Annotated in this window: 51 protein-coding genes and 1 tRNA gene (1 of these 52 only partly in view); 20 read left to right on the top strand and 32 right to left on the bottom strand. The window is 72.7% G+C overall.

Features of this window, described 5'->3' with window-relative positions:
* A partial coding sequence (locus ACYQ0U_RS10020; protein ID WP_459972232.1) for a plasmid pRiA4b ORF-3 family protein occupies positions 1-557 on the bottom strand: 557 nt, incomplete at its 3' end.
* A 352-nt stretch (positions 558-909) separates the two neighbouring features.
* Here ACYQ0U_RS10020 and ACYQ0U_RS10015 point away from each other — a divergent pair.
* Both ACYQ0U_RS10015 and ACYQ0U_RS10010 read left to right on the top strand, forming a co-directional pair.
* Positions 910-1,602: a uracil-DNA glycosylase gene (locus ACYQ0U_RS10015; protein ID WP_459972230.1), complete on the top strand. Its 693-nt coding sequence runs from the start codon at positions 910-912 to the stop codon at positions 1,600-1,602.
* 28 nt (positions 1,603-1,630) lie between these two features.
* On the top strand, positions 1,631-2,401 hold the full coding sequence (locus ACYQ0U_RS10010) for a dioxygenase family protein (protein ID WP_459972228.1): 771 nt from the start codon (positions 1,631-1,633) through the stop codon (positions 2,399-2,401).
* 86 nt (positions 2,402-2,487) lie between these two features.
* On the opposite strand, the gene ACYQ0U_RS10005 is transcribed toward ACYQ0U_RS10010, so the two are convergent.
* Positions 2,488-3,438, bottom strand: a complete 951-nt coding sequence (locus tag ACYQ0U_RS10005) for an aldo/keto reductase (protein WP_459972245.1) — start codon at positions 3,436-3,438, stop codon at positions 2,488-2,490.
* Between the two features lie 251 nt (positions 3,439-3,689).
* On the opposite strand from ACYQ0U_RS10005, the gene pdxY reads away from it, so the two are divergent.
* Together pdxY and ACYQ0U_RS09995 are read left to right on the top strand one after the other, a co-directional pair.
* Complete coding sequence (gene pdxY / locus ACYQ0U_RS10000; protein ID WP_459972226.1) at positions 3,690-4,541, top strand: pyridoxal kinase PdxY; 852 nt, start codon at positions 3,690-3,692, stop codon at positions 4,539-4,541.
* Positions 4,542-4,551: 10 nt separating this feature from the next.
* Positions 4,552-5,106 carry a DUF305 domain-containing protein gene (locus ACYQ0U_RS09995; protein WP_459972224.1) on the top strand — a complete coding sequence of 185 codons (555 nt, stop codon included), beginning with the start codon at positions 4,552-4,554 and terminating at the stop codon, positions 5,104-5,106.
* 1 nt (position 5,107) lies between these two features.
* Here the strand turns inward: ACYQ0U_RS09995 and ACYQ0U_RS09990 are convergent, their stop codons facing one another.
* The 4 genes from ACYQ0U_RS09990 to ACYQ0U_RS09975 all read right to left on the bottom strand — a co-directional run bounded on the left by ACYQ0U_RS09990 (position 5,108) and on the right by ACYQ0U_RS09975 (position 7,117).
* Positions 5,108-5,860 (bottom strand): sulfotransferase family protein, encoded by a 753-nt coding sequence (locus ACYQ0U_RS09990; protein ID WP_459972222.1) that lies wholly within the window; start codon positions 5,858-5,860, stop codon positions 5,108-5,110.
* A gap of 464 nt (positions 5,861-6,324) precedes the next feature.
* Positions 6,325-6,397: transfer RNA gene (locus tag ACYQ0U_RS09985), tRNA-Thr, on the bottom strand.
* Between the two features lie 32 nt (positions 6,398-6,429).
* Entirely contained in the window at positions 6,430-6,567 is a 138-nt protein-coding gene (locus tag ACYQ0U_RS09980) for a hypothetical protein (RefSeq protein WP_459972220.1), read from the bottom strand.
* A gap of 106 nt (positions 6,568-6,673) precedes the next feature.
* Positions 6,674-7,117, bottom strand: a complete 444-nt coding sequence (locus tag ACYQ0U_RS09975; RefSeq protein ID WP_459972218.1) for a nuclear transport factor 2 family protein — start codon at positions 7,115-7,117, stop codon at positions 6,674-6,676.
* A 139-nt stretch (positions 7,118-7,256) separates the two neighbouring features.
* Here ACYQ0U_RS09975 and soxR point away from each other — a divergent pair, with 139 nt between their 5' ends.
* Genes soxR through ACYQ0U_RS09960 form a run of 3 tightly spaced genes read left to right on the top strand, consistent with a single transcriptional unit; the run spans position 7,257 to position 10,767 of the window.
* Positions 7,257-7,706, top strand: a complete 450-nt coding sequence (gene soxR / locus ACYQ0U_RS09970; protein ID WP_459972216.1) for a redox-sensitive transcriptional activator SoxR — start codon at positions 7,257-7,259, stop codon at positions 7,704-7,706.
* Complete coding sequence (locus ACYQ0U_RS09965; RefSeq protein ID WP_459972214.1) at positions 7,703-9,517, top strand: glycoside hydrolase family 13 protein; 1,815 nt, start codon at positions 7,703-7,705, stop codon at positions 9,515-9,517. The genes soxR and ACYQ0U_RS09965 overlap by 4 nt, the downstream gene beginning before the upstream one ends.
* Before the next feature lie 26 nt (positions 9,518-9,543).
* Positions 9,544-10,767, top strand: a complete 1,224-nt coding sequence (locus tag ACYQ0U_RS09960) for a DUF4032 domain-containing protein (RefSeq protein ID WP_459972212.1) — start codon at positions 9,544-9,546, stop codon at positions 10,765-10,767.
* Here ACYQ0U_RS09960 and ACYQ0U_RS09955 read toward each other — a convergent pair.
* The 10 genes from ACYQ0U_RS09955 to cysS all read right to left on the bottom strand — a co-directional run bounded on the left by ACYQ0U_RS09955 (position 10,764) and on the right by cysS (position 21,215).
* Positions 10,764-11,039 (bottom strand): hypothetical protein, encoded by a 276-nt coding sequence (locus ACYQ0U_RS09955; RefSeq protein ID WP_459972210.1) that lies wholly within the window; start codon positions 11,037-11,039, stop codon positions 10,764-10,766. The two genes, ACYQ0U_RS09960 and ACYQ0U_RS09955, sit on opposite strands and share 4 nt — an antisense overlap.
* A 6-nt stretch (positions 11,040-11,045) precedes the next feature.
* Positions 11,046-11,354: a hypothetical protein gene (locus tag ACYQ0U_RS09950; RefSeq protein WP_459972208.1), complete on the bottom strand. Its 309-nt coding sequence runs from the start codon at positions 11,352-11,354 to the stop codon at positions 11,046-11,048.
* Positions 11,355-11,435: 81 nt separating this feature from the next.
* Complete coding sequence (locus ACYQ0U_RS09945; protein ID WP_459972206.1) at positions 11,436-11,999, bottom strand: hypothetical protein; 564 nt, start codon at positions 11,997-11,999, stop codon at positions 11,436-11,438.
* Positions 11,999-13,618: a choice-of-anchor P family protein gene (locus ACYQ0U_RS09940; RefSeq protein ID WP_459972204.1), complete on the bottom strand. Its 1,620-nt coding sequence runs from the start codon at positions 13,616-13,618 to the stop codon at positions 11,999-12,001. Before ACYQ0U_RS09940 ends, ACYQ0U_RS09945 begins: the two co-directional genes overlap by 1 nt.
* Entirely contained in the window at positions 13,615-14,325 is a 711-nt protein-coding gene (locus ACYQ0U_RS09935) for an ABC transporter ATP-binding protein (protein ID WP_459972202.1), read from the bottom strand. The genes ACYQ0U_RS09940 and ACYQ0U_RS09935 overlap by 4 nt, the downstream gene beginning before the upstream one ends.
* Positions 14,322-15,110: an ABC transporter ATP-binding protein gene (locus ACYQ0U_RS09930; RefSeq protein ID WP_459972200.1), complete on the bottom strand. Its 789-nt coding sequence runs from the start codon at positions 15,108-15,110 to the stop codon at positions 14,322-14,324. Before ACYQ0U_RS09930 ends, ACYQ0U_RS09935 begins: the two co-directional genes overlap by 4 nt.
* On the bottom strand, positions 15,091-17,076 hold the full coding sequence (locus tag ACYQ0U_RS09925; RefSeq protein WP_459972197.1) for a branched-chain amino acid ABC transporter permease: 1,986 nt from the start codon (positions 17,074-17,076) through the stop codon (positions 15,091-15,093). The genes ACYQ0U_RS09930 and ACYQ0U_RS09925 overlap by 20 nt, the downstream gene beginning before the upstream one ends.
* Positions 17,077-17,375: 299 nt before the next feature.
* A complete protein-coding gene (locus tag ACYQ0U_RS09920; RefSeq protein ID WP_459972195.1) occupies positions 17,376-18,875 on the bottom strand; it encodes a metallophosphoesterase in 1,500 nt (499 codons plus the stop codon).
* A 1-nt stretch (position 18,876) separates the two neighbouring features.
* Positions 18,877-19,821 carry a 23S rRNA (guanosine(2251)-2'-O)-methyltransferase RlmB gene (gene rlmB, locus ACYQ0U_RS09915; protein WP_459972193.1) on the bottom strand — a complete coding sequence of 315 codons (945 nt, stop codon included), beginning with the start codon at positions 19,819-19,821 and terminating at the stop codon, positions 18,877-18,879.
* A 2-nt stretch (positions 19,822-19,823) separates the two neighbouring features.
* On the bottom strand, positions 19,824-21,215 hold the full coding sequence (gene cysS / locus ACYQ0U_RS09910) for a cysteine--tRNA ligase (RefSeq protein ID WP_459972191.1): 1,392 nt from the start codon (positions 21,213-21,215) through the stop codon (positions 19,824-19,826).
* Between the two features lie 22 nt (positions 21,216-21,237).
* Here cysS and ACYQ0U_RS09905 point away from each other — a divergent pair, with 22 nt between their 5' ends.
* Complete coding sequence (locus ACYQ0U_RS09905; RefSeq protein ID WP_459972189.1) at positions 21,238-22,401, top strand: C39 family peptidase; 1,164 nt, start codon at positions 21,238-21,240, stop codon at positions 22,399-22,401.
* Positions 22,402-22,411: 10 nt separating this feature from the next.
* Here the strand turns inward: ACYQ0U_RS09905 and ACYQ0U_RS09900 are convergent, their stop codons facing one another.
* A complete protein-coding gene (locus tag ACYQ0U_RS09900; protein WP_459972186.1) occupies positions 22,412-23,950 on the bottom strand; it encodes a molybdopterin-dependent oxidoreductase in 1,539 nt (512 codons plus the stop codon).
* Between the two features lie 76 nt (positions 23,951-24,026).
* Between ACYQ0U_RS09900 and ispF the strand changes: the two genes are divergently transcribed.
* Complete coding sequence (gene ispF, locus ACYQ0U_RS09895; protein ID WP_459972184.1) at positions 24,027-24,500, top strand: 2-C-methyl-D-erythritol 2,4-cyclodiphosphate synthase; 474 nt, start codon at positions 24,027-24,029, stop codon at positions 24,498-24,500.
* On the opposite strand, the gene ACYQ0U_RS09890 is transcribed toward ispF, so the two are convergent.
* Together ACYQ0U_RS09890 and nirD are read right to left on the bottom strand one after the other, a co-directional pair.
* Positions 24,481-24,813: an STAS domain-containing protein gene (locus tag ACYQ0U_RS09890; RefSeq protein WP_459972182.1), complete on the bottom strand. Its 333-nt coding sequence runs from the start codon at positions 24,811-24,813 to the stop codon at positions 24,481-24,483. The genes ispF and ACYQ0U_RS09890 overlap by 20 nt on opposite strands.
* A 134-nt stretch (positions 24,814-24,947) precedes the next feature.
* On the bottom strand, positions 24,948-25,286 hold the full coding sequence (gene nirD, locus ACYQ0U_RS09885) for a nitrite reductase small subunit NirD (RefSeq protein WP_459972179.1): 339 nt from the start codon (positions 25,284-25,286) through the stop codon (positions 24,948-24,950).
* A 69-nt stretch (positions 25,287-25,355) separates the two neighbouring features.
* Between nirD and ACYQ0U_RS09880 the strand changes: the two genes are divergently transcribed.
* Positions 25,356-26,027 (top strand): IspD/TarI family cytidylyltransferase, encoded by a 672-nt coding sequence (locus ACYQ0U_RS09880; protein ID WP_459972177.1) that lies wholly within the window; start codon positions 25,356-25,358, stop codon positions 26,025-26,027.
* On the opposite strand, the gene ACYQ0U_RS09875 is transcribed toward ACYQ0U_RS09880, so the two are convergent.
* On the bottom strand, positions 26,014-26,556 hold the full coding sequence (locus tag ACYQ0U_RS09875; protein WP_459972175.1) for a 2-C-methyl-D-erythritol 4-phosphate cytidylyltransferase: 543 nt from the start codon (positions 26,554-26,556) through the stop codon (positions 26,014-26,016). The two genes, ACYQ0U_RS09880 and ACYQ0U_RS09875, sit on opposite strands and share 14 nt — an antisense overlap.
* Before the next feature lie 61 nt (positions 26,557-26,617).
* Positions 26,618-27,103 carry a CarD family transcriptional regulator gene (locus ACYQ0U_RS09870; RefSeq protein WP_028636525.1) on the bottom strand — a complete coding sequence of 162 codons (486 nt, stop codon included), beginning with the start codon at positions 27,101-27,103 and terminating at the stop codon, positions 26,618-26,620.
* A gap of 145 nt (positions 27,104-27,248) precedes the next feature.
* Between ACYQ0U_RS09870 and ACYQ0U_RS09865 the strand changes: the two genes are divergently transcribed.
* The 3 genes from ACYQ0U_RS09865 to ACYQ0U_RS09855 all read left to right on the top strand — a co-directional run bounded on the left by ACYQ0U_RS09865 (position 27,249) and on the right by ACYQ0U_RS09855 (position 29,561).
* Positions 27,249-28,043 carry a UbiA family prenyltransferase gene (locus tag ACYQ0U_RS09865; protein WP_459972172.1) on the top strand — a complete coding sequence of 265 codons (795 nt, stop codon included), beginning with the start codon at positions 27,249-27,251 and terminating at the stop codon, positions 28,041-28,043.
* Between the two features lie 222 nt (positions 28,044-28,265).
* On the top strand, positions 28,266-28,802 hold the full coding sequence (locus tag ACYQ0U_RS09860) for a hypothetical protein (protein ID WP_459972170.1): 537 nt from the start codon (positions 28,266-28,268) through the stop codon (positions 28,800-28,802).
* 15 nt (positions 28,803-28,817) lie between these two features.
* Positions 28,818-29,561 (top strand): phosphoglyceromutase, encoded by a 744-nt coding sequence (locus ACYQ0U_RS09855; RefSeq protein WP_459972168.1) that lies wholly within the window; start codon positions 28,818-28,820, stop codon positions 29,559-29,561.
* 85 nt (positions 29,562-29,646) lie between these two features.
* Here the strand turns inward: ACYQ0U_RS09855 and phoU are convergent, their stop codons facing one another.
* Complete coding sequence (gene phoU / locus ACYQ0U_RS09850; RefSeq protein WP_459972166.1) at positions 29,647-30,309, bottom strand: phosphate signaling complex protein PhoU; 663 nt, start codon at positions 30,307-30,309, stop codon at positions 29,647-29,649.
* Positions 30,310-30,430: 121 nt separating this feature from the next.
* Between phoU and ACYQ0U_RS09845 the strand changes: the two genes are divergently transcribed.
* The 3 genes from ACYQ0U_RS09845 to ACYQ0U_RS09835 all read left to right on the top strand — a co-directional run bounded on the left by ACYQ0U_RS09845 (position 30,431) and on the right by ACYQ0U_RS09835 (position 33,274).
* Positions 30,431-31,585 carry a sensor histidine kinase gene (locus ACYQ0U_RS09845; RefSeq protein ID WP_459972159.1) on the top strand — a complete coding sequence of 385 codons (1,155 nt, stop codon included), beginning with the start codon at positions 30,431-30,433 and terminating at the stop codon, positions 31,583-31,585.
* Positions 31,582-32,259, top strand: a complete 678-nt coding sequence (locus ACYQ0U_RS09840) for a response regulator (RefSeq protein WP_459972157.1) — start codon at positions 31,582-31,584, stop codon at positions 32,257-32,259. Before ACYQ0U_RS09845 ends, ACYQ0U_RS09840 begins: the two co-directional genes overlap by 4 nt.
* 76 nt (positions 32,260-32,335) lie before the next feature.
* The gene (locus ACYQ0U_RS09835) at positions 32,336-33,274 is read left to right on the top strand and encodes a DMT family transporter (protein ID WP_459972155.1); all 939 of its coding nucleotides are present in this window, start codon (positions 32,336-32,338) and stop codon (positions 33,272-33,274) included.
* Positions 33,275-33,369: 95 nt separating this feature from the next.
* Here ACYQ0U_RS09835 and ACYQ0U_RS09830 read toward each other — a convergent pair whose 3' ends face one another.
* The 3 genes from ACYQ0U_RS09830 to ACYQ0U_RS09820 form a co-directional block, all read right to left on the bottom strand.
* Positions 33,370-33,888 carry a type III secretion system chaperone family protein gene (locus ACYQ0U_RS09830; RefSeq protein ID WP_459972153.1) on the bottom strand — a complete coding sequence of 173 codons (519 nt, stop codon included), beginning with the start codon at positions 33,886-33,888 and terminating at the stop codon, positions 33,370-33,372.
* Positions 33,885-35,147 carry a D-inositol-3-phosphate glycosyltransferase gene (gene mshA / locus ACYQ0U_RS09825; protein WP_459972151.1) on the bottom strand — a complete coding sequence of 421 codons (1,263 nt, stop codon included), beginning with the start codon at positions 35,145-35,147 and terminating at the stop codon, positions 33,885-33,887. The genes ACYQ0U_RS09830 and mshA overlap by 4 nt, the downstream gene beginning before the upstream one ends.
* Before the next feature lie 64 nt (positions 35,148-35,211).
* Complete coding sequence (locus tag ACYQ0U_RS09820) at positions 35,212-35,550, bottom strand: hypothetical protein (RefSeq protein WP_459972149.1); 339 nt, start codon at positions 35,548-35,550, stop codon at positions 35,212-35,214.
* A 70-nt stretch (positions 35,551-35,620) separates the two neighbouring features.
* Here ACYQ0U_RS09820 and ACYQ0U_RS09815 point away from each other — a divergent pair, with 70 nt between their 5' ends.
* Both ACYQ0U_RS09815 and ACYQ0U_RS09810 read left to right on the top strand, forming a co-directional pair.
* Entirely contained in the window at positions 35,621-36,367 is a 747-nt protein-coding gene (locus tag ACYQ0U_RS09815; protein ID WP_459972146.1) for an SDR family NAD(P)-dependent oxidoreductase, read from the top strand.
* A 12-nt stretch (positions 36,368-36,379) separates the two neighbouring features.
* A complete protein-coding gene (locus ACYQ0U_RS09810; RefSeq protein WP_459972144.1) occupies positions 36,380-37,069 on the top strand; it encodes an aspartate/glutamate racemase family protein in 690 nt (229 codons plus the stop codon).
* A gap of 73 nt (positions 37,070-37,142) precedes the next feature.
* On the opposite strand, the gene ACYQ0U_RS09805 is transcribed toward ACYQ0U_RS09810, so the two are convergent.
* From ACYQ0U_RS09805 to ACYQ0U_RS09795, 3 genes are all read right to left on the bottom strand, one after another.
* The gene (locus ACYQ0U_RS09805) at positions 37,143-38,384 is read right to left on the bottom strand and encodes a protealysin inhibitor emfourin (protein ID WP_459972142.1); all 1,242 of its coding nucleotides are present in this window, start codon (positions 38,382-38,384) and stop codon (positions 37,143-37,145) included.
* A gap of 16 nt (positions 38,385-38,400) precedes the next feature.
* Positions 38,401-41,139: a hypothetical protein gene (locus ACYQ0U_RS09800; protein ID WP_459972140.1), complete on the bottom strand. Its 2,739-nt coding sequence runs from the start codon at positions 41,137-41,139 to the stop codon at positions 38,401-38,403.
* A 64-nt stretch (positions 41,140-41,203) separates the two neighbouring features.
* A complete protein-coding gene (locus ACYQ0U_RS09795) occupies positions 41,204-41,671 on the bottom strand; it encodes a PPOX class F420-dependent oxidoreductase (RefSeq protein ID WP_459972138.1) in 468 nt (155 codons plus the stop codon).
* Positions 41,672-41,764: 93 nt separating this feature from the next.
* Here ACYQ0U_RS09795 and typA point away from each other — a divergent pair, with 93 nt between their 5' ends.
* Positions 41,765-43,654: a translational GTPase TypA gene (typA, locus tag ACYQ0U_RS09790; protein WP_459972135.1), complete on the top strand. Its 1,890-nt coding sequence runs from the start codon at positions 41,765-41,767 to the stop codon at positions 43,652-43,654.
* Positions 43,655-43,672: 18 nt separating this feature from the next.
* On the opposite strand, the gene ACYQ0U_RS09785 is transcribed toward typA, so the two are convergent.
* Positions 43,673-44,629 carry a hypothetical protein gene (locus ACYQ0U_RS09785; RefSeq protein ID WP_459972133.1) on the bottom strand — a complete coding sequence of 319 codons (957 nt, stop codon included), beginning with the start codon at positions 44,627-44,629 and terminating at the stop codon, positions 43,673-43,675.
* Positions 44,630-44,675: 46 nt separating this feature from the next.
* Here ACYQ0U_RS09785 and ACYQ0U_RS09780 point away from each other — a divergent pair, with 46 nt between their 5' ends.
* The gene (locus tag ACYQ0U_RS09780; RefSeq protein ID WP_459972131.1) at positions 44,676-45,167 is read left to right on the top strand and encodes a thioesterase family protein; all 492 of its coding nucleotides are present in this window, start codon (positions 44,676-44,678) and stop codon (positions 45,165-45,167) included.
* Positions 45,168-45,189: 22 nt separating this feature from the next.
* Here ACYQ0U_RS09780 and ACYQ0U_RS09775 read toward each other — a convergent pair whose 3' ends face one another.
* The 3 genes from ACYQ0U_RS09775 to ACYQ0U_RS09765 all read right to left on the bottom strand — a co-directional run.
* Entirely contained in the window at positions 45,190-45,819 is a 630-nt protein-coding gene (locus ACYQ0U_RS09775; RefSeq protein ID WP_459972129.1) for a hypothetical protein, read from the bottom strand.
* A gap of 193 nt (positions 45,820-46,012) precedes the next feature.
* Entirely contained in the window at positions 46,013-47,056 is a 1,044-nt protein-coding gene (locus tag ACYQ0U_RS09770; protein WP_459972127.1) for a hypothetical protein, read from the bottom strand.
* A gap of 133 nt (positions 47,057-47,189) precedes the next feature.
* On the bottom strand, positions 47,190-48,119 hold the 3' portion of the coding sequence (locus ACYQ0U_RS09765) for a reprolysin-like metallopeptidase (RefSeq protein WP_459972125.1). The gene runs 1,635 nt beyond the window's last position; only the last 930 of its 2,565 coding nucleotides appear in the window; its start codon lies beyond the right edge, outside the window; its stop codon occupies positions 47,190-47,192.

The following is a 48,119-nucleotide window of genomic DNA, read 5'->3' as shown; positions in this document are numbered from 1 at the left end:
CCGCAGTCCTCCGGCGGGCAGGCCATCTTGCCCTTCAGGCAGACCGGAGCCGGTGGCGGATCGTCGAGAACTTCTTCGACCACCAGCACGTGCTCCCATCCGTCGCCGAAGTCGTAGTCATAGAAGAGCCGGTCGCCCTTGGCAGACACCACCTGGTCGAGCCGGACGTCGTCTTCGGCGACGCCTTCGTCGCCTTCGCTGAGATCGAATCCAGTGACGAAGTAGGCACGAGTACGCCGGTCCACGCCGACACCGAACTTGTGCAGATGGCCGTCCTCCCAGCCCATCGCGACCTGCAGCACGACATGCAACTCGTCGAGCATGAGGTCGCCGGGCAGGTCGAGACGACGCCAGATCGGCGGCTTGGCGTACATCAGGTCGACCCGCACCCGGAAGCCCCGCGCCCGCTCCGGCACCTCCCGCACCTCCGGCGTCGGCTCATCGAACATCCCCGCGAACATATCGCGGCCGGCATCCGCCATCAGCGTCTGGAGCAACGCCAGGTCCGCACCGGCCCTGGACACGCCGCTCTTCCTCTTCCGCTTCTTCTTCGGCACGCCCCCAGCCAACCAGACCGCCCGACCGCTGCTCGAGACCAGCGGGTTCATTCAGACCCCAGCTCCCTACACCCTCAACTGTGAAGAGCCTCTTTCGGATGGACGGCGTAGGAACCTCCATCGTCGGGAGACCTCGACCCCTATCCAGCCACCGACGCGCCAGCAACTGCAGCGACGTGCGCTACACCCTCAACTGTGAAGAGCCGGAAAACCGGCACAGAGCCGGCGGTCGACCACGCCCAACGACCGCCCGAACTCATCAACTCAGCCCGACACCACCTTCACCGGCGTCATGAAAGATCGAGGCTAGGGGCGCTCGGCTCTCCGTGTGCTCGTGCCCTAGCCTCCGGGCATGAGTGCGCTCGCGGGCCTGGTCGACAAGGAGCTGATGGCGCCGGACTGGGCCGAGGCGCTGGCGCCGGTCGACGACCGGATCGCCGCGATGGGGCAGTTCCTGCGCGCGGAGCTCGCCGCCGGACGGGCCTACCAGCCGACGGGCGAGCGGGTCTTCCGCGCGTTCCAGCGCCCGCTCGCCGACGTGCGCGTGCTGATCGTCGGCCAGGACCCCTACCCCAACCCCGAGCACCCGATCGGGCTGAGCTTCGCCGTCCGGCACGACGTGTGGCCCCTGCCGCCGAGCCTGGTCAACATCTACAAGGAGCTGCGCGACGACCTCGGGATCATGCCGCCGCGCCACGGCGATCTCACGGCCTGGGCGGACCAGGGCGTGATGCTGCTCAACCGGAGCCTGACCGTGCAGCCCGGCGCGTCGAACAGCCATCGCGACAAGGGCTGGGAGCCGATCACTCGGTGCGCGATCGAGGTTCTCGCGCGGCGGGGCGGGCCGCTGGTGGCGATCCTCTGGGGCAGCGACGCGCGCAGCCTCACGCCGATGCTCGGCACGATCCCCGTCGTCGAGTCCCCGCACCCGTCGCCGCTGTCGGCGTACCGCGGCTTCTTCGGCTCGCGCCCCTTCAGCCGGGCGAACGCGCTGCTCGAGGAGCAGGGGGCCACGCCGGTGGACTGGAGGCTGCCGATGGAATAAAGTTGAAGATGCAACCTTTGGAGTGACCATGACCCGCATGCCCGCGCTGTACATCGGCCACGGAGCGCCGCCCCTGCTCGACGACCCGATCTGGTCCGGGCAGCTGGCCGCCTGGGCCGCCGACCTGCCGCGACCGACGGCGATCCTCATCGTCAGCGCGCACTGGGAGTCCGCGCCGGTCAGCCTCAGCGCGAGCGGCGCACCGCTGGTCTACGACTTCGGCGGCTTCGACCCGAAGTACTACCGGATGACCTACGAGACCCCCGACGCCACCGCGCTCGCCGCGCGCGTCGCGGCGATGCTGCCGTCCTCGGAGCCGGTCCACCAGCACACCAGCCGAGGCCTCGACCACGGCGCCTGGGTGCCGCTCAAGATCATGTACCCGGGCGCGGACGTCCCCGTCCTCCAGATGTCGCTGCCCACCCACGACCCGGTGCGGCTGATGCAGCTCGGCGAGCGGCTGAGGCCGCTGCGCGACGAGGGCGTGCTCATCGTCGGCTCGGGCTTCCTCACCCACGGCCTGCCGTTCCTCACCGAGTTCCGCATCGACGCGGCCGCCCCCGGCTGGTCCACGGACTTCGACGCCTGGGCCGGCGAGGCGCTCGCCCGCGGCGACATCGACACGCTCGCGCAGTACCGGACGCGTGCGCCCGGCATGCCGTACGCCCACCCGACCGTCGAGCACTACTCACCGCTGTTCGTCACCCTCGGCGCCGCCACCACCCCCGACGAGCCCGGCCTCCAGGTCATCGACGGGTTCTGGATGGGGCTGTCGAAGCGGTCACTGCAGGTCGCCTGAGGTCGTGGGGATACCCGGTCAACCGGGTATCCCCACGGTTCCCGGCCGTTGCAACGGGCTGGAACCGCGCCGAGTGGCCTGGAACCTCAGCCCGTCGTGACCTCATCGAGCTCGGCCAGGTCCTCGGCGGACGGCCGCCACCGCAGCGCCGCCGCGTTCGCCCGCACCTGGTCGCCGGACGTCGCGCCCGCGATCACCGACGCGACCGCCGGCTGGGCCGCCAGGCCGGCGATGGCGACGTCGAGCGGGGAGAGGTCGCGCGCGGCGGCGTACGCCTCGAAGGCCTCGATCCGGCCCCAGTCGGCGTTCGCCAGCCACGAGGACCGCGACGGGTCCAGGTCGGCCCGAGACCCGGCCGGAGGGGCTGCGCCGCGGCGGTACTTGCCGGTCAGCAGGCCGTACTCCAGCGGGAAGAACGGCAGGACCCCGAGCCCGAACTCCTTGCACGCCGGGACGACCTCGGCCTCGACGGTCCGGTCCAGCAGCGAGTAGCGGTTCTGCACCGAGACGAACCCCTCGAGGCCCGCGGTGCGCGCGGTCCACGCGGCGTCGGCGACCTGCCACCCGGCGAAGTTGGAGCAGCCGACGTAGCGGACCTTGCCCTCGCGGACCAGGTCCGTCAACACGGAGAGCGTCTCCTCGATCGGCGTGACAGCGTCCGGCTCGTGCAGCTGGTAGAGGTCGATGTGGTCGGTCCGCAGCCGCCGCAGCGAGCCCTCCACCGCGCGGCGCACGTAGCGCCGCGAGGCGCGCGCCCCGAAGTCGTTCCCCAGGGCCCCGCGCATGTCCATGCCGAACTTCGTCGCCACGACGAACTCGTCACGCTGGCCCTGCAGCGCCTCGCCGAGCAGCTCCTCCGACCCACCCGGCGGGTCGCCGTAGATGTCCGCGGTGTCGAGCAGCGTCACGCCGGCGTCGCGCGCGGCGCCCAGGATGCCGCGCACCCCGTCCAGGTCCACGCGCCTGCTGAACGCGTTGCAGCCGATCCCGACCGCGCTCACCATCAGCCCCGAGTCGCCCAGCGGGCGGTAGGTCATCTCGCTCACGCGAGCGAGAGTACGACGACCCGGACGCTCAGCGGATCCGGCCCGCCGCATCATCACCCGCAGGCCGCCGAGCACGCCCTTGACGCACGCCTCGCATTCCCTTCGGGCGTACGCCGTCGCGAGGATGCCGCTCACGTTCACGTTGCCCGACCGAATGCGGGCACCTCGCGAGGATGCCCCTGACCGACCTGCTGTACGTGTTCTGGGTTGCCCGTACAGGGCGTGCGCAGTTGGATCGGTGCGTGAAGATCCTGTCCATCCAGTCCTCGGTCGCCTACGGCCACGTCGGCAACTCCGCCGCCGTCTTCCCGCTCCAGCGCCTGGGCCACGAGGTCTGGCCGGTCCTCACCGTGCACTTCTCCAACCACACCGGGTACGGCGCGTGGCGCGGGCCGCTCCTCGCCGCGGACGACGTCCGCGAGGTGATCGCCGGGATCGAGGACCGCGGCGTGCTCGGGAAGGCGGATGCGGTGCTGTCGGGCTACCAGGGCGATCCCGCCGTGGGCGCGATCATCCTCGACGCAGTCGCGAAGGTGAAGGAGCTCAACCCGGACGCGGTCTACTGCTGCGACCCGGTGATGGGCGACGTCGGGCGCGGCATGTTCGTGCGGCCGGGCATCCCGGAGTTCATGCGCGACACCGTTTTACCCCGGGCCGACATCGTCACCCCGAACCACTTCGAGCTGGACTTCCTCGCCAGCCGCGAGACCCGCACGCTCGCCGAGATCCTCGACGCCGTCGACGAGGTCCGGGCAAGGGGGCCGCGCGACGTGCTCGTCACCAGCGTGCTGCACGGCGAGGTCCCCGAGGGGCGGCTCGACATGGTCGCGGTGTCCGAGGAGGGCGCCTGGGCCGTCGAGACTCCGCTGCTGCCGATCACCCCGAACGGCTGCGGCGACGTCACCGCCGCCCTCTACCTCGCCCACCTGAGCAGCTCCGGCTCCGCCGAGACCGCGCTGGGCCGCGTCGCGGGGTCGGTCTTCGCGATCCTCGAGAGGACGATCGAGGCCGGCACCCGCGAGATCCAGCTCGTCGCCGCCCAGGACGCGATCGCCGCCCCGCCCGCCAGCTTCGAGGTCCGACGGCTGCGCTAACGTCGCCCGGATGCACACCCGACGTACCGCCGCCGCCCTGGCCGCCACCGCCCTGCTGCTCGCCGGCTGCGGCGACGACGACCCCGGGCTCGAGCCGGACGACGGCGCCCCCTTCAACGGGGCGGACGTCGAGTTCGCCACCGAGATGATCCAGCACCACGCGATGGCGCTGGTGATGGTCGACCAGCTCCGGGAGCAGAAGGTCTCGGCCAAGCTCAGCGCCCTGGGGGAGCAGATCACCGCCGCGCAGACGTCCGAGATCGAGCGGATGAGCGACTGGCTCGTGGACTGGGACCAGCCGGTGCCGGCCACCGACCGCGACCACGCGAACGCGCACGACATGGAGGACACGGACGACCCGCACATGGACATGGGCGGCATGTCCGGCCCGGCGTTCGAGGACCACTGGCTCGCGATGATGATCGACCACCACCAGGACGCGGTGGACATGGCCGAGGCCCAGATCGAGGACGGCGAGTTCGGCGACGCCGTCGACCTGGCGCGCTCGATCGTCGAGTCCCAGCAGGCCGCGATCGGCCAGATGGAGCAGCTGCTCGAGGAGTGAGTCAGCGGGCGAGCCGGGTGACCTTCTCCCAGAGGGTGCGGTCGGCCAGCTCGTCGACGAACTCCCGCAGCTCGGGCGCGAGCGTGCAGTCACGGCCGGCCACCTGGTCGGCGTACTCGCGGTGGACGCGGTCGAACTCGGCGGCCACGCCGGGCTCCAACGGCAGGCCGAGGAAGTCGAGGACGCCCCTGAGGGACGTGCCGTCCGGGTCACCGAAGAAGCGCTCGTACTCGACGACGTGCGCGAGGTCGGGGTGCTGGCGGACGGCGCGGCGGATGCGGCGCAGCGACTTGTTCCAGCGCTCGACCGACAGCCGCGCGTCCGCGTGCTCGGGCCAGCTGTCGCTGGCGTCCTGCGCCCGTCGGTCCCACGAGGACGCCACGTGATCGATGTCGCGGACGATGAAGACGAACCTCGCCTCCGGCAGCCGCTCGTGCACGGCGTCGAACCGGACGGTGGTCATCTTGTCGCCGACGTACGTCGCGGTGTCGAACTTGGCTTCGAGCGCGGGGTAGTCCACGCCCCATCGCGCGGCCTCGACCGGGTCCTGGTTGGTCTCGCCGTCGGAGAAGTCGAAGAAGCGCTCCCGGGTGAACAGCTCCGGCGTCAGCCGCTCGATGCCGCCGCTGACGACGCGCTTGTAGCGCTCCATCCCGACCACGACCTCCGGGTGGGCGTTGAGGACGTGCAGCAGCGCGGTGGTGCCCGAGCGGGCGAGACCGGCGAGGAACAACAGCCGCTGCGGGGAGCTCACGACCGAGCAGCCTAGACCCCGGGAACTCCCTCAGTAGGACTGGCCGTTCGCGCACCGGTCGCGCCTCCACGCCCGCCCTCGACCCTTGTTCCGCGCCTTGTAGGTGGACAGCTGCGAGTCACAGTTGGGGCAGACCAGCCTGAGGTTCTCACGACGGTTGTCGTTCGAGTCCCCGTTGACGTGATCCAACACGAACACGAGCGGTGAACCTTTCCACTCAGACGGGATGTCACAGATGGCGCAGCGTCCGCGCTGCTCGGCACGCAGGTGCCCGCGAATGTAGTGGTCGGGGTGGCTTCCCACGCTGCCCGTCCCGCTCTCGAGCCAGAGTGCTACGTGGCGCGCCCTGTCTGCGGCACGCTGACACGCGTTGCTGCAGAACTTACGTGCCTTCCTCCCGGGAAGGATCACGCCGCAACCTTGGAACTCGAATATGCCAGCAAGCTAGGTGGGACCACCGACAGAGCCGCGTAGGAGGATCGAACTCCTGACCCTTCGCTTACAAGGCGAATGCTCTACCAGCTGAGCTAACGCGGCAACGGGGCCACATCGTACGGGCGCCGGTCGCTTCAGCTCATACCGCCGTCGTGGGCGATGACCGCGCCGGTGACCATCCGGGCGCCCGGCGAGGCGAGCCAGCCGATGGTCTCGCCGATCTCGCCGGTGACGCCGGGCGGCACGGTGTCGCGGATGTCGAGACCGAACACGGTGTCACCGAGGTCGCGGAAGAGCTCCGCGGTGGCGAGGCCGATGCCGGACGCGGCTCCGGTGATGACGACGACACGGCTGCCGGGCCGTTCATGCCACGGCCTCTCAGGGAGTGACGGTGAGGTGGTGCTCGAGGTCGCCGGACCGGCCGATGCCGATGCGGCGCTCGGCGAAGCGCCAGCCGCCCTCCCCGGTGACGAACCGGTCGACGTACGTGCCCGTGACGATCGGCTGGAGCGGCACCTCGGGCAGCGCCTGGAAGACCAAGTAGGTCGAGGTCACGGTCACCGAGCCGTCGGCGCCCGCGTCGTCGAAGATCGCGTTGGCGACGACGTGCTGGGTGCCCGGCGTGCCGTCGCCGTGCAGCCTGACCAGGCCGGCGTACAGCCGCTCGACCTCCTCCGCGCCGGTGGCGAGCACCGTGCCGTCCTCGGTCCTCAGCACCGCGTGCGCCATCAGCGCCCCGACGCCCGCGAAGTCGCCGGCATCGATCAGCCGGCAGTACGTCGCGAGCAGCCCGCGGATGCGGTCGCCGTCGGTGAGGTGCACAGTCGGATCGTAATAGAACGCGTTCTAATCTGGGTAGTCCCTGCCGAACCGGGGGTTGGGAGCGCTCCCAGACCCCGATTTCGGCCGGGACTACCCCAGAAGTTGAACACCACTTGAAGTCCGCGAGAGGCTGGGCGCCATGACCCAGCTGACCATCGGGCACCTCGCCGAGCGGGCGGGGGTCGCAACCTCGGCGATCCGGTTCTACGAGTCCAAGGGGTTGATCGCCTCGGTCCGGACGACCGGCAACCAGCGGCGCTACGAGGCGTCGACGCTGCGCCGCGTCGCCTTCATCCGTACGGCGCAGCAGGTCGGCCTGTCCCTGGAGGAGATCGGCGCGGCGCTGGCGACCCTGCCGAGCGGCCGCACGCCGACCAAGGCCGACTGGACCCGGCTCAGCAGGGCCTGGCGGCCGCGGCTCGACGAGCAGATCGCCCGGATCGAGCGGCTGCGCGACCGGCTCGACGGCTGCATCGGCTGCGGCTGCCTCAGCCTGAAGACCTGCGCGCTGAACAACCCCGACGACGTGGTCGCCGAGCAGGGGCCGGGGCCGGTCCTCCTCGCGGGCCGGGGAACAATCGCCTGGTGACACTGCTGCACGAGCCGCACCACGACGGCTCCCCGCTCTACGTCGACGACGAGGCGCCGGCGTCCCGCACCGGGGTCCGGGTGCGGCTGCGCACCAGCACGGCCGCGCCGGTCGACGCGGTCTGGGTGCGCACGACCTACGACGCGGAGCCGACGTACCACCCCTGCGCCGAGGCCGCGCGTGATGCCCACACCGTGTGGTGGGAGGGCTCGCTGCCGGTCCACAACCCCGTCACGCACTACCGGTTCCTCGTCGCGCGCGGCGACGAGCAGCGCTGGGTGACGGCGGTCGGGGCGGTCGACCACGATCCGCCGGACGCGTTCGACTTCCTCCTCAGCTCCCACCCCGTCGCGCCCGACTGGGCGCGCGACGCCGTCGTCTACCAGGTCTTCCCCGACCGGTTCGCCCGGTCGGCGGCGGCCGACGACCGGGAGACGCCGCCCTGGGCGGTCCTCGCGGCGTGGGACGACACGGTCGTCTTCGAGGGCAGCGACCCGCGCACGCCGCTCCAGCTCTACGGCGGCGACCTGGACGGGATCACCGACCACCTCGACCACCTCGCCGACATCGGGGTCAGCGTCGTCTACACGACACCGGTCTTCCCCGGCGAGAGCAACCACCGCTACAACGCGTCGACCTTCGACGCGGTCGACCCGCTGCTCGGTGGCGACGAGGCCTACGCGCGCCTGGCGACGGCCGTGCACGAGCGCGGCTGGCGGATCCTCGGCGACCTGACCACCAACCACACCGGTGACACCCACGAGTGGTTCCTCGACGAGGCGAAGCGGTCGTTCTACTGCTTCCACCCCGACGGCAGCTACGAGTGCTGGATGGGCCACCACACGCTGCCCAAGCTCAACCACCGCGACCTCGCGCTGCGGGCGGCGATGGTCGACGGGCCCGAGTCGGTCGTGGCGCGCTGGCTGCGACCGCCGTACGACCTCGACGGCTGGCGGGTCGACGTCGCCAACATGACCGGCCGCCTCGGCGACGTCGACGTCAACCACGAGGTCGCGCGGATGGTACGGCGCACGGCGGAGGCCGAGCGCGACGACGCGTTCGTCATCGGCGAGCACAACCACGACGCGTCCGGCGACCTCGAGGGCGACGGCTGGCACGGCACCATGAACTACTCCGGCTTCTCCTGGCCGGTCTGGTCGTGGCTGCGCGACCCGGCGTCGCCGGCGCGCCCCTTCGGCCGCCCGGTGCCGGTGCCCCGGCGCGACGGCGCCTCGATGGTGCGCAGCCTGCGCGAGTGGCAGGGCCGCTACGGGTGGCGCGCGGCCACCGCGTCGTGGAACATCCTCGGCTCGCACGACAGCGCCCGCATCCGCACGCTCACCGGCTCCGGCGACGCCCACCGGGTCGCCGCCGGCCTCCAGTTCACGCTGCCCGGCGTGCCGATGCTCTTCGCGGGCGATGAGATCGGGCTCGAGGGCGTCAACGGCGAGGACTCCCGACGCCCGTTCCCCTGGTCCCGCCGGGAGTCCTGGGACGAGGCCACCCTCGCGGCGTACGCCGGCCTGGCCCGGCTGCGCCACGAGCACGCCGCGCTCCGCCGCGGTGGGCTGCGCTGGGCGCACGTCGGCGCGGACGCCCTGGTCTTCCTGCGCGAGCACCCGGAGGGCTCGGTGCTGGTCGCCGCGCGGCGTACGGCGACGGACGCGATCGACCTGCCGGCGGGCGCCCTGGGCTTCGGCGACGGGCGGCTGCTGCTGACGACGGGCGACGACGGCGACCTCGCCGAGAAGGACGGCGAGGTCACGATCCCGGCCGCGGACCGGCCCAGCATCGCGGTCTGGGTGCTCTAGCCGCGCCACCGACTACCGTGAGGTGCATGGCCCTGCGGATCGTCGCGAACCGCCCGGACCCCGCGCTGCTGCGGCTGCCGTGGGCCCAGCCGCTCGAGGAGTGGACCGAGCACGTCGTGCCGCTGCCGCGCGGCCTGTCGCGGCACGTGGTCCGGATCGTCCGGCTCGGCGACGCGACGTACGCCGTCAAGGAGACGACCGAGGAGATGGCGTTCCGGGAGTACCGGCTGCTGCGCGACCTCCAACGGCTCGGCCTGCCGGCGGTGCACCCGCAGGGGGTGGTCACCGGCCGGGTCGGCGAGGACGGCGAGGAGCTGCCCGCAGCGCTGCTGACCCAGCACCTCCAGTTCTCGCTGCCCTACCGCTCGCTGTTCACGCACGGGCTGACCGCCGACAACCTGCCCGCGCTGGTCGACGCGATGGTGGTGCTGCTCGTGCGGCTGCACCTCGCGGACTTCTACTGGGGCGACGTGTCGCTGTCGAACGTGCTGTTCCGCCGCAGCGCCGGCGGCTTCGCGGCGTACCTCGTCGACGCGGAGACCGGCGAGCTCCGGCCCCAGCTCTCACGGCAGATGCGGGAGTACGACCTGACCGTCGCGACCGAGAACGTCTTCGCGGAGCTGCTCGACCTCCAGGCCAGCGACTCCCTCGACCACGAGATCCAGGCGCACGAGATCATCACGATGCTCGAGGAGCGCTACCACGCGCTGTGGAACGAGCTCACGGCCGCGGAGGAGTTCTCCGTGGACGAGATGTGGCGGATCGAGCAGCGGGTGGCGCGGCTCAACGAGCTCGGCTTCGACGTCGACGAGCTCGACATCGTCACCGACTGGGACGGCGAGCAGATCCGGATCCAGCCCAAGGTCGTCGAGGAGGGACACCACCGCCGCGAGCTCCAGGGGCTCACCGGCCTCAACGTCGAGGACGCCCAGGCGCAGCGCATGCTCAACGACATCGCGTCGTTCACCGCGCACTCCGACCTCGGCCGCGAGGACCGGTCGCTGGTCGCGAACCGCTGGCTGACCCGCATCTACGAGCCGATCATCGCGCTGGTGCCGCCCGAGGCGCGCGGCAAGCTCGAACCGGCCGAGATCTTCCACGAGATCCTCGAGCACCGGTGGTACCTCTCCGAGCGCGCCGGCCACGAGGTCAGCATCTTCGACACCGCCCGCGACTACATCGACCACTACCTCGTGCGGAGGCCCGAGGAGAAGGTCGCGACCGACGAGCAGGTCGAGGACGAGGACTAGGACCGCTCGGAGCCGTCAGGCCGGCCGAAGGAGGGGTCGTGGCCCGACCGGATCTCCTGCGCGATCTCCTGGAGCGTGTCCTCGTCGGCGGTGACCCCGCGGCTCGCGAGCTGGGCGCGCAGGTGCTCGACGACGTCGATGTCGGCGTCGTTGCTGTAGGCGCTGCCGGTCGCGTCGGCGGCCTCGCGGGCGACGTCCTCGATCGGCGCGCCCAGGTCCTGGTCGGCGTGGAGCTCCATGCCGAGCCGGTTCCCGGCCGCCGCGCGCGGCATGCCTCGTCAGGTACGCCGGCGGCGCGGTCGTCGCGGCACCCGCTCGACCTCCGCGGGGGGCCACTCGCACTCGGCGCGGAGAACCTCGGCCCACTCGCCCGCCGCGTAGTGGTGCGCGACGCCGGTGGTCGACGGCTTCCAGAACAGCACGTCGCTGCGCTCGTCGTACCGGTCGCGGACGCGGCGGAACGAGTGCACGTAGACGACCAGGTCGTCACCGACCTGCTCGTGGGCGTAGTCGACCCACCGGGTCTCGCCACCCAGTGCGTTCCAGGCGTCGGCCTGCCCGCTCGCCCGTCGCACCGTCACGCCCACGCGGTGACGGTGCCCGCGGGTCGTCCGCCTCACACGCGTCGCTGCGCAGCGCGGGCGGCCGGCCGCCTCTCGACTGGCGGACTACCCGTCAGGGCGGCAGACGCGGCAGGCGACCAGGTGGCCGTTGTCCTCCCCGACCGGGCGCAGGTCGTCGCGGTGGGCGATCAGCGCGCAGTCGCGACGGTGCATGGTCGTGCCGTCGCCGGCGGTGACCGGGAGGGCCGACACGTCGACGCCGTCGTCGCGGGTGGTCGCGGCGCGCGAGGTCACGTCGGCGAGCACGAGGAGGGTGTCGGCGAGCCGGCGCTGCGACTCCTTCGCGTCGGCGGCGAGGCGGGCCAGCCACGCACCGAAGTAGAGGAAGCCGCCGGTGAAGGTGAGGCCGAGACCGAGGAGGCCGCCCGAGACCAGGTACGAGAGCTGGTCGTACTGGTAGGGCGTGTTGGCGGCGCCGTACCAGCCGAGCACGATCACCACGAGGCCGAGCGGGAGCAGGATGGCCCCGGCCCAGAACAGCACCAGCTGGAGCAGCTGGTAGTGGTTGTCCTTCAGCGGGGCGGCCCCGGAGCCGGCGGTCCGGGAGCCCGCCCGGGGCAGCCCGACCGACAGGCGGTCCGTCGTGGCGTCGGGGGTGATGGCGGTCATCAGGATGCCTTTCGGAGGTCGGGCAGGCCGCTGTCGAGGCCGTGCGTGCAGGAGGCGCCGCCCCCGAGGGCGATCACGCCGATCTTGCGGAGCCAGGAGCCGCCGGCGGCGGCGAGGGCGATGCCACCGACGAGCAGGGCGCCGGGGATCGAGTAGAGCGGCGGCAGGCCGGAGCCGGTGAGCTCGGCGGGCGGCAGGTCGCCCGCCGCGGGAGCCTCGCCGGCCGCGGCGCCGGGCGCCGACGCCGCGGGGGCGCTGCCGGCCGGGGCCGAGCCCGTGGAGCTGCCGGCGCCACCGTCGGTGCCGCCGGCGTCGGTCTGGTTGTTGTCCGGCACGACGGTCGGGATCGTGAGGCCCTTGACCGTGTCGACCTCGGTGTCGGCGACCCCGAGCGTGACCACGACGCGCGGAGCGAGGCCGGTGAGCGTCTGGAGCGCGCTCTTGAGCTCCGGCGGGTCGTTCGGGAACGCGCCGACGATGTCCTCGAGCGGGAGCGCGTCGAGCTGCTGGCGCAGCGTCCTCACGTCGATGTCGACCACGAGGCCGGCGACCTGGCTGGACGCCTGGTCGCCCCTCACGGTCCGGTCCGGCTTCGGCAGCCGGAGCTCGATGCCGAGCTGGTCGAGCGCCTGGGTCAGCTGCTCCGGGAACGCCGGGAGCTCGGCGCCCTGACCGGCGGCGGTGAAGCCCTCCGGACCGGCGGAGAACTCCTGGCCGGCGACGGTGATCGCGCCGATCACGGCCCGGCCGGTGGCGCTGCCCTTCGCGCCGTCGCTCGTGCTCGTGCTGGTCGAGACGACGCCCTCGAGGGTGATCAGGCCCTCGAGCAGGGTGACGTCACCGAGCGCCGCGCGCGAGGTCGTCACGATCGTGCCGTCCCGCACGACGTTCTGGCTCGAGGAGGTGTAGCCCTCGAAGTCCACGAGGGCCGCGACCTCGGGCGGCAGCCCGGGCGCGCCGCCGGGCTCGTCCGCGGGGTCCTCGGCCGCGGTGGCCGGCCCGCCGGTGATCGCGTCGCCGAAGGAGCTGAGCAGGTCGGCACTCGGCAGGCCGGCGCCGGGCGCGCCGGGGAGGGTGGGCACGCCGGGCGTACCTGCGCCCCCACCCTCGTCCCCACCGTCCTGCACCTGGCCGTCGGGCGAGAAGCCCGCCTGGGCGACGGTCTTGTCGGCACTGGCGCTGGTGCGCATCACCATGCCCGGGAACGGCTCGTCGGCCTGCTCGGGCTCGCCCGAGGGCTGGCTGGAGTTGACCTGGACGGGGTAGCCGTTCTCGCCGAGCTGCGACGGCAGCCCGAGCTGCTCGACGAACGTCTTCGCGCCCTCGCCGACCGAGTCGCCCGGCCACAGCCAGCTGGCCCGGCCCAGGGAGCTGCCGGAGTCGGCCTCGACCTTGGTGTAGGCGAGGTCGACCTCGAACTGCGGCGTGGCCGGTATCGGGATCGTGGGCTCGTAGAGCTCGATCATCACCGGGGTCGCCGTCGCGACGGCGCTGTAGCCGCCGTAGCCCGCCTCGGGCGCCGCGGTGGCCGAGGGGGCGCCCGCCCACACCGGGCCCAACCCGACCAGCACGGTGGCGCCGGCGAGCGCGGTCGCCGAAGGGAAGAGGTTCCGCCTCATGCTGCGCCTCCGAGAATCACGTCGTCCATGGTCCTGAGCACCTCCGCTGGTTCGCCGGTCGCGACGACCCGTCCGCCGGTCATCACCGCGGCGTAGTCCGACACCCGCAGCGCCGTGCGGGCGAACTGCTCGATGCAGAGGATCGACACGCCGCTGGCCGCGATCTGCGCGACGGTGTCGTAGAGCTCGTCGACGATCAGTGGCGCCAGGCCCATCGAGAGCTCGTCGAGCAGCAGCAGCGCCGGGTCGGACGCCAGGGCTCGCGACATCGCGAGCATCTGCTGCTCGCCACCGGACATGGTGCCGGCGAGCTGGTGGCGGCGCTGGTGCAGCCGCGGGAAGTAGGAGTACGCCGTCTCGAGGACCGCGTCGATGCCCACGCCGGCGTACGACATCAGCGTGAGGTTCTCCTCGACGGTGAGGTTCGGGAACACCGACCGGCCCTCGGGGATCGTGCACAGGCCGAGCCGCGCCAGCTCCTCGGGCGCCGCGCCCTGCACGTGCACGCCGCCGAGGTGGATGTCGCCCGAGGTCGGCTTCTTCTGGCCGCTGACGACCTTGACCAGCGTGCTCTTGCCGGCGCCGTTCGGGCCGAGCAGCGCCATCACCGCTCCCTTCGGGACGCGGAGGTCGACCCCGCGCAGGACCTCGATCCGGCCGTAGGCCGCGTGGAGGTCCACCACCTCGAGGATCGGGACGCCGCTCATCGGACCGCCTCCATGACCTGGGTGTCGTCCTCGACGACGACCGTCGCGGGCTGCTCGTCCGCGTCGGAGTAGCCGAGGTACGCCTTCTGGACGTCGGGGTTCGCGCGGATCTCCGCGGGCGGGCCGGAGGCGATCACGCGGCCGAAGTCGAGGACGTGGATGTCGTCGCAGACCGACATCACCAGGTCCATGTCGTGCTCGACCATGAGGATGCCGCGGCCCTCGGCGGCCAGCTGCGCGAGCAGTTCGCCGAACGCGTCGGTCTCCGCCTCGTCGAGGCCGGAGGACGGCTCGTCGAGCAGCAGCAGCTTCGGGTCGGCGGCCAGGCAGCGGGCCAGCTCGAGCAGCCGCGCGGTGCCGGTGGGGATCGAGTCCGCGCGCTCGTCGGCGTACGCCGCGATGCCGACCCGCTCGAGCAGCCCGTCGACGTCGTGGGCGGCCGGGCGGAACAGGCCGCCGAGGCCACGGTGGATGTCGCGGGCGACCCGCACGTTGTCGCGCACGGTCAGCGAGCCGAAGGCCTCCAGCCGCTGGAACGTGCGGCCCATCCCGCGCCGCGAGCGGCGGTGCACCGGGAGCCGGGTGATGGTGCGTCCGGCGAAGCGGACCGCACCGTGGGTCGGCTTCTGGAGCCCGCTGATCACGTTGAAGCACGTGGTCTTGCCCGCGCCGTTCGGCCCGATCAGGCCGGTGATCCGGCCCGCCTCGGCGACGAAGCCGGCGTGGTCGACCGCGGTCACCCCACCGAACTGGACGACGACGTCGTCAACCTCGAGCAGCGACATGCGCGCCCACCTCCTCGTTGCTGGGGACCGTCAGCGGCTCGGCCAGCGGGATGTTGGACTCCTCGTCCTCGTCGACCCGGTCGCGCGGCAGCGGCAGCACCGGGATCGCCGAGCGCACCCGGTCGCCGAGCCGGCCGTCGAGCCAGCGGCCGACGCGGAAGGCCTGGTTGGCCAGGCCGTTCGGGTCTCGGCCCAGCGCGACCGCACCGAAGCCGAGCACCGCGAACACCAGGCCGGCGAGCTCGGGCTGGCTGCTCTGGAGCACCGGGAGCAGCATCAGGCCGGTGCCGCCGAGCGCCGCCCCGGTCACCGACGTGACGCCGCAGACGACCGCGAGCAGCAGCAGCGGGAGGCTGTTGAACAGCTGGAAGTCGGCCGCGCCGATGGTGCCGCGCAGGCCCGCGAACAGGCCACCGGCCAGGCCGGCCATGCCCGCGGACAGGCCGAACAGCGCGACGCGGAACCACCGCATGTCCAGGCCGAGCGTGCCGCACGCGGCCGGACTGTCGCGCATCGCGATGAGCATCCGGCCGAGCACGCCGCGGCGAAGCAGCAGCAGGGCGATCCCCATGAGCACGAAGAAGACGGCCATCACCAGGACGTAGCCGCCGGTGGAGTCGAAGGAGTAGCCGAGCACCGAGAGCCGGTCGGCCCCGAGGGTCCCGTTGTAGCCGAACGCGAAGTCGGCCTGGAACACCATCTTGTCCATGAGCACGCCGAAGGCCAGCGTCGACAGCGCGAGATAGAGGCCGGTCAGCCGGAGCACGGGCAGCGCGACCAGCGCGCCGACGGCCGCGGCGATCAGCGCCGACATCAGCAGCCCGTAGAGGTTGGGCTCGTCGAGCTTGGCGTAGGCGAGCGCACCGACGCCGGCGAACGTGAACTGCGCGAGCGAGACATGACCGCCGTACCCCGTCAGGAGCACGAGCGACAGCATCACCATCGCGTACGTCGCCGCCGTGCCGGCCAGCAGGAGGTTGGCGTCCGACATGGCGACCGCGAGCACCGCGACGAGCATCAGCAGCGCGGCACCCCAGCCGAGGGACTTGGTGAGCGACGGCAGCGGCGCGGAGACGATGCCCTTGACCTGCCCGATCCGCAGCTGGGCCTGGGGCATCAAGACGATCACGACGAAGAGGAACAGCGCCGGCACGACGGCGCGGAGGCCGGCGAGGTTGCCCTCCGAGGGCAGGTAGGCGACCGCGAAGGACTGGAGCACCCCGAGGCCCATGGCGCCGACGAAGGTCAGCGGCAGGCTCTTGAGCCGGCCGAGCATCGCGGCGGCGTAGGCGTTGATGACCAGCAGCGTCAGGTCGAAGTAGGACAGGCCGATGACCGGCGTGAGCAGGATGCCGGCGAGCGCGGCGAGCGAGATGCCGATCGCCCACGACAGCGACGCGACCCGGTCGGGCTTGCCGCCGAAGAGCTGGAGCAGCACCGGGTTGTCGACCGAGGCGCGCATAGCCGTGCCGATCCGGGTGCGGTTGAGCAGCAGGTAGAGCAGCACCGCCACGACCGCCGAGAGCACGATCGTGATGATCTGGTGGGCGGTGACGTAGGTGTCGCCGACCTCGACACCCTTGTCGGGCAGGAACGGCGGGAGCGTGCGGGGCTCGGGCGGCCAGATGTACTGCGCGACGCCGATGAGGCCGACGAACAGGCCCACGGTGACGACCAGCGAGACCGAGACCGGCCCCTCGCCCAGGCCGCGGGTGACGAACCGTTGCACGAACCAGCCGATGCCGGGCGCGATCACGAACAGCACCAGGAACAGCGACAGCCACATCGGCATGCCCTGCCGCTGGCTGAGGTCCCAGAACGTGAAGGCCATGACCATGCCGAACGCGCCGTGGGCGATGTTGAACACCCGCGTGGTCGTGTACGTCAGCACCAGGCCGCTCGCCGCGATCGCGTAGGCCGCGCCGGTGAAGAGGCCGAGGATCGTGAAGCTCAGGAAGGTGGTCATGCCTGGTTTCCGTTCAGGAGCGGGCCGCACAGCACCGCGGTGCCGGCCAGCGTGGGGGCTCTACGCATCGGGACGTCCCTCTGTCCCCCGCTCAACGACGCGCGGGCGGGGAGGTGACGTACGTCATCTGCTGGTCCGGACATCCGGGTCGAGGCGCGTGGCATGCCCTGGCTCCGAGTGACGCCGTTGCACGTGTACTTCGTACCGCCCACCGGGACCCACCTGCCGGCCTTGAGCCGGATGAAGCGCCAGCACTCGCCGGACGGCCCGGTCTCCTGGCGCGGTCCTACTAGCCGGGTCTAGCCGGGGAAGGTCAGCTCGACGTACGCGCCGGTCTGGTAGGTGCCGTCCGTCTGGAGCGTGACCCACTGGATGCCGGCCGGCCTGCCGTCGGCGTAGGTCACCAGGCTGACGTCGGCCGCGCGGCGCGGCTTGCTGCCGAGCGCGATCGCGTACGCCGCCCCGCCCGCCGTGCCGGTGGTGTACCGGTACCCGACCTCGCCGTCGGGCCCGGTCACCCGCTGCGGGTCGGCCCGGACGTGCGTGTGGCCGCCGAGGACGAGGTCGACGCAACCGCGGTCGAGCGCCTCGCGGCCGAGGTTCGCGTCGTGGACGAGCATCGTGGTGAGCCGCTCCTCCGTCGCGCAGGCCGCGTCCGCCAGGCGGTCCTCGACGTCGGTGAAGCTCAGCCCGGACTCCTCGCGCCAGTTGCCGAGCCCGCTGGAGCGCGGATCGTCGACGCCGAGCAGCGTGGTGCCGCCGGGGCCGTCGACGACCTCCCCGTCGAGCATCGTCCAGCCGCGGTCGGCGAGGTAGTCGTGCACGAACCGGCCGTGGTCGTGGTTGCCGGCGACCCCCCAGCGGTCGAACCCGTCGAAGGCCGAGCTGACCGAGTCGAGCGAGAAGGCCTCCCAGGTGCTGCCGGTCGACGTGTCGTCGCCGCCGTTGTACACCCCGGTCGCCCCGGCGGCGTCGCCGATCGCCCGTGCCACCGGGTCCATGCCGATGTTGTCGTGCCGGTCGGCGACGAAGACGACGACGGTCTCGCCCTCCTCCGGCTGGCGCAGCGGGAGGCCGGCGGCCCGCTCGGCGGCGTCGGCGTAGAACTCCTTGCTGGTGTCGTAGGTGTCGATCGCGCTCTCGACCAGCCGGCGGGTCTGCCCCGTCGTGACGTCGCCGCTGACCTGGACGCCGTCGAGCTCCGCGGGCAGGGGCACGCCGGCGCCGAGGAACTCGCCGAGCGTCTGCCACCCGTCCTCGTCGTCGCGGGGAGGGGCGTCGTGCCAGGGCTGCCAGAGGGCCAGCCCGAGGACGACCGCGAGCCCGGCCGCGACGGCGACGTGGGGGAGGCGCACCCGGCTGCGGAGCTCGCGCCGTCGCCGGGAGCCGACGAGCAGCCAGATGCCCACCGGCAGCAGGCCGAGGACCGCGCCCCGGAGCGCCGCGTCGAGCAGCATGTCGTGCACGGCGGCGGTGACCCGGTCGACCTGGCTCCGGGGCTGGCTGCCGAGCAGGGCGTACCGCTCGACGAGGTCGGCGGTCGACGTGACCTCGGTCTTGCCGAGCTGGATCTCGACGCCGAGGACGGTGCCGGTGTCGACACGCACGTCGGGCAGGACCGGCCCGGTATGCAGGACGGCCCAGCCGCCGAGATCGGGCTGGACCTCGGCGTCGTGGCTGGCCAGGACGATCGTCCGGCTGCTGGTGAGGAACAGCAGCAGCGCGGCCACCGCGGCGCAGACCAGCCAGGTCCCGGCGAGCGCCAGGACCTGAGCGACATGCCGCCGAGTCAGCCGCAAGTCAGCGGCGCGCCTCGGCGATCGCGTAGAGCGCGACGGACGCCGCGACGCCGGCGTTCAGCGACTCGAGCTGGTTGGCCATCGGGATCGAGACGAGCTGGTCGCAGGTCTCGCTCACGAGGCGGCCCAGGCCCTCACCCTCGGAGCCGACGACCACCACCAGCGGTCCGTCCGCGAGGTCGAGGTCCGGCAGGCTGACGTCGCCCTCGGCGGCCAGGCCGATCACCATGCACCCGGCCTCCTGGTAGGCCTTGAGCTGCCGGGTCAGGTTGACCGTCTGCGCGACCGGGATGCGGGCGGCCGCACCCGCGCTCGTCTTCCAGGCCGCGGCGGTCATCCCGGCGGCCCGGCGCTCGGGGATCACCACACCGTGCGCGCCGAACCCGGCCGCGCTCCGGATGATCGCGCCGAGGTTGCGCGGGTCGGTGACGTGGTCGAGCGCGACGATCAACGGCTTCTCGGCGTTGACCGCGGCCGCGTCGAGCAGGTCGTCGGGGTGCGCGTACTCGAACGCCGGCACCCGCGCCGACAGGCCCTGGTGGGCGAGGCCCCCGGTCATCCGGTCCATCTCGTTCTTGGAGACCTCGAGCAGCTTGATGCCGTGCTCGGCCGCGAGGGCGAACGCCTCACGCAGGCGGCCGTCGCGCTCCGCGCCCTCGGAGACGTAGAGCGCGTCGACGGGCACGCCCTCGCGCAGCGCCTCGACCACCGAGTTGCGGCCGACGATCCACTCGGCGTCGCCGGTGGTCTTGCGCTTGGGCCGGCGTGCGGCCTCCTTCTCGGCGCGCTTCACGGCCTTGTGGGCCTGGTGGTACGGCCGGTCCTTGGCCTTGGGTGTGGGGCCCTTGCCCTCCAGCCCACGCCGCACCCGGCCGCCCGACCCTGCGGTCGGGTTGCCCTTGCTGCTCTTGCGGATCGCGCCCTTGCGCTGCGAATTGCCTGCCATGACTAGGAGAGACTCCACTTCGGTCCGTCGGGGGTGTCCTCGACCTCGATGCCGGCCGCCTTGATGCGGTCGCGGATCGCGTCGGCGGTGGCGAAGTCCTTGGTCGCGCGGGCCTCCGCGCGCTGCTCGAGCAGCCCGGCGACGAGCACGTCGACCGCCTCGACGAGCTTCTGGTCGTCGCCGCGCGCGCCCCAGGCCGGGTCGGCCGGGTCGAGCCCGAGCACGTCGAGCATCGCCAGCACCTGGCCGGCGTACGACGCGGGGTCGTCGGCCTGGTTGAGCGCGGTGTTGCCGTCGCGCACGACGTCGAACAGCACGGCCAGCGCCGCCGGCGTGCCGAGGTCGTCGTTCATCGCCGCCACGAAGGCGTCGGGCAGCTCGCCGCGCTCGGCCGACGCCCCGGCCCGGTCGAGGAAGTTCTCGATGCGGCGGAGGCCGGCGGCGGCCTCGTCGAGGGCCTCGAAGCTGAACTCGACGTGGCTGCGGTAGTGCGCGGAGAGGAGGTAGTAGCGCAGCTCGATGCCGCGGTACCGCTCGAGCACGGCCGGGATCGTGAGCGAGTTGCCGAGCGACTTGCTCATCTTCTCGCCGGCGGTGGTGATCCACGCGTTGTGCATCCAGTACGACGCGAACGGCCGGCCGGCCGCGCGCGACTGGGCCTGCTCGTTCTCGTGGTGGGGGAACCGCAGGTCGACGCCGCCGCCGTGGATGTCGAAGGCGGGGCCGAGGTACTTGCCGGCCATCGCCGAGCACTCGATGTGCCAGCCCGGCCGGCCCGGTCCCCAGGGGCTCGGCCACGCGGCCGTGGCCGGCTCGGTCTGCTTCTTCCAGCCCTTCCAGAGCGCGAAGTCGCGCGGGTCGCGCTTGCCGCGGGGGTCGGCGTCGGTGGCCGCCTCCATGTCGTCGACCTTCTGCCGGGTCAGCTCGCCGTACCGCGGCCAGGAGCGCACGTCGAAGTAGACGTCGCCCGACCCGTCCGCCGCGGCGTACGCGTGGCCGGTCGAGATCAGCTGCTCGATCAGCTCGATCATCTCGGGCACGTGGCCGGTGGCAGTGGGCTCGTAGGTGGGCGACGCGACGTTGAGGGCGTCGTAGGCCCGGTCGAGCTCGCGCTTCATCCGGGCGGCGTGGGCGTACCAGGGCACCCCCGCGGCCTCGGCCTTCGCGAGGATCTTGTCGTCGATGTCGGTGACGTTGCGGATGAACGTGACCTCGTAGCCGAGGTGGCGCAGCCAGCGCTGGAGCACGTCGAAGTTCACGCCCGACCGGACGTGACCGACGTGGGGCTCGGACTGCACGGTGAGGCCACAGACGTACACGCCCGCCTTCCCCTCCTCGAGGGGAACGAAGTCACGGACTTCGCGGGTCGCGGTGTCGTACAGCCGGAAGGTCACCGGGCAAGTCTAGGGTTTGGTGGTGCGCCGCCTGACATCGTTGATCCTCGCCGCTGTGTTGCTGACGTCCGGGCTGACCTCGGCGTTCGTGGCCCTCCCGGCCGACGCGGCCCCGGCCCGGCAGATCTCGTTCGCCCGCTTCGACTCGCCGTCGGGCCTCGAGGGCCTGTCCGACGGCGTGAACCGGGACTCGTGGACGTCGGAGTGGACCTCCCCCGGCTTCGCCCTGACCCGGCTCGTCGCGTCGTGGTCGGCGTGGACACCGGGTGACAGCTGGATCCGCGTCGAGGTGCGCGGGCGGTCCGGCGCGACGACCTCGAGCTGGGACACCCTGGCGACCTGGGCCAACGGCGACCGGCACCTCCGGCGTACGTCGGCCTCCGGCCAGGCCGACGACCTCGGCTCGGTCAACGTCGACACGTGGGTGGTGCCGGACGGCGTCACGTCCTACCAGCTGCGGGTCACGATGGTCCGCCGCGCCGGCCAGCAGGCGACTCCGCGCGTGGCGGTCGTCGGGGCGATGGCGTCCGCGCTGCCGTCGGTCGACGACGTGAGGACCTCCAGGCCCGGCGTCGCCGGCGGCATCACGCTCGACGTCCCGCGCTACTCGCAGATGGTGCACACCGGCCACTTCCCCGAGTACGGCGCGGGCGGCGAGGCGTGGTGCTCGCCGACCTCGACCTCGATGGTGCTGGGCTACTACGACGCGCTGCCGAAGCCCCGGGCCTACCGCTGGGTCGGCGCCGGCCACGTCGACCCGTGGGTCGACCACGCCGCCCGGATGACCTTCGACGAGGAGTACGACGGCACCGGCAACTGGTCGTTCAACACGGCGTACGCCGCCACGCTGGTCCCGACCGCGTTCGTCACCCGGCTGCGGTCGCTGCGCGAGGCGGAGCGGTTCATCAAGAAGGGCATCCCGCTGGTCGCCTCGATCGCGTTCGGCCCCGGAGAGCTGTCGGGGGCGCCGATCTCGTCGACCGACGGCCACCTCCTGGTGATCGTCGGCTTCACCGAGTCCGGCGACGTCGTCGTCAACGACCCGGCCGCCGACACCCGCGCCGGCGTGCGACGGACCTACGACCGCGGCCAGTTCGAGGACGCCTGGATCCCGGCGTCCGGCGGCACCGTCTACGTGATGACCGACGAGCAGCACACCATGCCGAGGTCACCCGGCAACTGGTGACTCCTGCGCATCAGCCCTCGTCGTCCTCCCCGACCGTGAAGCTGACCGTGTGCCACCCGGTCGCACCGTCGGGGACGGGCTCCTGCTCCTCACCGGTCTGCACGACGCCGTTGCTGTCGATCGCGCGGACCATGGCCTCGTGGTCGCCCGGCTCGAGCGCGACCGCGATCGCCCACTGCACCCAGGTGTCGACGTTGGGCACCCGCGCCAGCCGGGCCGGCGCCCAGTCGCTGCCGTCGACGCTGACCTCGACCGCGCCGATCCCGGTGTGCTGGGCCCAGGCGACGCCCGCGATGGCGGTGCCCTCGGCGACGTCGATGCGGGAGGCGAGCTTGACCGGGCCGAGCTCGGACCAGCCGTTCTCGGTCCAGTAGGCCGAGATGTCCGCGAACCGGGTCACCTTGAGGTCGACCACCCACTTGCACGCGGACACGTAGCCGTAGAGCCCCGGAACCACGGTGCGGACCGGGAAGCCGTGCTCGATGGGCAGCGGACGGCCGTTCATCGCGACCGCGAGCAGCGCGTTGCGGTCGTCGGTCAGCGCGGCCAGGGGCGTGCCGCAGGTCCAGCCGTCGTCGGAGGTCTGCAGCACGGCGTCCGCGCCCTCGTGGACGCCCACGACGCGGAGCAGGTCGGCGATCCGAACCCCGCTCCACCAGGCGTTGCCGACCAGGTCGCCGCCGACCTCGTTCGACACGCAGCTGAGGGTGACCCACGCCTCGGTGAGCTCGCGGTCGACCAGGTCCTGGTAGGTCAGCAGCAGCTCGCGGTCGACCATCCCGTGGATGCGCAGCTGCCAGTTCGCCGGCTCCACGGCGGGCACCGAGATGGCGGTGTCGATCCGGTAGAACTCGTCGGCCGGGGTCATCCACGCCGCCACGCCCGCCACGCCGACGGACACGCCCCGCGGCACCTTCGGCTCCGTCACGTCCGGGAGGCGCACCAGCCGCCGGGCCTCCTCGACCCGGCGCCGGCCGGTGCTGGCGACCCGGCCGAGCGCACCGGCCGCGGCCGCGGCGGCGCCGACCAGCCCGGCCCGGATCAGGAAGGTCCGGCGCGTGTGGTCCGGGTGCGCCCGGTGGGTCTCGTCGACGGTCTCCTCCGCCGCGACGGCCTTCTCGTGACGGGTCAGGGGCTCGGTCAGCAGCGAGAGGCAGACCAGCCAGGTCGCGAACCCCAGCGCCAGCGGTACGACGTCGAACGCGGTCTGGCCGCGCTGGGCGAGGAGCGCGACGGCACCGAGGGCCGCGAGCACCGCGAAGACGACCGTCGGCGCCCACCAGCTGCGCCGCGCCAGCCGGCCCGCCCAGGCGAAGACCACGGCCAGCACGAGCAGGATCCCGAGCACCAGGGCCGGCTTGTCCCAGTGGCCGAGGAGCTCGATCGCCTGCTCGGCGACGGCGCCCGGCGTCAGCCGGATCACCAGGTCGGCCACCGCGACCACCGGCGGCTCGCGGACGGTCAGCACCTGCGCCACGCCGTAGCTGGCGGCGACGCCGGCGAACCCGGCGACGAGGCCGGCCACCGACCACGCGCGGGAGGTGCTCACGGGGACATCTTGGCTCAGAGGCGCCGCGGCCGGGCACTGCCGTCGCCGTGGCGCCTCGTCGGGCATCATTCGTCGTGTGACAGCTCTGCCCCGGATCGGCGTCGGCACCGACGTGCACCGGCTCGCCGACGGCGTACCCCTGCACCTCGCCGGGCTGCACTGGCCCGACGAGCCGCAGGGCCTCGAGGGTCACTCCGACGCCGACGTCGCGGCGCACGCCGCGTGCGACGCGCTGCTCTCGGCGGCGGGCCTGGGCGACCTCGGGTCGAACTTCGGCACCGCCGAGCCGCAGTGGGCCGGCGCGTCCGGCGCGGCGCTGCTGGCCGAGACCGCGACCCGGGTGCGCGCCGCCGGCTACGAGATCGGGAACGTCGCGATCCAGGTCATCGGCAACCGGCCCCGGCTGGGCTCGCGCCGGGCCGAGGCCGAGGCCACCCTGTCCGCGGCCGTGGGCGCCCCGGTGACCGTCTCGGCCACGACGACCGACGGCCTCGGCCTGACCGGCCGGGGCGAGGGCGTGGCCGCGATCGCTACAGCGCTGGTTCGGTAGCCCCGTCGAGCATGTCGCCGAGCCCGACGAGCTCGAAGACGCGGCGCACGCACCGCGCGGGCTCGACGATGCTCAGCGAGCCGCCGACCTCCCGCAGCTGGCGCTCGAGTCCGAGCAGGAGCCGCACCGTCGAGGCGTCGCAGAACGACACCTCGGCCAGGTCGACCCGGAACTCGCGGCACCCCGCGGCCACCGCGCCGTCGAGTTGGGCGGCCATCGCGGGCGCGGTGGCGAAGTCGAGCTCGCCGCGCATCCACACGGCGGCGTCGGGTGGGTCGACGAGAACGGCGGCAGTGCCGATTGAGAAGTCCATGACTGGTCCCGGGGTACATCATCGAGCAACCGGGAACGGAGACGTCTTGGTTGACGGGTCACGAGGAACTCTCGGCTCGCTCTCGACCCTACGCTGCTCCCCCAGGCCCGCACCCCGCCTGTAGGGGTGAAACCTCAGGCGGCCGCGTGCTTGCGATGCCCGACCAGCACGACCCCGTCCTCCAGGCGCACGTCGTACGCCGGGATGGCCACGTGGTCGTCGTCCAGGCACCTGCCGCTGCGCAGGTCGAAGGCGTGCTTGTGCGCCGGCGAGGCCACGAACGGCACCCCGTCCCGGACTCCGACGATGCCCTTGGCGATCACCGAGGCCTTGGCGAACGGGTCGTAGTTGCCGAGCGCGTACACGTGCCCGTCCTGGGTCCGGAAGATCGCGAGCGCCTGGCCGTGCACGAGTGCCGTGGCACCGCGCTCGACCTCGAGGTCGTCGATCCGGCAGACCGGCTGCCACTCCATGCCCCGAACCTAGGAGCGTGGTGTGACGGGGCTGTTTCGTCGTGTGACGGCCATGAAAAACTCAGGTTCGTGCCCGCTGCCGTCGTCGTCCTCGCCGCCGGGGCCGGTGCCCGCGTCGGCGCCGGCTCCAACAAGGTGCTGCTCCCGCTGGGCGACCGACCGGTGCTGGCCTGGTCGGTGCAGGCCGCGCTCGCGCTCGCGGACGTACGCCGGGTGCTCGTGGTCGTCCGCCCGGGCGAGCTCGACCTGGTCGCCGATGCCCTGTCCCCCGTCCTCGGCGACGCCGAGGTCGGCCTGGTCGAGGGCGGCCCGAGCCGCCACGCCTCGGAGTGGAACGCGCTGCAGGCGCTGCGGGCCGAGATCGAGTCCGGCGCGGTGGACGTCGTCGCGATCCACGACGGCGCCCGGCCGCTCGCGACGCCCGAGCTGTTCACCGCCACGATCGATGCGGCCCGCAGCACCGGCGGCGCCATCCCGTGCGTGCGGCTCACCGGGCTGCTCGCCCTCGACGCCCGCGCCCTGCCGGCCGGGCTCGTCGGCGTGCAGACGCCCCAGGCCTTCCGCGCGGGCGAACTGCTGGCGGCGTACTCCTCGGCGCAGGAGGACGGCTTCGACGGCACCGACACCGCGGCCTGCTGGAGCCGCTACACCGACCTGCCGGTCGCGGCGGTGCCGAGCTCGCCGCGCAACCTGAAGATCACCTTCCCCGAGGACCTCGAGCTCGCGCTCAGGCTCGCGTGAGCGCCTCCAGCACGCGCACGTCCTCCTCGGAGCCGACCCGCCGCGCGGACGGCGGCGCCTCGACCAGCTCGACCGGGAACCGCGCCCGCAGCGCGGCGACCAGCTCGGCGAAGTCGGTCGACGGCAGACCGTCCAGGACCGCGACGACCTCCGCCGGCAGGACCACCGGCGAGGCGACCGCGACCAGGCCGCCGCGGTCCACGGTCTCCCCGACCACCCCGTCGGCGACGACCTTGACGGTGTCGGTGACCGGCCGGACGCCCACGACGACGCAGGCGTGCTCGACCGCGCGCTCCAGGCAGCCGGCGATGAAGTCCGGCGGCGTCATCGGGCAGAGCGGGTCGTGGAGCACGACCGGCTCGCCGGACTCGACGAGCGCACCCCACGTCGTCCCGGTGTCGACCGGGGTCACGCCGGACTCCCCGAGCGCCCACGCGGCGGCGGCCACCAGCGCCTCGCCGTGGATCAGGGCGAACGGCAGGTGGCCACGGTCCTGCTCGAGGACGGTGCCGAGGGCTTCGAGCTCCACGGCACCGAGCCTACAAATGCGACGAGGCCCCCGGATCACTCCGGGGGCCTCGGTCAGCGGCTCAGGAGGCGAGCACCTCGTCGAGGAGGGCCTCGGCCTTGTCCTCGTTGGTGTGCTCGGCCAGCGCCAGCTCGGAGACGAGGATCTGACGGGCCTTGGCCAGCATGCGCTTCTCGCCCGCGGACAGGCCGCGGTCCCGCTCGCGGCGCCACAGGTCGCGCACGACCTCGGCCACCTTCATGACGTCGCCGCTGTGCAGCTTCTCGAGGTTCGCCTTGTAGCGGCGCGACCAGTTCGTCGGCTCCTCGACGTGCGCGGCCCGGAGGACGTCGAACACCCGGTCCAGCCCGTCCTTGTCCACGACGTCACGAACCCCGACCAGGTCGAGGTTGCAGGCGGGTACTCGTACGACCAGGTCCTGCTGGGCGACGATCCGGAGTACGAGGTACTCCCGGTCCTCTCCCTTGATGGTCCGCATCTCGATGTCCTCGATGATCGCGGCCCCGTGATTCGGGTAAACAACCGTCTCGCCGACAGTGAATGTCATATGTCAGGTACCCCTTCCTAGGTGTCCATTCTAACACGCGTTCGGAGCGGTCCTTTCGGCGTTTGCGCAGGTCAGGGGCACAATGCAGGCTTGACAGAATCGCAGTTGATGTGGTGGGCGGCACTTGTCACCGATACTGCGGTGTATGTCGCCGACCCTGCGCCGCCGCAAGGATGCCGAGTTCACGCAGGCTGAGCCGCCCCGGCCCGACCCCCGCCCGGAACGGCGGCGCACCCTCGCGCACACCACCCCGGTGCTGCTGCTGCGGGCCGCCCATCCGCGGCAGGCCGTCCTCACCGCCGGCGGTCTCGCGGTCGCCGCGGCGCTGACCGGGCGGGCCGGTCGTGAGGTCGCGCTCGTGCTCGCGACCGTCCTGGTCGGGCAGGCGATCCTCGGCTGGCACAACGACCTCGTGGACCGCCGGCGCGACGCCACCCGGCTGCCCAGCGGCAAGCCGATCGCCGACGGCTACCTCGACCCCGGCACGGCCTGGTTCGCGCTCGTCTGCGCCGTGCTGCTCGTCGTCCCGCTCTCGATCCAGAACGGCGTGACCGCCGGGGCGGCGTACCTGGCCTCGCTGGCCGTCGGGATCCTCGGCAACGTCGCCCTGCGCCGCAGCTGGTTCTCGTGGGTGCCGTGGGCGGTGGCCTACGGGCTCTACCCGTTCTTCCTCTCCTACGGCGGATGGGGCGGTGACGCGACCGGAGAGCCCCCGCAGGCGGCGATCGTCGCGCTCGCCGCGGCGCTCGGCATCGGGGTGCACGTCCTGTGCGCGCTGCCCGGGCTCGTCGCCGACCACGAGGACGGCGTCCGGAGCCTGCCGCTGCGGATCGCGCTGCGCACCGGGGCGACCCGGCTGCTGGTCCTCGCGCTCGCGTGGACGGTGCTCGCCGTGGTCGCCCTGCTGGTGGTCGGGAACAGCACCGGACTGGCGCAGTGACGCTGTCGGGCGACCGCGGGTACCTCTCCGGTCCGGCGTCGTAGCGAGCGGGCCGTCGCGCCGATCTGGCAAGGCGGAGGTGCGAAGGCGGGCCGGAGGCCCGTCGAGTCGCCGACAACGCCGCCAGATCGGATGCGACGGTCCGCGGAGCCGACGCATCCGGACCCGGAGCGGTGCCCTAGGGTTGGTGTCTGCAACCCACTCGACCGTGAAGGCCTGAAGATGCAGCTCCGCATGACCACCCGGGTGCTCGCCGCCGCTGGGGCGCTCGCGCTCACCACCGCGCTCTCCTCGTGCGGCTTCGACTACGCGACCGACCGGAACTACACGCCGGGGCCGAACACCAACGACCGCGACGCGCTCATCGACGTCCTCGGCGCCACGGTCGTCTCCGGCCAGGAGGGCTCGGGCACCTTCATCGCGTCGTTCGCGAACAACGTCATCGACGAGGCGGGCACGGTCGAGTCGCTCACCGCGACGACGCTGGAGGGCGACGAGCTCCAGGTCGACGAGTTCCAGCCGATCGAGGTGCCGGCCCACGGGCTGGTCAACCTCGCCACGGAGGGCGGCATCGTCATCACCGGCGACGTGACCTCCGGCGACTTCGTCAACGTGACCATCGGCTTCGGCGACGGCGACTCCGTCGACATGGAGGTGCCGGTCATGCCGAACTGCGACGAGTTCGAGGGCATCGACGAGTCCGGCGAGGGTCCCTACGAGGACCAGTGCACCGTCGAGGCTCCCGAAGTCGAGCACTGAGCCTCAGGAGGGCCGATGACGTACACCCTCGTCCTGCTCCGCCACGGCGAGAGCGAGTGGAACGCCAAGAACCTCTTCACGGGCTGGGTCGACGTCCCGCTCAACGACAAGGGCCGCGCCGAGGGCGCGCGTGCCGGTGAGCTGATCCGCGAGTCCGGCCTGCTGCCCGACGTCGTGCACACCTCGCTGCTGCGCCGCGCGATCAACACCGCCGGCCTGGCGCTCGACGTCGCCGACCGGCACTGGATCCCCGTGCGCCGGTCGTGGCGGCTCAACGAGCGCCACTACGGCGACCTCCAGGGCAAGAACAAGAAGGAGACCCTCGAGCAGTACGGCGAGGAGCAGTTCATGCTCTGGCGCCGCTCCTTCGACGTACCCCCGCCGCCGATCTCCGACGACAGCGAGTGGTCCCAGGCCGGCCTGCCGCAGTACGCCGACCTCGGCGACGAGCTGCCGCGCACCGAGTGCCTCAAGGACGTGATCGCGCGGTTCCTGCCCTACTGGGAGTCCGCGATCGTCCCCGACCTGCGCGCGGGCAGCACGGTGCTCGTCGCCGCCCACGGCAACAGCCTGCGCGCGCTGGTGAAGCACCTCGACGGCATCAGCGACGAGGACATCGCCGGCCTCAACATCCCCACCGGCATGCCGCTGGTCTACGAGCTCGACGAGGACCTCACGCCCACCGTCCGCGGTGGCCGCTACCTCGACCCCGACGCCGCCGCGGCTGCCGCCGCCGCTGTCGCGAACCAGGGACGCTGAACTGGGGTAGTCCCTGACGTTCGAGGGGTCAGCACGGCGTGTCGACCCCGGTACCGTCAGGGACTACCCCGGCCGGACCTGCGTCTCAGGATGCCTCGGCCGCCGACGTCGGGTGCTCGCCGGTGACGACGAAGACGACCCGGTTCGCGACCGAGACGGCGTGGTCGGCGATCCGCTCGTAGTAGCGACCCAGCAGGGTCACGTCGACCGCCGCCTCCACGCCGTGGGGCCAGTCGGCGGAGAGCAGCTCGGCGAAGCTGGACCGGCGCAGCCGGTCCATCTCCTCGTCGACGTCCCGCAGCGCCACGGCCGCGTCCACGTCGCGGTCGGCGATGATCTTCGAGGTCTGGCCGACCATGTCCTCGGCGACCTGGGCCATCCGCTCGATCGTCGGGCGCATCGGGCCGGGCACCGCGACGTTCGGGACGCGGAGCCGGGCAATCTTGGCGACGTGCACGGAGAGGTCGCCCATGCGCTCGAGGTCGCTCACCATCCGGAGCGCCGCGACGACGGTCCGCAGGTCGCTGGCGACCGGTTGCTGGAGCGACAGCAGGAGGAACGCGGAGTCCTCCAGATGTTCCCGGGCACGGTCGATCTCGGCGTCACCGCTGATGACTCGCTCGGCGATCCCGGCGTCGCCGCTGAGCAGCGCCTCGGTCGCGAGCCGGACGGACGTCTCGACGGACCCGCAGATCTCCGCGAGGTCGCGGAAGATGCCGTCGAGCTGTTCGTGGAAGGCCTCTCGCATGACATCGGAGCCTAGGTGGCCCAGATGACCAGCCGGGGCGAACGCATGAACGCGGGGTGAACATCGCGAAGCCCGGCTCCTCCGGGCGAACTCGAGGTGAATCGGCTCGTACAGTTCAGGTGTGGATGCGACGACGCAGGCGTTCCTCGCGGCGCTCATCGGGGCCGTTGTCGCCGGCGGCGCCGTGCTGGCGTGGCACGTCAGCGACCGCCAGCAGCACCGGACCGCTCCCGCCGAGGAGCCGGTGGTCCCCGTCGGGGTGGCCACCGTGCTGTCGGTGCTCCGCAGCAGCGCGGTCGTCGTCAACGACGACGACGTCGTCCTCAAGGCCTCCGCGCCGGCGTACGCCATGGGGCTGGTGCGCGGCACCGCCCTGGTGTCCGACGACCTCGCCGACCTGGTGCGCCAGGTACGCCGCGACGGCCAGATCCGCGAGACCGAGCTGCTGATGAGCAGGCCCGGTGCGCCCGCCCGGCACGTGACCGCACGCGTCGCGCCCCTCGGCGCCCGACTCGTGCTCGCGCTGGTCGAGGACCGCACCCGGGAGCGCCGGGTCGAGGCGGTCCGCCGCGACTTCGTCGCCAACGTCAGCCACGAGCTCAAGACCCCGGTCGGCGCCATCCGGCTGCTCTCCGAGGCCGTGCACGACGCGGCCGACGACCCCGAGGCCGTGAAGCGCTTCTCGAACCGGATGCTGACCGAGAGCGACCGGCTCTCGCGCCTGGTGCAGCAGGTCATCGAGCTCTCCCGCCTCCAGGGCGACGAGCCGCTGGACGCCCCGGGCGTGGTCGAGCTCGACGAGGTGATCCGGGTCGCGGTCGACACCAGCGCGATCGACGCCGACTCCAAGCGCATCTCGATCGTCACCGGCGGCACGCCCCACCTCGAGGTCCTCGGCAGCGAGGAGCAGGTCACGGCGGCGGTCGCCAACCTCGTCGCCAACGCGGTGTCGTACTCCGAGTGCGACGCCACGGTCCTCGTCTCCACCAAGGCCGACGACGACATGGTCGAGATCTCGGTGGTCGACCAGGGCATCGGCATCCCGCCGGGGGAGATCGACCGCATCTTCGAGCGGTTCTACCGGGTCGACCCCGCCCGGCACCGCTCCACCGGGGGCACCGGTCTCGGGCTGTCCATCGTCAAGCACGTCGCGGCCACCCACGGCGGAGAGGTCCGGGTGTGGTCTGTCGAGGGGCAGGGGTCGACGTTCACACTGACCCTGCCGCGCCACCACCCGGCGCGCACCACCCACAGGAACCAGGAGGCCACCCGATGACCCGAGTGCTCGTCGTCGAGGACGAGGAGAGCTACAGCGACGCTCTCGCCTACATGCTCCGCAAGGAGGGGTACGAGGTCGCGATCGCGGCCGACGGCCACTCCGCGCTCACGGAGTTCGACCGCAACGGCGCGGACATCGTCCTGCTCGACCTCATGCTGCCCGGGCTTCCCGGCACCGAGGTGTGCCGGCAGATCCGGCAGACCTCGAGCGTGCCGGTGATCATGGTCAGCGCGAAGGACGACGAGGTCGACAAGGTGGTCGGCCTCGAGCTGGGCGCCGACGACTACGTCACCAAGCCGTACTCCCCGCGCGAGCTGGTCGCCCGGATCCGGGCCGTGCTCCGGCGCGGCCAGGAGCCGGACGTCGCTCCCTCGACCCTCGAGGCCGGGCCGGTCCGCATGGACGTCGAGCGGCACGTGGTGACCGTCGACGGCCAGACCCAACGGCTGCCGCTGAAGGAGTTCGAGCTCCTCGAGATGTTCCTGCGCAACCCCGGCCGGGTACTCACCCGCGGCCAGCTCATCGACCGCGTGTGGGGCTCGGACTACGTCGGCGACACCAAGACGCTCGACGTCCACGTCAAGCGTCTGCGCGCCAAGATCGAGCCCGACCCGGGCGAGCCGAAGTACCTCGTGACGGTGCGCGGGCTCGGCTACAAGCTCGACCTCTGAGGAACTGGCGGCGGATCGCGCATCGACGTCCGAAACCCGCGTGTCGGGTGCGGTCGGGCATCCCTAGGCTGAGCGGGTGACGAGTACGACGGCCGCCCCGGCCGCCCCCACCAGCACCACCCCGCCGTCCTGGCTGCCGCTCGCGGCCGTCGGGGTCACGCTGGTGCTCTGGGCCTCGGCGTTCGTCGGCATCCGCTACCTCGGCGACGACTTCTCGCCGGGCGCACTGTCGCTGGGGCGGTTGCTCGTCGGCGCTCTCTGCCTCGCCGTGGTCGCGCTCCCGCGCGGCCTGCCCCGGCCGACCGGCCGGCAGTGGGTCTCGATCGTCACGATCGGCGTGCTGTGGTTCGGCATCTACAACGTCGCGCTCAACGCCGGCGAGCGGCGGATCGACGCCGGCACCGCGGCGATGCTGATCCAGATCTCCCCCGTGCTCATCGCGGTGCTGGCCGCCATCTTCCTGAACGAGCGGTTCACGGCGTACCTCGCCGGCGGCCTCGCGCTCGCCTTCGCCGGCGTCGGGCTGATCAGCCTCTCCGGTGGCGACGGCTCCGACCACGACGTCGTCGGCGTCGCGCTCTGCCTGCTGTCCGCGTTCGTCTACTCGATCAGCCTGATCCTCCAGAAGCCGCTGGTCGCCAAGCTCCCGGCGATCCACGTGACCTGGCTGGCGTGCTCGGTCGGCGCGGTCGTCTGCCTGCCGTTCCTCGGCCAGCTCATCGACCAGGCCCAGGACGCGCCGGTGTCGTCGAGCCTGTGGCTGGCCTACCTCGGCGTCTTCCCGACCGCGATCGCCTTCACGACCTACGCCTACGCCCTGCGCCACATGACCGCCAGCAGCCTGGGCGTCACGACCTACCTGGTGCCGCCGATCACGATCGTCCTGGGCCTGGTCTTCCTGGGCGAGGCGCCGCCCCCGATGGCGTACGCCGGTGGCGCGCTCGCCCTCGTCGGCGTGGCCGTCGCCCGCCGCAAGCCACGCACCCGCGCCGCGGAGGTCTCGCCGCCCGCCTGACCCGGCGCGGCGTGGCCTGTGCCGAGGTCGCCGCTGGGGCGTACCCACGGACGTTCCGCACCTTCCCACCTCCCGGACGACCGTTTCGTCCGTGACTACGCCGACGGGTCCCCGTCCGACACCCCCACGCCGTCCGCCTCGAGCCGGCCGCGGAAGGCCTCCAGGTTCTTCGTCGACTCCCCGCGCAGCTGCCGCCACTCCCACTCCTTGCGGATGGAGGAGGCGAAGCCGAGCTCGAGGATCGTGTTGAACGACTCGTCGGCATAGGTCAGCACCGAGCCGAGCAGCCGGTCGAGCTCGTCGGGGGTGACGGTGGCGAGCGGGAGGCGACCGTCGAGGTAGATGTCGCCGAGCCGGTCGAGGGCGAACGCGACGCCGTACATCCGCAGGTTGCGCTCGAGCAGCCAGCGGTAGACCCGCTCGTGGTTCTCGTCCGGTGCGCGGCAGACGAACGCGTGGACGCCGAGCGCGTGCTCGCCGACGTCGAGGCGGACGGCGGTCTGGAGCTTCTTCTCCCCCGGCAGCGAGAACGAGAACACGCCGTCGGCGGTCTCCTCGTACTCCACCTCGCTCGCGGCGAGGTGGTCGCGGATCACCTGGGCGGCGTCGTTCACACCGTCTCCTTGAGGTCGGCCCGGGCGCGGGCGTACACGTCGAGCGTGCTCTCCGCGGTCCGCTCCCACGAGAACCGGCGCGCCTGCTCGAGCGCCCCGGCCTCCAGCCGCAGGCGGAGGTCGTCGTCGCCGACCACCCGGGCCAGGGCGTCGGCCCACGTGCCCGCGTCGTGGCCGTCGACGAGCAGCCCGCTGCGCCCGTCGCGTACGACGGTGGTCAGGCCACCGACGGCCGCGGCGACGACCGGGGTGCCGGTGGCCTGGGCCTCGGCGGCGACCAGGCCGAAGGACTCGTTGTAGGACGGGACCGCCACCAAGGTCGCGGCCGCGCACCAGCGGGCCAGGTCGTCCTGGGCGACGGGCGGCACGAACCGGACCACGTCGTCGAGGCCGAGGCCCGTGGCCAGCTGGGCGAGCGACTCGGGGTGCTCGAGCCCGGAGCCGGAGGGCCCGCCGACGACCGGGACGACCAGCCGGGCCCGGAGGCCGGGGTCGCGGCGCAGCAGCTCGGCGACCGCGCGGAGCAGCACGTCGGGGGCCTTGAGGGGCTGGAGGCGGCCGGCGAACAGCAGCACCGACGCGTCCCCCGGCAGGCCCAGCTCGGCACGGGCCCGCCCCTTGTCGCGCGGCCGGAAGACGTCGAGGTCCACCCCGGGGTGGACGACCTCGACGCGCGAGGGGTCGGCGTCGTACAGGTTGATCAGCTGCTTGGCCTCCAGGTCGGTGTTGGCGACGAGCATGTCGGCGGCCGCGACCACCTGCTCCTCGCCGATCACGCGCGCGACCGGCTCGGGGCTGTCGCCCTCGGCCAGCGCCTCGTTCTTGACCTTGGCCATCGTGTGCATCGAGTGCACGAGCGGGACGCCCCAGCGGTCGCGCGCGAGGGCGCCGACCTGGCCGGAGAGCCAGTAGTGGGAGTGCACGACGTCGTAGTGGCCGACCGGTTGCGCGGCCTCGGCCCGCAGCACCTCGCGGGCGAACGCACAGAGCTGGCCGGGCAGCTCGCCCTTGGTCAGTCCCTCGAACGGGCCGGCATGGATGTGGCGGACGGCGATGCCCCCGCCGCAGTCGACGACCGGGTCGAGCGAGGAGCTCGTGGCGCGGGTGAAGATGTCGACCTCGATGCCCCGTGCCGCGAGCCGCTTGGACAGCTCGATCACGTAGACGTTCATGCCGCCCGCGTCGCCGGTGCCGGGCTGGTCGAGCGGGGACGTGTGCAGGCTGATCATCGCCACACGCCGGATCGCGTCCACGGGCACCTCGGGTTCGTCGGGACTACAGGTCAACCACGGTGAACAAGTACGCGAGACGGATGATTCCCGATCACGCCGCGTGCGATCCGCCGACGCGCTGCTCGCGGGGGGGCCGACGCGCCAGCGCGAGGCCGGCGACGACCACGGCGACGACGCCCGCCGCGGCCAGCACGACGTCCGGGTCGACGTTGTCGCGGAGCACCTGGAGCACCGAGGCGACCAGCGCGAGGAAGCAGAAGGCCACGAGGACCCGCAGCCCGACGGCGCTGCGGCTCACCAGGGCGGCGCCGGCGCCGAGCACGGCGATCGCGAGCAGGGCCGCGCCGAGCACCGCGAGCAGGTCCATCCGCAGGGCACCCACCCAGCACAGGCCGCCGAGCAGTCCGGCCACCGCCGCCGCAGCGCGCATCGCACACCCACCTTCCGAGAACGACAGGTCAGTGTGCCAGCACTTGGCCGGGCCGACCAGAATGGCCTTCATGGAGCAGACGCGGAGCGCCGTGGTGACCGGGGCGAGCAGCGGCATCGGTGCCGCGACCGCCCGCCACCTCGCCACGCAGGGCTTCCACGTCCTCTGCGCCGCCCGGCGCCGGGACCGGATCGAGGACCTCGCCGCCGAGATCGGGGGTACGGCGGTGGTCTGCGACGTGACCGACGCCGACTCCGTCGCGGGGCTGGCGGCCGCGGTCGGCGGGCGCCTCGACGTACTCGTCAACAACGCCGGCGGTGCGTTCGGCGCCACCCCGGTGGCCGAGGCGGACACCGACGACTGGCGGCGTACCTACGAGGTCAACGTGATCGGCCTGATGCAGGTGACCCGGGCGCTGCTGCCCGCGCTGGTCGCGACCGGCGACGGCGTGATCCTCAACGTCGGCTCGACCGCGGGCCGCGTCGCCTACGAGGGCGGCGCGAGCTACACCGCCGCCAAGCACGGCACCAAGGTCGTCAACGAGACGCTGCGCCTCGAGCTCGTGGACCAGCCGGTCCGGGTCATGGAGATCGCGCCGGGCATGGTGCGGACCGAGGAGTTCTCGGTGGTCCGGTTCGGTGGCGACCAGGAGAAGGCCGACGCCGTCTACGCGGGCGTGGCCGAGCCGCTCACCGCCGACGACATCGCCGAGACCATCACCTGGATGGTCACCCGCCCGAGGCACGTCAGCATCGACGAGCTGGTGATCCGTCCCAAGGCGCAGGCGTCCCAGCACAAGGTGCACCGCGTTCTCTGACAGAGTGCTCCCATGCAGACCATCGGACTCGTCGGCGGGTTGAGCTGGGAGAGCAGTGCGGCGTACTACGAGGCGCTGAACCAGGGCGTCGAGCAGCGGCTCGGCGGCCTCGCGTCGGCCCGGACGGCGATGGTGTCGGTCGACTTCGCCGAGGTGACCGCCCTCCAGGCCGAGGAGCGCTGGGACGACGTCGCCGAGATCCTCGTCCGGGCCGCGCGCGGCGTCGAGGCGGCGGGCGCCGACTTCCTCCTGCTCTGCACCACGACCTTCCACCGGGTCGCCGACCAGGTGGCCGACGCCGTCGACATCCCGATGGTGCATCTGGCCGACGTGGTCGCCGACGCGTGCAAGGAGCAGGAGCTGAGCCAGGTCGGCTTCCTGGGCACGACGTTCGCGATGTCGCGGTCGTTCTTCACCGACCGGATCGCCTCGCACGGCCTCACCGTGCACGTGCCGGCCGAGCGGCACCACGAGACCGTCAACCGGGTCATCTACGACGAGCTGGTGCACGGCAAGGTCCTCGACTCCTCGCGCCGCACGATGGTCTCGCTCATCGACGAGCTCTGGGACGCCGGCGCCGGCGGCGTGATCCTCGGCTGCACCGAGCTCGAGCTGCTGGTCCGCCAGGCCGACGCCAACATCCCGGTGTTCCCCTGCACGACCCTCCACGTCGCGGCCGCGCTGGACCGCGCGCTGGCCTGACACTGGCCCGGAACTGGGGTAGTCCCTGACGTTCCGGGGGTTGGGAGCGCCCACACCCCGATTCCGGCAGGGACTACCGCGCCAGCACCACGTCCGCCAGTCGCCGCAGGTCGGCCGTGAGGTGCTGCTCGGGCACCCGGACGCACTCGCCGCACACGTCGAAGTCGTAGACGAACCGGTCGGCCTGGGGGGTGTCGCCGTCCGCCGTCGGCGCTCGCAGGTCCACCCGGCCAGCGAGGTCGGCCACCTCGGCCGCGCGCGGGTCGTCGCCGTCGAGGTCGACCTCGCCGCCGACCCGCAGCCCGGCGAACCCGCCGGTGCGCCGCACGCTCACCCGCCGGGTCGGGAGCACGACGCCCACCGTCGCCCAGGCCCGGCGTACGTCGTCGGCGTGCTCGGCCGCCGCCGCGACCGTGGCCGCGGCGAACCCGGCGAAGTCGGTGTCCGCCTGCACCTCGCCACCGGTGAGGGCGGCGTACCAGATCCGGCCGGCGCCCTCCCAGGACGAGCCGCCGATCCAGGTCGCGGCGAGCTGGAAGGCCCGGTTGGGGATGCCGGAGTTGATGTGGACCCCGCCGTTGTCGTCGTCGGTGACCACGTAGTCGTCGAGGTGGGCGACCTGCGGGTCGCGACCGAGCACCGGGTCGTCGTACGCCGTGCCGGGCTGGGCCATGTCGCGCAGCGCGCGGGCCTCGACGCCGGGCAGGAAGAGCCCCTGGCCGATCAGCCAGTCGGCCTCGTCGGGCGTCTGGCCGAGCAGGCGCTGCTTGAGGCAGGCGGCGAAGACGTCGGAGACCGACTCGTTGAGCGCACCGGACTGCTGGCGGTAGCGCAGCCCGGCGGAGTGCTCGGTCACCGCGTGCGTGAGCTCGTGCCCGAGGACGTCGACGGGCCTGGTGAACCGGTCGAAGACCCGGCCGTCGCCGTCGCCGAAGACCAGCTGGGTGCCGTCCCAGAAGGCGTTGTCGTAGTCGCGCCCGTAGTGCACGGTCAGGCTGACGCGGGCCCGGTGGCCGTCGTAGGACGACCGCCCGTAGACCTCACCGAACAGCGCGAGCGCGCCCTCGATGCCCGCCGCGGCCTCGTCGACGGCGACGTCTCCCGACTCCTCCTCGCCGGCGGCGCGCACCCGGCGCCCCGGCAGCCCGGTGTCGTTGTCGGCGGAGTGCACGACCCAGGCAGGACGCCCGGGCAGGCTGGGGGACCGGCCCTCCAGATGCAGGGCGGTACGCCGCCCGCGCAGTCCGGCGTCGACGACGAGGCTCTGCGGCGCGACCCGCTCCAGCAGGTAGGGCGGCACGAACCGGCACGTCATGCGATCAGCATGGCATTCACCAGAGGCCGAACCGCGACACCGGCTGGTCGATCCGGATCGCGTCGGAGTAGATCGTGCCGGTGCCGTCGAGCCGGACGTAGACCGACCAGGTCAGCGGCAGGCCGGGGACCGAGTCCATCGTCCAGGCGTAGGTGCACGTGCCCGACGGGCTCACGGTCTGCGCACCCGACATGTCGGACCGGTTCGAGATCGAGATCGACGTCGTGCCGGCCGGCACCCGGATCGAGAGCTGGACGTGCGGCGAGATGGTGTCGGCGGCGCCACCGTTGATCACGACGCCGGTCGCACCCTGGCACGCGCCCCCGCCGACCCCGGTCGAGCGGGCCGCGCCCGCGCCCGCGGCGTTCGACGCGATGACCAGGCAGCGCAGCGTGGCCGTCGTGTCCGGGGCGACCACGACCCAGGTCGGGCCGGTGCCGACGGTCTCGCCGTCGCGCTGCCAGAGGGTGGTGACGCCGGTCGGGGCATTCGTCCAGGTGCCCGGGTCGCAGGTGAGCGTCTGGCCGACGGCCGCCGTCCCCGTGATCGCCGGGGCCGCGCCCGGTGCCGGGGCGCCCCCGACGATGCCGTCGAGGCTCATGCCGGCGGTCGTGGCCGTCCGCGTCCCGGCGGCGTTCCTCGCGGTCACCGTGCAGGAGATGCTCGTCCCCAGGTCCTCGCTCAGCACGACGTACCTGTCCGACCTCGTGTCCGCGATCGGAGCACCGTTCCGGTTCCACGAGTAGCGGTGGTCGATGCCCGTGCCGGTCCAGGTGCCCTTGCTGCAGGTGAGCGCGGTGCCGACCGCGCCCGAGCCGGACAGGGTCGGGGCCGCGGCCCCACCGGCGTTCGTCGGCGGGTTCGCGTCGACGACGGTGACGTCCGGCGAGGTGGCGGCGGCGTTGCCGACGTCGTTGCTGGCGATCACCAGGCAGACGAGCCTGCTGCCGGCGTCCGCGGCGGTCGGTGTGTACGTCGCCGTAGTGGCGCCGACGATCGCGAGGCCGTCGCGGCGCCAGGCGTACGCGTAGGGCTGGGTCGCCCCGGTCCAGGCGCCGGGGCTGCAGGTGAGCGGGGTGCCGACGGCCGCCGGGCCGGCCGGCGAGATCGACGGCGGCGAGGTGTTGGCCGGCCCTGCGGTGGCTCCCCCGATCGCGAAGGCTGCGGACGTCGCCGAGGTTCCCCCGGCCGACGTCGTCGCGGTGACCGTGCAGGTCAGCGTCGTGCCGCCGTCGGCCGCGACGACCGTGTAGCTCGGCGAGGTCGCGTCCGCGATCGGGGCGGTGTCGCGCCTCCACTGATAGGAGAACGTCGGGGACGTGCCCGTCCACACGCCCCTGTCGCACGCCAGCGTCGCGCCGACGGTGGGGCTGCCCGTGATCGCGGGCCGCGTCGTGTTGGTCGGGCGGTCGCCGCCGCCCGTGCCCCCACCGACGGTGATCGGGAGCGAGGTGGCCTCGCGGTAGCCGAAGTGGTTCTCCGCCCGCACCACGCAGTCCAGCGCCGTGCCGTCGTCGTCCTGGACCACGGCGTACGTCGGCGCGGTGGCTCCCGGGATCCTGGCCCCGTCCCGGCGCCAGCGGTAGGTGAACTCGACCGTGCCGCCCGCCGGACCGCCCGGGGCGATCCACGTGCCCTCCGAGCAGACGAGCACCCGCCCGACCGCCGCGGTGCCCGTGATCGAGGGCAGGGTCTGGTTGACCGGGCCCTCGGCCGTCGGGGGGTCCGGATGGTCCGGGCCGCTGGGGCCGCGGGGGCCGTCACCAGCGGCGTTCACCTGCTTGGCCCAGTACGTGTACCCCCCGTTGTCCCAGCGCTGGACGCGGGTGTTGTTGGTGTCGGCGATGAACAGGTCGCCGGCGATCCCGCTGCCGTCGTGCGGGTGCTGCGCGATGGCGCCGGGCGTGTTCAGCCGCCCCGCCTCGCGGCTCGCCCGCGGCGGGTGCCCGAGGGTGCGGTAGAGCGAGAAGTGGTTGTTGGCGTCCACCAGGTAGAGCGCGTTGTTCGCCCGGTCGGCGATGGTCAGCTGGCCCCTCTTGTCGACGGCCACGCCGGCCGGCTGGGGCTTCCTGCCGCCGACGGGCCGCTTGACCGTGTAGGCGCGCATCGGCCTGGAGGACTTCCGCAGCGACGACGCCCGGTAGGCCAGCACGACGCCCCGGTCCGGCATCGCGACGTACAGCGTCGCCGGCCGGCCGTCCTGGGCGACGCCGTAGGCGATGCCCCGGGAATAGCCACGCCCGGGCAGGTCGACGGTCGCGCGGAGGCGACCCTTCCGGGAGTAGACCGAGACGCTCCCGTGGCAGCGGTTGGCGACGTACACGGTGTCGCCGTGGGCGGTGATGCCGCCGTAGCGCGATGCGGGCGCGGCGGCCCCACAGCTCCGCTCGGGCCGGTGGCCGAACCTGGTGAGCACGCGGCCGTTGCGCCCCAGCAGCGAGACGCCGCTCTCCTGGTCCACCCAGACCGAGCCGCCGCTGGTGGCGAAGAGCCCGGCGACGGCACTGCTGTCCGGGAGCCTCAGCGTCCCCCGGGGCTTGCCGGTGCCGGCGGCGAGGCGCCGGATCCGGTCACCGCCGGCGAACCCGACGTAGGCGGTCCCGTCGGAGGAGATGGCGACCGCGGTCGGGCGGTCGGCGGAGGCTCGCGGGGCGACGGCCGCGGCCATGTCCGGGCGCGCCACGGACACCGTCCCGAGCCCGGCGCAGATCATGGCAAGGCCGATCCAGCGGCCCAAGGGGGGCAAGCCGCGCACGGCGGCAGCCTAGGCGCGATCCGGCCGGTCTACCGGAGGTGACTGGACCGGAGGACTGGACCGGTCACGGTGTCCGGTCGGGCGGGAAGCCGCCGGTGGCGACCGGACCCCACCGGTCGACGGTGATCCGCAGCAGGGACTTGCCCTGCCGGCGCATCGCCTGGCGGTACTCCTCCCAGTCCGGGTGCTCGCCGCTGATGCAGCGGAAGTACTCGACCAGGCCGTCCTCGGCCTCGGACGAGGGCATGTCCAGCACCTCGGCGGTCCCGTCGACCTGCACCCAGGCGTCGTCCCACTCGTCGGAGAGCACCAGCACGGACGCGGCCGGGTCCCGGCGCAGGTTCACGGCCTTGGCCCGGTCGGGGTAGGTCGAGATGACGATCCGTCCGTCGGCGTCCACGCCGCCGGTGACCGGCGAGACCTGCGGGCGGCCGTCGGCGCGGGTGGTCACGAGCACCAGGTGGTGCCGGGTGCGGACGAAGTCGAGCAGCTGGTCGCGGTCGACGCGGTCGTTGGTGGCGATCCTCGGCATGCCCCCAGCCTAGGCATGCCGGAGTGCGCCCCCTGCGTTCGCGGGCATCGGGGATGCGGGTCGACGGAGGCGGAACAACTAGACTCGATCCTCGTGCCTACCTCTCGCAGCGACCTGCGCAACGTCGCGATCGTCGCCCACGTCGACCACGGCAAGACCACCCTCGTCGACGCCATGCTCAAGCAGGCCGGTGCCTTCACCGAGCACCAGGCCGAGGGTGTCGCCGAGCGAGTGATGGACTCCGGCGACCTCGAGCGCGAGAAGGGCATCACGATCCTCGCGAAGAACACCGCCGTGCACTACGCCGGCCCGGCCGCCGGCGGCCAGCCGATGACGATCAACATCATCGACACCCCCGGCCACGCCGACTTCGGCGGCGAGGTCGAGCGCGGCCTCTCGATGGTCGACGGCATCGTGCTGCTCGTCGACGCCTCCGAGGGCCCGCTGCCGCAGACCCGCTTCGTGCTGCGCAAGGCCCTGAACGCCGACATGCCGGTGATCCTCGTCGTCAACAAGACCGACCGCGGCGACGCGCGGATCGCCGAGGTCGTCGACGAGACCTACGAGCTGTTCATGGACCTGCTCGACGAGCACCACAGCCAGGACGCGCTCGACTTCCCGGTCGTCTACGCCTCCGGCCGGGCCGGAGTCGCCGCACTCGAGGCGCCGGAGAACGGCGAGCTGCCGGACTCCCCCGACCTCGAGCCGCTGTTCAAGACCATCCTCGAGACGATCCCCGCGCCGACGTACGACGAGGGCGCGCCCCTCCAGGCGCACGTCACCAACCTCGACTCCTCGCCGTTCCTCGGCCGCCTCGCGCTGCTGCGCATCAAGCAGGGCAACCTGAAGAAGGGCCAGACCGTCGCGTGGATCCGCCGCGACGGCGAGGTGAAGAACGTCCGCATCACCGAGCTCCTCGTGACCGAGGGCCTCGAGCGCAAGCCGGGCGAGTCCGCCGGGCCGGGTGACATCGTGGCGGTCGCGGGCATCCCCGACATCACCATCGGCGAGACGCTCGCCGACCCGGAGAACCCGGTCGCGCTGCCGCTCATCCACGTCGACGAGCCGGCGATCTCGATGACCATCGGCACCAACACCTCGCCGCTGGTCGGCAAGGTCAAGGGCTCGAAGGTCACCGCGCGCCTGGTCAAGGACCGCCTCGACTCCGAGCTGGTCGGCAACGTGTCGCTGCGGGTCCTCCCGACCGAGCGCCCGGACGCCTGGGAGGTCCAGGGCCGCGGCGAGCTGGCGCTGGCGATCCTCGTCGAGCAGATGCGCCGCGAGGGCTTCGAGCTCACCGTCGGCAAGCCGCAGGTGGTCACCAAGGAGGTCGACGGCAAGGTCCACGAGCCCGTCGAGCGCCTGACCATCGACGCGCCCGAGGAGTACCTCGGCGCGATCACCGAGATGCTCGCGACCCGCAAGGGCCGGATGGAGCAGATGACCAACCACGGCACCGGCTGGGTGCGCATGGAGTTCCTGGTCCCGGCGCGCGGCCTGATCGGCTTCCGCACCGAGTTCCTCACCACCACCCGCGGCACCGGCATCGCCCACCACATCTCCGAGGGCTACGAGCCGTGGGCCGGCGAGATCCGCTCGCGCGCCTCGGGCTCGCTCGTCGCGGACCGCAAGGGCGCGGCCACGGCGTACGCCATGACCTCGCTCCAGGAGCGCGGCGTGATGTTCGTCGAGCCGGCCACCGAGGTCTACGAGGGCATGATCGTCGGCGAGAACTCGCGCGCCGACGACATGGACGTCAACATCACCAAGGAGAAGCAGCAGACCAACATCCGGTCCGCCACCTCCGACAACTTCGAGAAGCTGGTCCCGCCGCGCAAGCTGTCGCTCGAGCAGTGCCTGGAGTTCTGCCGCGACGACGAGTGCGTCGAGGTCACCCCGGAGACGGTGCGCATCCGCAAGGTCATCCTCGACCAGAACGACCGGGCGAAGATTGCGAGCCGAGCGCGTAAGGCGAACAAGTAGGGCCGACGCTCGCGGGTCTCAGCCGGCGAGCAGCCGCTCTCGCTCGGCCACCAGGGCGACCTGACGGTCGGCGAGCTCGCGGCTCCGGTCGGCGAGCCGGTGGCGCAGCTGGGCGACCAGGTGCGCCGCCTCCTGGGTACGCCGGGAGGCCTCCTGGATCCGGGACTTCACCGACCAGTCGCTGAAGATGTTGTCGAACCAGACGTCGAAGGCCCGGGCGAGCCCGTCGACCGCGAGGCCCTCCACCGCGACCTGCAGGCCGACGTCGGCGAGCTCGGCGGCGAAGCGACGCAGCGCCTGGTCCGCCTCGTGCAGCAGCCGCTGCGCCTCGTCCATGTGGCTGTACTTCATCGCGTCAGTGAGCAGCCCGCCGCCGAAGAAGGTGTCGTAGGTCGCCCAACCGCCGGCCGAGCCGAGCCGCTGACCCGCCGCGTCCAGGCGGGACGCCGCGTGGCCCCCGGCCGCGCTCGCCTCGGCCACCTCGGTCGCCTCCGACCGGGTCCCCGCCAGCTCACCGGCGATCCGGGTGAGGTCGTCCGCGACCGGACCGCCGGCGGCGACCAGCGCGTCCTCCACGGCGGTCAGGGCGCGCTCGCGCCGCGCGTGCACGTCGCCGAGCGCGGCCAGCTCGGCCTCGGCCCGGCGCACCTCGTCGTGGGCGGACTGCAGCCAGGCGTCGGCCCGCGCGACGGCGTACTCCGCCGCCTGGCGCTCGGCCTGCTCGCGGTCGAGATCGGTGTCGCGGCGACCGCACAGGGTCGCCCAGATCCGCGTCGGGCTGAACGACTCGAGCGCCGCGACCTCGGCGGTCTCGCGGGCGAGCCGCGTGCGTGCCTCGGTCGCCGCCCGCTGCGCGTCGTCCTCGGCGACGCGGGCCCGCTGGAGGCGACCGCTCACCCGTCCGTGCTCAGCGACGGCCTCCAGGGCCGCCGCGAGCTCCTCGTGCGCCTGCCTGGCCCGGTCCCCGGTGGTCACCGGGCCACCCTAGGCCTGCGGGGGTGTGGGGGTAAGGTCGCCGATCGTGAGCCACCCCACCTACGACCAGCTGGCCGGACTCCCCGCGTACGCCGAGCAGCCCGTGCCGATCGCGTTCGAGGACGTCAACGGGCACCTCAACGTGCGGCACTACACCGGCATCGCGAGCGAGGGCCTCGACGAGTCCCTGGTCTCCCTCGGGATCCCGCAGAACTGGCCCGCGCAGGGCCACGCCTGCTTCTCGGCCGAGCACCACGTCACCTACCTCGCCGAGCTCCGCACCGGCGACCGGATGTCGACCCGGGTCCGGCTGCTCGGCCGGTCCGAGCGGGCCGCGCACGCCCTGGTGTACCTCCTCGACGAGACCCACCAGCGGCTGAGCTGCGTGATGGAGGAGATCTTCCTCCACATCGACATGAGCACGCGGCGTACCGCTCCCTGGCCCGACGACGTCGCGGCCGCCCTCGACGAGCGGATCGCGCAGGACGCGGCGCTGTCGTTCCCGGCGACGACCTCGGGGTCCCTGAAGCTCCGCTGACCGTCGAGCGCCGCGGTGGCGCTCAGCCGAGGCCGCGCCGGGTTCCCGGCGACGTGGTCTGGATCGCGATCCCGGCGAACGCGAGCAGGAACAGCAGCGCCGTCGCCTTGCCGACGTAGTCCGGGAGCCCCTGGCTGACGAGGGAGGCCACGACGTGGAGGGCCAGGGCCAGCGGCACCCAGCGCGGCGTGGTCCGGGCCCGGAGGAGCGCGAGCGCCAGCAGGAGCTCACCGAGGTAGAGCCCGACGATCCAGACGTAGAGGAACACCGCGAGGCCGGCCTCGGAGGCGACGGCGTCGAAGTTGCCGGTGTCGATCGAGTCGGCCTCCACCAGCGCGCGGAAGAAGACCATGAGCATGGCGAAGCCCGCGGTGCCGAGGAACCCGATCTCGAGGGCGATCCCGCTGACGACGCCGATGCGCCAGCCGCGGCGCTGGATCAGCGTCATGATCGCCGGCAGGCCGAGCGTGAGGCAGACCGAGGCGAGGAACAGCACGGTCGCCGCGACCATCCACTGGCCGCCCGACTCCTGCACGATGCGCAGGGTGTCGCCGGCGTCGCCGTCCTCGGAGGAGGGCAGCAGGAAGACGCCGGCACAGAACGCGAGCGCCCCGGTCAGCAACAGGGCTGCCGAGACCGGCAACCAATCCATCCGCACAGGCGAAGGCTAGGGCAACCCAACGAAGCAGGTCGGCGATCCGGCCAACCTGGCTGCATCCGAGCTCGTCGGGGCTGCTCCTCGCTCGGCTTGTGGACCTGCCCGTTTGGCGTAGTCCCTGACGAAGTGGGGGTCCGGACGGCGTGTCGGCCCCCATCTCGTCAGGGACTACCCCGGCGAGGACCCCTCACGCGGCCCGGTGCGCGAGCAGCCGCGCCCGCAGCCGCGGGCTGAGCGCACGGCGGGCGGCGACGGTCGTGGTGTCGATCCACCAGTCCGGCCGTTCGAGGGTCCAGCGGCGACGCGCGTCGGGGAGGTCACCGGCCCGGTCGTAGGCAGCTCGCAGCCGCTCGATGAAGCGGCTCGGGTCGCGGACGTCGCCGGCGAGCATGGTGACGGGCTCCAGGCCGCTCGCCCGGAAGTCCCCCTCGCGGGCGACGTCCTTCGCGCGTCGTACGCCGGCGAGGTGGAGGGCACCGTCGTACTCACCGCACACGCCGGTCACCGGGTCGAGCACGTCGGGCGTGCCGAGGTGCCGCCCGTCGAGGTCGAAGACCGGGACGTTGTGGAGCGGTCGTCCGAGCTCCGCGTCGAGCTGCCAGACGTGGGCCATCGCGACCTCGCGCGGGGACCAGGCGTTCTCCGTACCGAGCGCCAGTCCCGCCCGTCCCTTCGGGATGCCGGTCCAGCCGTTCAGGTTGAGCGCGTACTCGGCCATCTCGTCGAGCGACACCGCGTCGTTGAAGCACGCCATCGACAGCGTGATCGCGGCGTCACGCTCGTCGGCGGCGTACCGCATCTCGAACCAGGTCGACCGCACGGCGGTGGTCACCCGCAACCCGTCGACCACGACGAGGTCGCGCGGAGACAGCCGCTCCTCCGAGGTCTCGAAGAACCCCGCCTGCGGCCGCGCCCAGCGGTTGCCACCGATCGCGAGGGTGACCGGGCGCGGGACTCCCCCGCCCCACGGCGTCCCGTCGAACCAGGTCGAGCCCTGCCAGGCCAGCGCCGCCCAGCCCGTGACGCCGCCCCACTCCTCCGGCAGCGCGGCCGCCGCCTCCACGATCCGCTGCTCGACGTTCGTCCCGTCGACGTCGGCGGGCACGTAGAAGCCGCGACCCGTGCGGCGCCAGAAGGGCCCGCGCGCCTGGTCCCTGGTCGGGCCGGTCTGGCCCGAAGCGTCGACGCGCGCGGGGACGACGACTCCACGCGACACCTCGGACAGATCCATGTCGGGACTCTGCCCGCTTTGACGAATGCCCGAGTCGCTCCTCCACAGGCTCCTTCTGGGGTAGTCCCTGACGTTCGAGGGGTCCGGACGGCGTGTCGACCCCTCGACGGTCAGGGACTATCCCAAGCGGAGCTCAGCGAACCACGAACGCCCTGTCGTTCACGTCGAAGAAGTAGTTGTCGAGCGCGCGGACCATGATCCGGGCCCGGTCGGTGGCGACGGCGGGGATGAGGACCCGCTTGGCGCCGTCGTTCTTCGCCTTCCGGGCGAGGACGTGGTTCCAGGTGCGGCCGTTGTCGAGGGACAGGAGGATCTCGACGTACGGCGCGAGCTTGCGGGTGTTGTTCACCTGCCAGCGGATCACCCGCTCGGAGCCGCCCGCGACCCGCCGCCCCCTCTTGCCGAACGAGTCGACGAGGAACGGCCCGGCCTTCGGGTCGATCCGCACGGTCACGTCGGCGTGGCCGACCCCGCCGCCACCGGGGGCGCCGTCGCGCGCGGTGAGGCGGAAGTGCATCGCCGGCCGGTCGGAGCCGGCGGTGCCGACGTACCCCTTGACCGGGAGGAACTCCGAGTAGCAGTTGAGCACCCGCAGGTCCTTGAGCGGCCTCTCCCGCGTCCTCGGCACGGCCGGGCACCGGCCGGTGCGGGCGTTGGTGTGGCCGCTGAGGACCTGCCGCAGGTCCGGGAACGTGCGCGTGCTGCCGGTGCCGGTCGCGTGGTTCTGGCCCGGGGACGGGCTCTCCAGCGTGCCCTCCGGCGTGACGTCGGCGTACCGGCCGAAGATCCGGAACAGCGGGCCGGTACGGCGGTTGTTGCTGGTGAGCATCGTGCCGCCGGCGCCGCCGGTGTCGTTCTGCTCCCACAGGTAGGTGAGCGGGTCGCCGTCCGCGTCGGTCGCGGAGCCGGACAGCGTGAACGGCGTCCGGATCGGGATCGTCCGCGTCGCCGGCGCGGTCACGACCGGCGCGTGGTTGTCGGTGGTGGCGACCTCGTGGCCGCCGTTGCCGTTCGGGCCGCCCTGCGCGGTCTCACCGACCACGCCGGACACGCCGGCCGAGCC

It is taken from the genome of Nocardioides pyridinolyticus (assembly GCF_054653575.1).
The sequence above is the reverse complement of the archived record's forward strand: the minus strand, read 5'-3'. Positions and strand labels throughout refer to the sequence as shown.

Bases quoted from the DNA above. Each gene is read 5' to 3' on its own strand.
- ACYQ0U_RS10015 (WP_459972230.1), top strand. From the start codon at position 910: ATGAGTGCGCTCGCGGGCCTGGTCGACAAGGAGCTGATGGCGCCGGAC.
- ACYQ0U_RS10010 (WP_459972228.1), top strand. From the start codon at position 1,631: ATGACCCGCATGCCCGCGCTGTACATCGGCCACGGAGCGCCGCCCCTG.
- ACYQ0U_RS10005 (WP_459972245.1), bottom strand. From the start codon at position 3,438: ATGACCTACCGCCCGCTGGGCGACTCGGGGCTGATGGTGAGCGCGGTC.
- ACYQ0U_RS09995 (WP_459972224.1), top strand. From the start codon at position 4,552: ATGCACACCCGACGTACCGCCGCCGCCCTGGCCGCCACCGCCCTGCTG.
- soxR (WP_459972216.1), top strand. From the start codon at position 7,257: ATGACCCAGCTGACCATCGGGCACCTCGCCGAGCGGGCGGGGGTCGCA.
- ACYQ0U_RS09960 (WP_459972212.1), top strand. From the start codon at position 9,544: ATGGCCCTGCGGATCGTCGCGAACCGCCCGGACCCCGCGCTGCTGCGG.
- ACYQ0U_RS09955 (WP_459972210.1), bottom strand. From the start codon at position 11,039: ATGCCGCGCGCGGCGGCCGGGAACCGGCTCGGCATGGAGCTCCACGCC.
- ACYQ0U_RS09945 (WP_459972206.1), bottom strand. From the start codon at position 11,999: ATGACCGCCATCACCCCCGACGCCACGACGGACCGCCTGTCGGTCGGG.
- ACYQ0U_RS09940 (WP_459972204.1), bottom strand. From the start codon at position 13,618: ATGAGGCGGAACCTCTTCCCTTCGGCGACCGCGCTCGCCGGCGCCACC.
- ACYQ0U_RS09935 (WP_459972202.1), bottom strand. From the start codon at position 14,325: ATGAGCGGCGTCCCGATCCTCGAGGTGGTGGACCTCCACGCGGCCTAC.
- ACYQ0U_RS09930 (WP_459972200.1), bottom strand. From the start codon at position 15,110: ATGTCGCTGCTCGAGGTTGACGACGTCGTCGTCCAGTTCGGTGGGGTG.
- ACYQ0U_RS09925 (WP_459972197.1), bottom strand. From the start codon at position 17,076: ATGACCACCTTCCTGAGCTTCACGATCCTCGGCCTCTTCACCGGCGCG.
- rlmB (WP_459972193.1), bottom strand. From the start codon at position 19,821: ATGGCAGGCAATTCGCAGCGCAAGGGCGCGATCCGCAAGAGCAGCAAG.
- ACYQ0U_RS09890 (WP_459972182.1), bottom strand. From the start codon at position 24,813: ATGGACTTCTCAATCGGCACTGCCGCCGTTCTCGTCGACCCACCCGAC.
- nirD (WP_459972179.1), bottom strand. From the start codon at position 25,286: ATGGAGTGGCAGCCGGTCTGCCGGATCGACGACCTCGAGGTCGAGCGC.
- ACYQ0U_RS09870 (WP_028636525.1), bottom strand. From the start codon at position 27,103: ATGACATTCACTGTCGGCGAGACGGTTGTTTACCCGAATCACGGGGCC.
- ACYQ0U_RS09865 (WP_459972172.1), top strand. From the start codon at position 27,249: ATGTCGCCGACCCTGCGCCGCCGCAAGGATGCCGAGTTCACGCAGGCT.
- ACYQ0U_RS09860 (WP_459972170.1), top strand. From the start codon at position 28,266: ATGCAGCTCCGCATGACCACCCGGGTGCTCGCCGCCGCTGGGGCGCTC.
- ACYQ0U_RS09855 (WP_459972168.1), top strand. From the start codon at position 28,818: ATGACGTACACCCTCGTCCTGCTCCGCCACGGCGAGAGCGAGTGGAAC.
- phoU (WP_459972166.1), bottom strand. From the start codon at position 30,309: ATGCGAGAGGCCTTCCACGAACAGCTCGACGGCATCTTCCGCGACCTC.
- ACYQ0U_RS09840 (WP_459972157.1), top strand. From the start codon at position 31,582: ATGACCCGAGTGCTCGTCGTCGAGGACGAGGAGAGCTACAGCGACGCT.
- ACYQ0U_RS09820 (WP_459972149.1), bottom strand. From the start codon at position 35,550: ATGCGCGCTGCGGCGGCGGTGGCCGGACTGCTCGGCGGCCTGTGCTGG.
- ACYQ0U_RS09815 (WP_459972146.1), top strand. From the start codon at position 35,621: ATGGAGCAGACGCGGAGCGCCGTGGTGACCGGGGCGAGCAGCGGCATC.
- ACYQ0U_RS09810 (WP_459972144.1), top strand. From the start codon at position 36,380: ATGCAGACCATCGGACTCGTCGGCGGGTTGAGCTGGGAGAGCAGTGCG.
- ACYQ0U_RS09805 (WP_459972142.1), bottom strand. From the start codon at position 38,384: ATGACGTGCCGGTTCGTGCCGCCCTACCTGCTGGAGCGGGTCGCGCCG.
- ACYQ0U_RS09795 (WP_459972138.1), bottom strand. From the start codon at position 41,671: ATGCCGAGGATCGCCACCAACGACCGCGTCGACCGCGACCAGCTGCTC.
- ACYQ0U_RS09775 (WP_459972129.1), bottom strand. From the start codon at position 45,819: ATGGATTGGTTGCCGGTCTCGGCAGCCCTGTTGCTGACCGGGGCGCTC.
- ACYQ0U_RS09770 (WP_459972127.1), bottom strand. From the start codon at position 47,056: ATGGATCTGTCCGAGGTGTCGCGTGGAGTCGTCGTCCCCGCGCGCGTC.